Source organism: Cupriavidus sp. C3SS-1 (assembly GCF_057073755.1).
In genome coordinates this window covers 57672-113008 of record NZ_CP172700.1, presented here as the reverse complement: position 1 = coordinate 113008, position 55337 = coordinate 57672, and the positions used below count along the sequence as shown (strand labels likewise).

Here is a 55337-nt window from a genome sequence, read left to right as displayed (position 1 = left end):
GATATGCGCATGGGTCAGGATGACGGCATCCAGGGTGGCCGGGTCAACCGGCAATGGATCCCAGTTCCGCAATCGCAATGACTTGAAGCCTTGAAACAGACCGCAGTCGACCATGACACGGCTGTGGCCGGTGTCGAGCATGTATTTCGAGCCGGTGACTGAATCCGTGGCCCCCAGGAATTGCAGTTCCATGCATGGCTCCCGATCAATGAGACAACAGCAGCGGGACCGGGCACGCGTGCATCAGAGTCCTGGTCGTGCCGCCAAGTATCAGTTCGCGCACACGCGAGTGCCCATAGCCGCCGGCGACAAGCATGCCGGCACCCAGCACGGACACGCTTTCAAGCACCACGGTTGCGACATCTCCGGAAGTCTGCTCCGTACGCACGGCGGCAATGACGCCATGTCGCCTCAGGTACTGGCGCAAGCCCGCCACCGGTTCACTGTTGGCGTCGGGGCTTCCCTTCTCGTCCCAGACCGCAAGAATCGTTACCTTGGTCGCACAAAGCAGCAACGGCATGGCGTCCGCCACGGCTCGGGCCGCTTCACGGCTTCCATCCCATGCGATGACTACGTGAACACCATGCAACGGCACGGCATGGGGCGGCACCAGCAGAACCGGCCGGCCCGCGTTCAGCAGTACATACTCCGCGGTGCGCTGACTCGTGCCATCTCCGGCAGGCAGCAAGCCGCCCAGGACAATGATGTCGGCAACGCGCCCTTCCTGCGCCAGCACCCAGCCCAGCTCGTCTTCGACTACATGGTGAGTAAATGGCGTGCCATATGCCGTCTGGCTGACGGTGTCACCGAGCAGCTCGCCAGATTCCGCCGTTTGCACCAGGCGCCTGCGGCGTGCATCTTCCGCGAAACGTGCAGCGTCGTCTCCGGCGCGAAAGAGCGGGTCCATGCGTATGCCGGTGGCACTGACACCGACCACGTGTCCGCCAAACCGCGCCGCGAGTTCCGCTGCCATCCGCACCCGCGCTTCGCATCCGGCCTCCGTGCCGAGCGCGACCAGCACTGTTCTGTAGTCCATGAACCCCTCCCAGGCAACCCTCTATCCAACGAACCTCGCGCGCAACACGCAGGACCTCCAGTGCTCAGTGTCCCCGCACGCACGCATGGCCTGCACCGCTGTCGATACCGACGCACGTGGCGTTGGCGGCCGCAAGAAATTCGGTATCGACGTGCAGGCACAACAGGACAACACGGCGCTCCACATCATCAGATGCCGGGCAGCCCCCTGCAATCGCAGGAATGAATGAGTAGTCAGGGCCATGTTCATCCCCATCAAGCCATCAATGCGAAAGCAGCACCGGCACGGTCATCGACTCGAGGAGCGTCCGTGTTACGCCGCCGAGCACCAGTTCGCGCATCCGGCCATGTCCGTAGGCCCCCATGACAATCAGGTCCGCCCCTTGATCCGCGGCGAACGACAACAGCATCTGACCTATATCGTCACCGCTTGCAACAGTGAGGTCGTGAAGCTTGGCCTGCACTTGATGCCGGGCCAGCCATTCGATCGCATAGCGCGGCGGCGAAAGCCATGGGTTGAGCGCCGTGTCCGGCTGGTTCCATGAGACCACGTCGACAGTCTTCGCACGCCGCAGGAATGGCAGCGCATCGTGAATGGCTCGCGCGGCCTCGCGGCTCCCATTCCATGCGACAAGGACATTCTTCCCCGGATGCGGAAACACCCCTGCATAGGGCACGACCAGCACCGGGCGGCCGCATTGCAGCACCACGGATTCGACGAAGTGATGTCCAGCGAAGGCATCCTTGTCATCAGGATTGTGCTGCCCTAGTACAAGCAGGTCGCCCCTGTGGGCCTGCGCGACCACGCTGTCCGCCGCAGCGCCCTCCGGCGCATGCCATTCGGTCGGGATCAGCAGTTCGTCCGTCGCGCCAAAGAATGCATGGCGTGCCACTTCGCCGATGTGCTTGTGCCATTCACGATAGGAATCAAGGTAGCGGTCCCCATCGACCAGATAGCGAATGGAACTGGGATCGGCATGGCCGATCGCAAGCAATCCGACCAGCGTTGCATGAAAGTCCTGCGCCAGCCTGATGGCGACGTGCAGCCGCTGGTGCATGCGGCGGCTGGCATCCAGGTGAACCAGGATGGTGGCATAGTCCATGAGCAACCTCCGTTGCGCGGTGTGATACGTCAGCATCTGCAATGTAGGTCGCAGCGCATCCGCGCAGTTGTCGCACGTCAAGACTCGCGATGGTGACCGCCACCGAACCGTGATGCCCGTCCGGCTTGATACGCGTCAAGTCCTGCTCTGCCGCGGCATCTAGCCTTCAGATATCCGCTTCCATCCGCTTGCGCAACACACTGAGCGCCCAGGATCCATCGCCCTTGAGCAGGATTGCCCCCATGAGCCAGATTCTTTTTCCCGAGTCCGTACCGGCGTATTGCCCGGCCGGCCCAAGCCTGCAGTGCCCGGCGCAGATCGATGGCGCGGCCGCGACATTCGAAGTGACGGCGGAAGCATTGGAGGACCATTTCGGTGCTCGATCGTATCTTTATGAAGACCTGGCATCCGCATTTTCGGCGCATCGCGGTGCCATCGAGAACGTCGCGCGGGGCGTGTTCGAGATGACTGGCGCCCATAACATCGTCCTGCATAGCGGCCATTTCAGGTTCTCCGCTTAGGGCCAATGCTGGCTCACCGATCGCCATGCCCATCGAACCGCATTGGTCACCACGTGCGCACGTCGGATTCCCCGACAAATCGCGGGTGGTCCCTGACATTCCTGCCGAACAGGATCTGACGCATTCCGCTGCCCCCGCCGTCCCCACTTGCGGGCAAGGCACCTTGGAACGAGCGTGCACTGTGCTGGCCCGCGGTTCGACACTGATCCTCCTGTGTCTGGCAATTTGCCGTGCGGCATACGGTGCAGGACCTTCGGCCGCCTCGATCCCATTGCCGGCAAGATATGCGCAACAGGTGGCACGGATCGGGCATGAGGGCAGTATGGATGGTGCGGGCCGCGGCGCGCGTCAAGCGCAGATGCCCGTTGGCGTCGGCGCCTGCGCCGCGCTCAAGCGGCAGAATGCGGGGCGTCAGTCGGCGCCGGCACCGGGCGATTCCGATTCCGCAAACCGCCATGCATATGCGCCGGCAACAAATGGCAACGGCGTCGCTTACTTCAGTGGGAGCGCGGATCCGGCGCAGTCCATCGACATGCGCGACGTCGCCGGCCTCTACAACCTCTGCCTGGCTTTTGCCGGCAAGCAGCGGGCATGGATCGCCGGAGTGAAAGCGAATATTTACAGCGCCAATGGCACGCTCGTATTCCAGGCGTATGCCGACGGTCCGTTCCTCTTGCTCCGGCTAACGCCCGGTCGCTATCGCCTGGTCGCCGAATATGATGGCAAAGTGGTCGACACGGTCCTTCGAGTGCCCCGGCATGGCGCCGCTGCGCGCATGCTGTGGTGGCCCGACCTGGCCAGCCTTGTCGTTTGAATGACTTCATTGCGAAGCGATGTCCCGGCGCGGAGTGCCACTCGTCATCATGGATTTTACAAGGCCGCTCCAAACGTCCGATCCCATGCTTCCCTGACCGGAGGAAACCACGATGCCCATCACTAGGAAGACGCTACGGTCAAAACCTGTGTCAACGGCGCCAGGACTTGTCGGTCTGTTGTACCACCTAGTCCATGCGACATCGCAAGGGCTGCTGGAACCTGAGCTGGCGCGAGATCTGGGGCGACTCATCTACAGCGAGATCGAGATGCTTCAGTCAGCCTCCACGCCAAGCCGCGTCGACCTGGACCTCCTGCGTGAAGCCGCCTCGAGATTCGAAGATACCGTCATGCAGGCGCGCAGCTCCCTGCTGATCGACGCGAAAAGCCGGATCCTCGATCCGGTTCCTGCCCGGATCCATGCAGATCTGGTTCAACCCATGGGCGACTACTCGCCTCGACTTGCCGCCAGTGGAAAGGGATCCCTCGTGGCACAGGAAGCATCGGCTGTGAAAGAGTCGTGACAGGTCAGAATTTTGAGAACACATCGCATTGCTGGAGGTACCGCCATGGAAGATTCGCCCTTGCCCGACACGCAGCGCGGCGCCGCTGCACGCAGTTGGCAGGCCTGGTTCCCGCCCGCGCAGTGGCTGCTTCATTACCGGAGCGAATGGCTGCGACATGACGCCGTCGCCGGGGTCACATTGGCGGCCTATGGCATTCCGGTATCGCTGGCGTATGCGTCGCTGGCAGGGGTGCCCCCGCAGTACGGGATCTACTGCTATCTGGCCGGAGGGTTGGCCTACGCCTTGTTCGGCTCATCGCGGCAGCTCGCAATCGGCCCCACCTCGGCCATCTCGATGCTGGTCGGCGTCACCATCGCTGGCATGGCACAGGGGGATCCCGCCCGCTGGGCTTCGATTGCCGCGCTGACGGCACTGCTGATTGCTGCCATGTGCGTCCTTGCATGGCTCTTCCGGCTGAGTTCGCTGGTCAACTTCATCAGTGAAACAATCCTGCTCGGGTTCAAGGCCGGCGCGGCACTGACGATCGCCCTGACCCAGTTGCCGAAGCTGTTCGGCGTCAAGGGCGGCGGAGAGTTCTTCTTCGAGCGCATTGCCATCCTTGCGCAGCAACTACCGCTGACCAACCTCTCGGTGTTCGGCTTTGGCGTAGCGGCGATTGCCGTGCTGCTGCTTGGCGAGAAGTTCCTGCCGGGGCGTCCGGTCGCGCTGCTCGTTGTCGTGGCTTCGATCATGCTGCTGACGCTGACGCCGCTCGGAGGGCTGGGCTTCAAAGTCGTTGGCGCGCTGCCGCAAGGCCTGCCCGAACTGCGCTGGCCAGGCCTGCGGCCAAGCGATGTGGACGGGGTCATTCCCCTTGCCTTCGCCTGCCTGCTGCTCTCGTACGTCGAGAGCGTGTCGGCTGCGCGCGCGCTTGCGCAGGCGCATGGGGATGAGGTCGATGCGCGGCAGGAACTGCTCGGTCTTGGCGCGGCGAATCTGGCGGCCGGCCTGTTCCAGGGTTATCCCGTTGCGGGTGGATTGTCGCAGTCTTCGGTCAACGACAAGGCCGGGGCAAGGACACCGCTGGCGCTGTTATTCGCGTCGGCAACGATTGCACTTTGCCTGATGTTCCTTACCGGCCTGCTTGCCAATCTGCCCAACGTGGTGCTGGCCGCCATCGTGCTGGTCGCGGTCAAAGGCCTGGTGGATATCCGCGAGCTTCGCCATGTATGGCGCGTGAGCCGCTTCGAGTTCATCGTCTCGATGGTTGCGTTCGTGGCTGTCCTGCTGCTCGGTATCCTGAAAGGCGTCATTGTGGCCGTGCTCGTGTCGATGCTGATGATTATCCGGCGAGCGGCACACCCGCATGTCGCGCTACTTGGGCGGATTCCGGGAACGCGCAGTTTTTCCGACATGGAGCGCAACCCGGACAATGAAGCCATTCCGCAGGTGCTGATATTCCGTGCGGAATCGTCGCTGCTGTACTTCAACGTCGAGCATGTCCGCTCGGTCGTGTGGCAGGCGATTCGCAGCGCCGCGCTGCCGCTGCGGCTGGTGGTCTGGGACCTCTCGGTTTGTCCCGTGGTCGACCTGGCAGGCGCCCGCATGCTGGCGACCCTGCAAAAGGAACTGCAAGCGGCCGGCATTGGGTTGCGGCTGGTCGCAGCGCACGCTGTCGTGAGAGACGTGCTGCGCGCGGAGGGATTGGAAGAGCGTGTGGGGTACTTCGGACGTCGCATCTCGGTTGCGGAAGTGATCGATGAGTTCCGCGCATCCACCGCGCAAGAAACTCCCGTCGCAAGGGCTACAGCGTTGGCAGGAACGTAGCGCGCATCGTTGCGGGCCGCGCGTGCGCGCGCGGCAGAGTCCGCGGGCCCCGCATGGCGGGCGCCGGCGTTAAAGAAGGAAAGCGTCATGAATAAACCAGAAAGACTCCAGCACCTGGCCGCCGCGCGTCGGGAACCCACGCACTACCTGACCGCCGACGAGCGCGCAGCAAAGGGACGAGCGCTACGCGATACTGTCCCTCGCGGTTCGCAATCCGGCTGGCAAGCACCGGAAGATCGACCCGATCCGATCAAACTGCTGAACGAATCCAACGCCGGGCGGATCCTGGACCTGGTTCCAATCCGATACGGCCGAATGGCGGCATCCCCGTTTGCGTTCTACCGCGGATCGGCTTCGCTCATGGCGGCCGATCTTGCTACCGCGCCGTCCAGCGGCATCCGCGTGCAGGCATGCGGAGACGCCCACCTGATGAACTTCGGCGGATTTGCAACGCCCGAACGAAACATCATCTTCGACATCAACGACCTCGACGAAACCTTGCCGGCCCCATTCGAGTGGGACCTCAAGAGACTGGCGGCCAGTCTGGCGATTGCGGCCGAGCATCTCGCGCTGCCCAAGAGCGATGCCGCGCGCGTAGTCACCGATGTCGTGCGCGAGTACCGCGAACGCATGTTCAACTACGGATGGATGCGCGCTCTCGACGTATGGTACGACCGAATCGATCTGCAGAAGTATGAAGACCGCAGCGGCGATCCCGAGATCGTCGCCGCGGCGCGCAAGCGCCTGGCGCAGCGAATCGAAGCGGAACGACGCAAGACGGTTCCCGACTATCTTTATCCCAAACTGGTGTCGGAAGAGGGACAGCAGCCGAGGATCAAGGATGAGGCTCCCTTGATCTTTCATCCAACCGAAGAACTGGCGCCCGGCATGGGCTCGGATTACGCCCAAGCCATTGCTTCTTATCGCAGCAGCCTCGCTGAGCATGTCCGTGTGCTGTTCGATCGTTTCCACTTCTTCGACATGGCCATCAAGGTCGTTGGTGTCGGCAGCGTCGGCACCATGTGCGGCGTGGGATTGTTCATGGCCGCGGACAACGACCCTTTGTTCCTGCAGGTGAAGGAAGCGCGCGCTTCCGTGCTGGAGCCCTACGCGGGCAAGAGCCTGCATGCCAACCATGGCGAGCGCGTGATCGCCGGCCAGCGTCTCATGCAGGCGGCGAGCGACGTATTCTTGGGCTGGACACGCGGGGAAAACGGACGCGACTTCTATGTGCGCCAGTTGCGCGACATGAAGCTCTCTGCAGTGATCGAAGACTGGGATACGGGTATGCTCAGACAATATGGCCGCATGTGCGCGCACGCGCTTGCGCGCGCCCACGCGCGCTCTGGGGACGCCGCCATGATGGCTGGCTACATGGGCTCGGGCCAGGCCTTCGATGATGCGATCTGCGAGTTCGCCACGGAATACTGTTCGCAGAACCGAAGCGATTTCCGCGCCTTCGTCGCTGCGATTCGCGAAGGGCGTATCGAGGCGAAGCTGGAGGCAGATTGACGACCAAGCCGGACGGAGAAGGCCGCCGACAACAGGTCAGGTGCACCGCCGCAACCCCATGGCGCGGCGGCGCGTCGTCTCACGTCGGCGCCCGGCCGCCGTCGGCTGGTGCTCGTGCAAGCAAAAGTGGCTGGGTGGTCCGCGCCCTGACCTTGCGGGCGATCTCCCCCATGCGCGGATGAGAAACACCGTGGTGTCCATTGTTTCCCATCGCGATCAGGTCAGCCGCCCACGCATCGGCTTCCGCCGTTATCGCTTCGGCGACGTCCTGCTGAATGCCGGACTTACCTGACAGGAAGGTGGTCGTGAACCTGACTCCGGCCCGATCCAAGCGGGTGGCGGCTGCCGCTAGCACGCCTTCTCCCGCCGTGGACAGGTTCTCCGCCATTCGAACTGGATCCGCATTGGTCACATCCAGGAACGGGCCGTTGTTGTCGAGCACATAGATGACTTCGACGTCGGCGTTCGAGGCTCGCGCAATCAGGATGGCCTGCTCCAGGGCTGCCTCGGACGCAGCGCCGCCATCGAGGGCTACCAAAATGCGACGGTACATTGGTGACCTTTCTGCTGTAGTCAAATTGGCGATTGAGAGCCGGCCAACAGGCAGCAAGACCGGCCCCGCTTCGGTGACTTAGCGCCCTTTCTCCGCGGCTGCCTTCTTCGCGCCATCGGTATAGGGATCAAACTTGCCGGATTTCGCGCCTTCGCTGTAGGGGTCGAACTTGCCGGATCTGGCGCTGCTGGTGTTGGCGTCCGGCGTTGCTCCATTGCCCGCCAGGCCGGCCTTGGTGGACTGCTTCACCCCTTCGGTGTTGGAATCTAACTTGCCGGACTTCGCCTGGTCTTCGCTTTTCGGCTTCGGAGCGTGGCTTCCGCCATACAGGTCACCACCGTCGGTGTAGTTCTTTTGCGCAAGGACGCTTTGCGCGCCAAGAGCGCTCAACGACGCTGCAGCCAGGATGGGGATAATCTTTCGGATCATGGTTATGGCCTCTATGCTGGGTTGGGTTGGGTTGGGTCGGGGCGTGGGTTAACGGTCAGGTCCAAGTCGGCGAATCGTGTCGGCCTTCCGTCGAGGCCGACTCTTCTTCAGCGCTCCCCACCGAGCCAGCGTTAGCAGCAACACGCCTGTTTCAACAGTAGTCCGGGCCACGCACCCGAGCTTGGGCTGGATCAAGTTGGACGCATGTCGTGCCGTGCGGTGGCCATGAAAGCGACGCACGATCGAAAACCATAGTAAAACGGCCCGCAAGATGCGGACCGTTTTACTTTTTCCTGATCCGGCTTACTGAGCCTTGTCACCAGAGGTCTTCGCGCCATCCGTATAAGGATCAAATTTCCCCGTCTTTGCCCCATCGGTGTATGGATCGTATTTGCCGGCTTTGGCGCCTTCGGAATACGGATCGAAACGCTTCTCGGAAGCGTTCAGGCTGGAGCCCGTCGACTGCTTTGCTCCATCGGTGTACGGGTCGAACTTGCCGGACTTCGCCGCGCCCGAATTTGGGGATACCTTCTTCGCCGCGTGGCTGCCCCCGTACAGATCGCCGCCGTCCGTGTAGTTCTTCTGCGCATTGGCTGCTTGCGTCACACCGAATGCTGCCAGCCCGGCAATGATCAGGGTCGGAATGGTTTTGTTAAGCATGATGGCCTCTCGAATCGAGGTCGCGCGGCGCCTGCGCACGCCCTTGCGAATGGTGGACGAATACTCTGGCTGATTGACCGAGTCGGCGCTTCCGTTAATAACGTGAACCCGCTTCTCCGGAATTCAAGTCTCAAAGCGGCTATTTGTTCAGTGAACCGCCCCAGCCCTCCGCGCCACGCATTTCAGCGGGAGCAATGCCGCTTGCGGACCCCGCATGGACTGACGTCGCCAGACGCATGAGGTTGTACGGCTCCACGCGGATCAGGCCGCCGCGTGGGCTGTCGATATCGGCAATCAGCGCGAAAGACACGCCAACCACCATGGGCAAGACCAGCAGCAGGTAGCCCGCCGAATCCGCCTTGCGCAGGCCGTATCCAACCAGAGCGTTGCTGCACACCGCCACGACAAGCATCAGCATCCAGGCGGAGCTGGGGATCCGGTTCCACCACGATGACTGGGTATAGCCCTCCGCGTTCAGCACCTCATTCATCCCCGCCACCGCCAGCCCCACGATGACGTTCGGATTGGCTGCGGCATTGCGTTCTACAACCGCCCAAAGCCTGGTTTGCAAGGCTGCTGTCGCAGCGTCGTTCTTCTTCAGACTGGCGGCATCATGGTTCGTATAGAAGTCCAGCCGACACCGAAGGTACTCGCGAAGCAGCGCTCGCACGGGCTCCGCATCGGCCACCGGCAACAGTCCCGCGCGGACATATTCCGTACCGATGGCATTGGCCTCTGCTTCTTCGTAGAGTTTGCGCTGGTCGTAGCGGCTGACCGCCATGGCAAAGCAGAAGCCGATCAGTAGCCCGAGCAGCGTGAGAACGGCGGCCTGAATCACGCCTACGTCCTGCCGTGCATCCGCGGAGGGACTCCTGGGTCCGCGAATCGCCTTGGCGCCGATCCTTTCGGCGAGCCATAGCACGGTGAACGTGACGACGAAAACCAGCACGGGGTAGTCTTTGATGGTGGTATCCATGATTTGCTCACCGTAAAATTGCTTCCTGCAACCGTCCGCAAATGCATCTCGCGCAAGGCTCTACTGGGCGGGAATCGTGATCAGCGGCATGGCTTCTTTGCTGCCCGTATCCACCAGCGTGAAGAACAGCATGACGGCATTGAGCGCGCGCTTGGTACGCAGGTCGCCTTGATCGATCCAGAACCAGTAGTCGCGATAGCGCACCGCCACATAGGCATCCTCGGGCCTGGCCTTGCCGCAACGAATCCGAACGGTTTCGTCCTCGGCCGCCGCTGACGTCCGCGCAACGCCTGGCAACGCGCTCCGCTCGGCCAGATGCTCGTCCGGCACGTCCATGTAGCTGGACAACGCAAGCATGATCTGCAACATGGACCGGCTGTTGACCGACAGCTCGTCCTCCGCGCCACGAGCCGGCGAGTACCTGAGCACGAAACGTTGCCGGTCGGCGGGCAGCTTAAGCAGCCGGCGAATCTCGTCCACCTTCTCGATCACGCCAGCAGGCATGTCTTCCCTGCGGAAGAAGAGGACAGCCATGGATCCCCGAGTCTTGTCTTCTTCGACACGCATCGCGAAGGCGCCGGCGGCCTGTACCTCGCGCATCAACGAGATGGCGCGCACAAATTCGGGATCGGCCTCCCGCATCATGCCGGTGGCGGTGGAACGATTACGCACGCCATTGAGCGACTCAACTGTCATGCCAAGCAGGAAATCGGCGGCATAGCCGCTTTGCAGCATGAAGAAGATGTTGCGCGGATCAATCGGCTCCATCAGTCCGCGCACAAAGCGCTGCCCCGTTGCCGGCGTGTAAGTGATCGTCGGACGGTCCGTATAGACACCCTGCACGCCCGCCGCGATGAAATCCCCCTGAACCGCGCGTGCGGAAGACAGCGTACCGTTGACCGACACCCCCGCCTGAAGCGAATAGCCGCTGACTACGGAGGCAACATCCACGAACACGGGGAGATCCATGTAGCGTAGCTTGACGATGTTGAGCAGCGTCTGCTGCTTCCATGAATCGGCAATGGCCGCGCTGTAGTCAAAACGGTCGGCGACGATGGTGGTGGGTCCCAACGATGTACACCCCGAGAGCACCCAGACTGATGCTATCGCCACGGCATGCACGAGCGCCGCGAAGCGGACTTCCGTCCGGCTGGTTGCCTGTTTCAGGCAGCTTGCATTGCGGAACGCCGGTGCACGCATGGCGAGAAGGACATCCCCCTCCGGATGAAATGGGTCTTGAGATAGCGTAGGAGAGCGCAGAGGGCGTCCATTGACGCAGCGCAAGCCGGAAAAGCGCGCTAGAAGCGGAACCCGAGCGAGAGCATCACGACCTGAGCTTCGGCACCGGGATTGAACCAGTAGACGCCCGCGGTACAGTTCCGCACCGTGAACTGGAGGAGGCCTCCGGGCCGGATGTCCCTGTCCCCACCATAGACCCGCGTACGCTGCATGACGACGCCGAGCCGTACCCACTCGACAGGTCGATAGCCCAGCTCACTCCAGGCATAGAGGTAGCCGGCCCGGCCGGCGCGGGCAGGCAAGTACTCCGCTTCCAGGTAATAGTCGAGCCTGCCCGCGCCTACGCTCGCCTCGAGGCCGGCGATAGGGCCGTGCGCCTCCCCGGCGACCGCGCCGATAATGGGCGTGGCGCTGACACGAATTTTTTCGCCTCCCGAGAACGTCCAGCCGATGAATGCCGACTGCGAATGCATGGCTTCATAGTTGACTCTCGCCTCGAGGTGAAGCTGGCCGTGGTCTGCGCTGAAAATGCCGCTGGCGTAGCTCGCGCCCTGGCGGGGCAAGTTCCAGTAGGCCGCTGCCGAGAAGCTCCACGGGTCAGGTGTGTCCAAACCGGTAGCCGGCCCGGCAGGCGGGCCTGGGGTCTGGGCCTGTGCCGCTCCCGCGGCAAACATGGCTGCCAGCAGCGGGCGGATCCGCACAGTCAACCGCCCAGCGCGATGACCGCCATGGTCAGGGCCACACCCAGAGCCGTCATGCCCAATCCGGCCGGCATGGCCCCGAACCCCGCGTAGTGACCAAGCGCCGCGCCGCCGAGAAACAGCATGCCAAGCGTCAACACACGCGAGACCAGCAACGCACCCGGCACATCGCTCATCAGCACGAAAGGCAGTGCCACGGGAAACGTGCTCAAGACCACGATGCAGAAGATGTGCACGGCACCACGCAGATCGGCCCAATGCAGGCGCGGGCGCGCCGGCAAGCCCGCAGCGGCAAGTCTCGCGCGAATGGCCTCCAGCTCCGCGTCTGTGGCCAGTGTCTTCATGCCGGGCGGAAGCGCGTCGCGAATAAGGCGGATGGCGGTCGGCCGGTCGTGCGCATGCTTGATGGCCATGGCGAGCGTGAGCCGCTGCCCTCTTCCGGCGATGGTACGGACGAGATACATGACCGCATCCACGAGCCCCCACGCCAGGTTGCAGCCCAGCGCGGCATGCAGCATGGTCCTGCTCGCGCCCGCGCCGGCACTCGCCGACGAGACCGCGCCGACAAATGTCAGGGCCATGAACAAGCCAAAGCACATCTCGGAGACACGGTCCACCACATCCAGCGCCGCGCCCCGGTCTTCGTCCCTTGCCGGTAGCACACCCATCGCATCGGCCGTACTGGTTGCGCTGGCCCGGGGCGGCGCCATGGATGCTTTCGTCGTAGCCGACTGCATGCGCGGCGCAACGCGTCCGCGGCGCCGGTCGTGGGCGCCCGAGGCGCCCGAACCGGAATCAGGACGCCGCACCGCCATGCCCGCCTGCCTTGACCAGCAATACGGGCAAGCTGCCGTGGCGCAGGAGGCTTTCCGCGACGCTTCCCATCAATGCACGACCGATACCCGAGCGGCCATGCGTACCGGCTACCACGATCTGGGCGCCACGCTCTTCCGCAATCTGCTGGACCTGTTTGCCGAGATCGCCGAGCGCGAGGATCTGGTCGGCCAGGATTGCCTGGCTGCGCACTTGCTTCGACGCCGCCTTCGCCTGCGCCTCGGCCAGAAGCCGGTGCCCTGCACGGACCAGCCCCGCACGGACGTCCGGCTCTTCGTATCCGCCGTCGACGATATGCACGATGTCAAGCTCCGCACCGCTCGCCGCGGCCAGACCAATGGCTTCGTCCAGGCCGAGATCGCTGCAGCGACTCCCGTCTATCGCCACCAGAATCCTTGTGTACATTTGCCTTCTCCTTCTGCATGACTGAACCGAAGGGCGCCGTCACCGGGACATCCGCGATCCACGTTTCGGCACCGCCGTGCCGATCCGAATCTCAATGCGAGAACAATACGGGCACCGTCATGGACGACAGCAATGTGCGCGTGACGCCGCCAAGCACAAGCTCCCGCATGCGCCCATGGCCGTAGGCACCCATCACGATCAGGTCGGCATCGAAGTCGGCGGCACGGGACAACAGCAATTCACCGATAGTCAGGTCCGAACCGCCCGGCCCGTGCTCGACCTCCACCGTCACGCCGTGTCGCTCCAGGACCCGCACCGCATGGGCGACCGGCGTGGCGTCCGTACGTGCTTCCTTGGCAGCAGTCGGGGCACACAGTATGCGTGCCGCCGCTCCGCCAATGAGCGGCAGCGCGTCATGCAAGGCCCGTGCCGCTTCACGGCTGCCATTCCATGCCACCATCACCCGCGCTCCTGTTGTCTCGAACTGCCCGTCACACGGCACCACGATTACCGGCCGCCCGCTTTCCAGCAGCAACGCCTCAAGAACCTGGGCCGCAAGCGGGCCTTCTTCGCCATTGGCGTCATACTGGCCAGCGACAATCAGGCCGGCCTCGCGCGACTCGCGCAGCACCGTGGAAAGCACATCGTGCTCGGCTGCCCGCCATTCCACGCCTGCGCCAAGAGACTTTGTCATTTCCTGGAACTGGTGCCGGATACGTTCCCCGACCAGCTTGCGACCCTGCCTGTCCCTTTCTATATAGTCGGCGGCGTTGTCCATCAGGTAGAACCATGCGGGATCGGGAATGAAGCTGCCCAGGAGGCCGATCAACGGACAATCATGGGAGCTCGCCAGTTGGGTCGCCAGCGCCAGCCGGGTCGTCGTATGCCTGCTGCGATCCAGATGGACCAGAATGCTGCTGTAGTTCATGCTCGCTCCTTATCCTGAGCTTGAAACGGATCGGTGCTTCTGCCGGGCTCGTTCACCACCAGCAGAAGAAGCAGGTGCCGGTCGGTCAGTGGAAGTCGGGACGTTTCGTGCATGCGGAGATCCTTTTTTGGATCGGAGCCATGCGCCCGGCCAGAACGTTCGCTCACGGTAAATTTAGGCATCCTCGAGGAGGTGGGGTTGACAAGCGTCAACCTGCTACCAGTTCCGCAGCGGGATCGCGCGCAGTCGAAGCGCGCTTGCCGGGCCGCGGCCGGCAAATCAGGATTCTCGTATCAACTCGGCTCCGCTTTCCACTACATGTGTGCAGCCGAGCACGTAAGCGGGCTCGCGCAGGTCCACCAGGCACCTCGGCTTGCGCGGACTCGCGGGGCCGAAACTTCGCCCGTCGTCATCGCAAATTCCGCGCGGCCGGTATCCCGGGCTTCCCAACGCATGGCCATGGCGTGTTCCGCCCTTTCCGCGGCCGTTGACGCCGATCAACCCTGGCCCGGTGGCCGGCACTATGTTTGACGAAGCAGCAACCTGTCGAGGTCAGTCCCTACCGCCAATCGAACCATGGAACGCCAGCAAACCGAGTTCTCGCTTTGGTACCTGATTCTCACAACCGTAGCGATACTGATTCTGCAGTTCTACATCGGTGCCGCCAGTATCCAGACGCTGGCTTACAGCGACTTCAAGGCGCTGCTCAAAGCCGAAAAGGTCCGCACCGCCAGCGTTGGAGAAACCGAAATCAGCGGCACTGTCGTCGCAGCCGGGCTGGAAGCCATTCTGCCCCGCGACCAAGCCGCGGCGCTGCAGAAGTCAGGACGCGCCGAGCACGCGTTCACTACCGTACGCATCAATGACCCCAACCTTTTGTCAGATCTGGACGCCGCACATGTCCGGTACGCGGGTGAAGCCGACAGCAAGTGGATTGGCGCAGTCCTTTCGTGGATCGTACCGGCGCTGGTCTTCCTCGGAATCTGGACCCTGGTGATCAAGCGCATGGGCGGGGGCAGGGGCGGCTTGCTCGAAATTGGCAAGAGCAAGGCGAAGATCTATCTGCAGCAGCAGACCGGCGTCACATTCGCTGACGTCGCCGGCATCGACGAGGCCAAGGCAGAGTTGATGGAAGTGGTCGACTTCCTCAAGTCGCCCCAACGCTATCGACGACTAGGCGGCAAGATACCCAAAGGGGTGCTGCTGCTTGGTGCCCCCGGCACCGGCAAGACGTTGCTGGCGCGCGCGGTTGCAGGCGAAGCCGGTGTGCCGTTCTTCAGCATGAGCGGGTCCGAGTTTGTCGAGCTGTTTGTCGGTGTTGGCGCTGCTCGTGTCAGGGACCTGTTTGCGCAGGCCGAACAGAAGGCGCCCTGCATCATCTTCATCGACGAGCTGGATGCGCTTGGAAAGACCCGCACCCTCAACGTGGCAGGCGGCCAGGACGAGCGAGAACAGACGCTCAACCAGTTGCTCGTGCAAATGGACGGCTTCGACACCAACAAAGGGGTCATCATCATGGCCGCCACCAACCGTCCGGAGATCCTTGACGCAGCGCTCCTGCGGCCGGGCCGGTTCGATCGCCACATCGTGCTTGACCGCCCGGACCTTGCGGGGCGCGAGCAGATCCTGCACGTCCATGCTCGCAATGTCACGCTCGCCCCTGAAGTCGCTCTGCATGACCTGGCCGCGCGCACACCCGGCTTCGCCGGTGCGGACCTCGCGAACCTGGTCAACGAGGCGGCCTTGCTTGCCGCGCGCAAGAACAAGGCCGCCGTGGAAATGGCCGATTTCGACGAGGCGCTCGACCGCATCATCGGCGGCCTCGAAAAGCGCAATCGCGTCATGATCGCGCTGGAAAAGCAGACCATTGCCTACCACGAGGCAGGCCACGCACTGCTCGCGGAAAGCCGCGCGCATGCCGACAGGGTATCGCGCATCTCCATCATCCCGCGTGGCGTAGGCGCGCTCGGCTATACACAGCAGACTCCGGCGGAGGACCGCTACCTGCTCCGGCGCAGCGAACTGCTTGACAGGCTTGATGTGTTGCTGGGCGGGCGTATGGCCGAAGAGATTGTCTTCGACGATGTCTCCACCGGCGCCCAGAATGACCTGGAGCGTGCCACCGACATGGCCCGCCAGATGGTGACGCAGTACGGCATGAGCAATTCGCTTGGACTGCCTTGCTATGAACGCGCCGGCAGCAGCCTGATGCCGATCGGCCCCGCGCTGCCCCGGGCTGACCGGGAGTACAGCGAGCGCACGGCACAAATCATTGACGAAGAAATTCGCCTGATTCTGGCCGAGGCCGCCGAACGGACCCGCAAGACCTTGTTCGCCCAGCGTCCGATGCTTGACGCCCTGGCGCAATTGCTGCTCGACAAGGAGGTAGTCGATCGGCCAACGCTGGATACGCTGCTCGAGCGCATGCCAGCGCACGAAGCGCGCGCCGAGGCCGCCTGACAGCAAGCCTCTTATGGAGCCCCTATGCCCTCTGCGCTCAGGAGAACAGTCCGTCTGCTCGGTGAGGCCACTCACGGCACCGCCGACTTCTACCGAATCGTGGACAGATCACGCAAGCGCTGATAGCGGATGTAGGGTTCGATGCTGTTGCCATTGAAGGGGACTGGTTGGACGCGTGGCCGGCCAATCAATCGCTATGCGCGTAGCGAAGGCAACGATTGCAGCGTACGGCCGCTGCCGACTTCCAGGGTCCGATGCGACCATCGCCGGTCGGTTCCACGCGCTGTTTCACCTGGATGAAAACTGACGCGTTCGAACCGCTTCCCCCAAGAGACGTGGGCCCCTCACCGGTGTTCTGAGGCTTCAGTGTGAAAACAGCACCGGAACCGTCATCGACGAGAGCAACGCACGCGTGACTCCACCCAGGACCAGCTCCCTCATCCGGCCATGCCCATACGCCCCCATCACAATCAGGTCCGCGCCAAAGTCCGCCGCGCGCGACAGGAGCAATTCGCCAACGGAGACATCTGACCCGCTCGCGCAAGTCTCGACTTCGACGCTCACGCCATGCCGTTCCAGCACTCGGGTTGCATGGACAACAAGCGTCGCATCGGGGCGCGGACCCTTGTCCACTCCATTTGCCGTGATATGCCGCACGGTGTAAAGATCACGCAGACAGGGCTTCGCTTCCTGCAGCAGATGTCTATCAGGACGTCGGCCACTCGGCATCTTCGTCTCCGGCAAAGTCGCGCAAAAGGTACAAGATGCTATTTCGTCACGTGGACGCCGGAAGAAGTTGCTCTCCATGAAGCAATCCACGCCGCACCATCCGTCCACGGCTCGTTGATCTATGACAACCGGGCCTGGAACCGAAGTCATAGGCTGAATGCACAAGGAAAGCGTTGCGCAGGCATCGCGCCTTCTTGCCCTATCGACTCCCGGAGCACTGCCATGACCACGGCCACCATCTCTGTTACGCCAACGACAGTTGCACGCATGTATTCCGTCGGCCGCGCACTGCTTGGCTCCCTTTTTCTGATTTCCGGGCTAATGAAGATGAGCAGTTTCGCCGGATACTCCGCATGGATTGCCAGTGCTGAACTGCCGATGCCAAGTCTCTTGCTGGTGTTGGCCATGGCGATCGAGATCGTGGGCGGCATCAGCCTGATTTCCGGTTGGAACGCGAAATGGGGAGCGCTGCTTCTTGCGGTGTTTCTGGTCCCAACCACCCTGATCTTCCACGGCTTCTGGCGTGCCGATCTTGCAGATTCCTGGAATCAGTTCAACCACATTCTGAAGAACGTCGCGATCCTGGGCGGGATGCTTGTCGTCTTCGCGATCGAGTCATCACGCGGGCATGAGCCCAAGTAACGGGAGAACGCGATGAGCATCAGCCGAAGTCTTGGACCCGAGCGAACGCAAGCCTCATCCGGTTCCAGTGACGATATTCTGCGAAATCGAGAGAACTTCTCCCTGGTCCTCGGTGGGCCACTTTATCAATTGATGCGTCGCGCCCATTTGTCCGATGATGCATTGCTTCTCGTGCGGCAACGCATTCTCTGCATCTCGCTCTTCGCCTGGTTGCCGTTGCTGATGTTGTCTGCCTTCGAGGGAAACTTATTCAGCAAGGCCACGACGGTACCGTTCCTGATGGATATGGAGGTCCATCTCCGGTTTCTCGTGGCAGTGCCCTTGCTGGTTGCGGCAGAACTTGTCGTACACCGGCGCTTGCGTGGCATCGGCCATGCATTCATCGAACGGAATCTGGTCCCCGACGCCGCGATGAGCAAATTCGACGAGGCGCTCGGCGCTGCATTCCGGCTCCGCAACTCGGTAGTCGGCGAATTGCTGTTGATCGCTGTCGTCTATGGAATCGGCATCGTGATCGTCTGGCGTCATTACACCGGCCTCCAGACGGCCACGTGGTATTCAACACCCACCGACAGCGGTTCAAAGCTCTCTCTTGCTGGCATCTGGTATGGCTATGTCAGCCTGCCACTGTTCCAGTTCCTGCTGGTGCGCTGGTATTTCCGGCTATTCATATGGATGCGTTTTCTCTGGCAGGTTTCGCGCATCAAGCTGAGCCTGATCCCAACGCATCCGGATCGCGTCGGCGGTCTCGGCTTTCTTTCCAATACCGTCTACGCTTTCGCGCTGCTGCTGGCCGCGCATGGGGTCATGCTTGCGTCAAATCTCGCCAACCGCATCTTTTTCCTCCAGGCGGTGCTACCGGATTACAAAATGGAAATTGGCGCAATGATGATATTTCTGCTGGGCATAGTAGTCGGCCCGTTGCTGGTATTCGCACCGCAGCTTGCCCAGGCGAAGCGGACGGGACTGAACGAGTATGGAGCGCTGGCGGAACGCTATGTTCGCGAGTTTGACAACAAATGGCTGCGTGGGTGCAGACCAGTCGACGAACCGTTGGTGGGCAGCGGCGACATCCAATCACTTGCCGATCTCGGTAACAGTTTCGAGGTGGTACGCGGCATGCGGATTGCGCCCGTCACCAGGGATGCCATCGTGCAGCTTGCGGCGGCTGTACTGATTCCGATCGTGCCGCTGGCGCTCACCATGATGCCTCTCGAGGAATTGCTCAAGCACCTGTTCGGGCTCCTGTTCTAGAAAAGCTGACGAAGGAGGCGCCATGAACGGCACAATGCGCGCAATGGTTTTCGACGGCGGAAGCCCAATCCTTGCTGACCGCCTGGTGCAAGTCCCAGTCCCGGGAGCGGGTGAAGTGCGACTGCATGTGGCGGCGTGCGGCGTGTGCCGTACCGACCTGCATGTCGTGGATGGAGACCTCTCCTCGCCCAAGCCCGCGCTGATCCCGGGCCATGAGATCGTTGGGCGCGTCGATGCGCTCGGCCCCGGTGTCGTTGGACTGTCAATCGGCGAGCGGGTCGGCGTGCCGTGGCTGGGACACACCTGCGGCAAGTGCCGCTTCTGCCTGAGCGGGCGGGAGAACCTCTGCGACGCTCCCCAGTTTCACGGCTATACGCGTGACGGTGGATACGCCGAATACGTAGTCGCCGATGCCGGCTATTGTTTTCGCATTCCCGAAGCGTACGACGACGAGCATGCCGCGCCGCTTCTCTGCGCCGGGCTGATCGGCTTTCGGACACTGCGCTCGGCCGGGGATGCGCAACATATCGGCATCTACGGATTTGGCGCCGCCGCGCATATCGTGGCTCAGATCGCGGTGGCGCAGGGCCGGACTGTCTACGCCTTCACGCGCCCCGGGGACCAAGCCGCCCAGACCCTGGCCAGGGATGTCGGCGCCGCCTGGGCCGGCAGCAGCCAGGACCAGGCACCCGCCACGTTGGACGCAGCCTTGATCTTCGCCTCCGACGGCGCCCTTGTGCCTGCCGCGCTGGCGGCTGTTGACAAGGGTGGAACCGTGGTCTGCGGAGGCATTCACATGAGCGACATTCCGTCCTTCCCGTATCGCCAGTTGTGGGAAGAGCGGCGGATCGTCTCTGTAGCAAACCTGACGCGTGCCGATGGCCATGGCCTGATGGAAGCCGCAGCCATGTGGCCATTGCAAATTCGTACCACGCTCTATACTCTTTCCAGTGCCAATGCCGCGCTGGATGACCTGCGCGCCGGCCGTCTGGCCGGGGCGGCCGTGCTCCGCATATGATGGCCTCTTTGATATTGCCAGGCTCCATTGGCGTACTTGGGCGAAGCGTAGGTCGTAATCCGGAAGTCCCACCAAGCGGGATGCTATCGATGGGGAAATCGAGATGGACAACGACAAGAGTCCCGACTCGGCGCTGACTCGGCGCGACTTTCTGCGCGCTGCCGGCTTGGGCGCCGCGGCGCTGGGCCTTGGCGGGGCCAGCAACGCCCAGGCTGCGGCACCCGGTACGGATAGCGCCGTGCCGTCTACGTCGAGCCATGCGGCAGGCCCGTACAACATTCTTCTTATCGTTGTCGATCAGGAGCGCTATTTCCGGCCTGGAGAACTGCCGGTGGGCTACAGCCTGCCGGCACATGAACGCCTGATGAAGCGTGGCACAACCTTCCTGAACCACCAGATCAACTCGTGCGTCTGCACGCCTTCGCGGTCCGTACTCTATACGGGCCAGCATATCCAGCAAACGCGGATGTTCGACAACACCAATTTTCCGTGGATCACCAGCATGTCGACCGACATACCGACGCTTGGTGACATGCTGCGCGCTGCAGGCTACTACACCGCGTACAAAGGCAAATGGCACCTCACCAAGGAGTTCGAGACAGTCAACAAGCTAGGCACGCCAACGAAGATATTTACCGCGGAAATGGAAGCCTATGGCTTCTCGGACTACCTCGGGATCGGCGATATCATCGCCCACACGAGCGGCGGCTACCTGCACGACGGGGTGATTGCCGCCATGGGGACGAGCTGGCTGCGTGGGAAAGGTCGCGATCTTTCGGCCCAGGGCAAGCCATGGTTTCTGGCGATGAACCTCGTCAACCCGCATGATGTGATGTTCTACGACACCGACGCGCCCGGAACCAAAGTTCAGGCAACTCGCGGCCTTGCGCATGTCGCCCGCGATCCAGCCGACCCACTATACGCGAAGCAGTGGAGCTTCACGCTTCCGGCCAGCCACGCACAGCCGCTCGACGCTCCAGGGCGTCCGGCTGCCCACCGCGATTTCCTGCGCTCACACGACGCCATGGTAGGGGCCATTCCGAACGAGGAGGAACGTTGGCGGCGGCGCCACAACTATTACCTGAACTGCATGCGCGACGTTGATCGCAATATCGCGTCCGTACTGGCCGAACTCGACGCCGCCGGCCTGACCGAAAAGACGATCGTGATCCTGACGTCCGACCACGGCGACATGGACGGAGCGCACCAGCTCCACGCCAAGGGAGCCGTCTCGTATCGCGAGCAGAACAACGTCCCGCTGATCATCTCCCATCCAGCCTATCCGGGCGGCAAGCAATGCCGCGCCGTCACCTCGCATCTGGACATCGCGCCAACCCTGGTTGCGATGACTGGGGTGGATGCCAACAAGCGCGCGACGCTGGTGAAGGGCCTTGCAGGCAAGGATTTCTCGGGCCTGCTAAACGCACCGGAAAAGGCCGACGCCAATGCGATTCGCGACGGCGCGCTGTTCTGCTACAACATGCTGGCCTACCTCGACGGCGACTTCCTCTACAAGGCCGTGAACTACCTGCAAAAGGGCGGCAAGCCAGACCAGTTAAAAAGCACAGGCGTGCGGCCCGACCTGATGAAGCGCGGCGCCGTCCGCTCGGTGTTCGACGGGCGCTACATGTTCGCCCGCTACTTCTCGCCAAAGCAGCATAACCAACCCAGGACATTGGAGGAACTCAACCAGTTCAATGACGTGGAGTTGTATGACCTGCAGACCGACCCGTTCGAAATGCACAATCTGGCGGCCGACAGCCGAAACCGCGAGGTTGTCGTCGCCATGAACGAGAAGCTGAATCGCCTGATCGATGCGGAGGTCGGTGAAGACCGCGGCCAGATGCTTCCTGGCGGTATCGATGCAGGCTGGGAAGTCACGCCGGAAACCATGGCCGGAGCGTGATGTGCGAGGCGACCACCGGCGGTGGTGGTGGCCTCAGGCAGGGAGACGCTGCTCGGCGCCGACATCTATGCCCGTGCACTGGGCGACCCGATCAATCGTGCAGGGACCCGATGCCAACCAGGCAAAGACGAGCCGCGGTAGTGGCGTCGGACTGCAGCCAGGTTTAGGCATCGCGTTACCTCATTGAGCCATATCAACCCGAAGCCCAAAAGCCTGCCTACGCTGGAGTCGGAATGGCCTCACCCGATAGAGATCCCCATGAGCACGCGGAATCTGCAATCCCTTCTGTCTCCTCGTTCGGTAGTCATCGTCGGCGCCAGCCAGCGCCCAGGAAGCGTTGGATCAGCCGTATTGAAGAATGTACGGGAGGCCGGCTTTGGCGGACCCTCTTATGCTGTGAACCCGAAACACAAGACCTTGCTGGGGGAACCTTGCTACCCGACCATTGGCAGCCTTCCCGAGGTGCCTGAGCTCGCGGTGATCTGTACTCCGCCGCCTACGCTTCCTGGCCTGCTTGAGCAACTTGCCGCGGCCGGCGCGCGAGCCGCGGTCGTGCTTACCGCCGGTCTCGGCAAGCGTGATGGCCACCTGTGCCAAGAGATGCTGGACGCCACGCGCCCAGCGATGCTGCGGATACTTGGACCCAATTGCCTCGGCGTCATTTCGCCGCACATTGCGCTGAATGCCAGCTTTGCGGCGAGCGCTGCGCGACCGGGGTCACTGGCCTTCGTCTCCCAGTCTGGCGCGCTGGCGAGCGCCATGCTGGATTGGGCGCGCTCCCGCAATCTTGGCTTTTCGCATTTTGTCTCACTAGGCGACAGCTTGGATGTCGACGTTGCCGATGTACTGGATTTCCTAGCCGGCGATGCCAGGACGCATGCCATTCTGTTATACGTCGAAGCCATCCAGAACGGACGCAAGTTCATGTCGGCTGCACGTGCAGCCGCCCGGATCAAGCCAGTGCTAATCGTCAAGGCCGGTCGCTCGCCCGAAGCCGCACGGGCCGCCGCCACGCATACCGGCGCACTTGCCGGGCGCGATGATGTCTATGACGCAGCCATCCGGCGCGCCGGCATGCTTAGGGTCGATACCACTGACGCCTTGTTCGACGCTGTTGAAACCCTCACGCGTGCCCAGCGCGTCGGTGGCAATAGGGTTGCAATTCTGACCAATGGCGGCGGTGCGGGCGTCATGGCGACCGACGCGCTGATCGCCGGCGGAGGTAAGCTGGCTGCCCTGTCGGGCGATACACTTTCGGCCCTGGATCGCGTGCTGCCACCGTCCTGGTCGCGCGGCAATCCCGTGGATATGCTTGGCGATGCCTCTATCAGTCGGTATATGGACGCGGCCCGGATCCTAGCCGGTGCTAGCGAAGCAGATGCCGTGCTGTTGCTGCATGCGCCGACCGCGATCGTCCGGAACGGGGATATCGCCACCGTAGTGGTTTCAGGCCGCAAACCACAGGACTTGCCGCTCTTCTCCGCGTGGCTAGGAGCAGAGGCCGTGGTGAACGACCGGAACATCTTTCGCGCGGCGGGCATTCCCACCTACGATACTCCCGAGCAAGCTGTCCGCGGAATCCTGCAAGTGGTGGAGTACCGTCGCAACCTCGAGTTGCTGAGCCAGACACCGCCCGCGATGGCCAACGACCTTCAACTACACCTTGAGAAGGCGCGCGCCGTGGTCGGAGCGGCACGCACAACGGCACGGACTATGCTGTCCGAGCATGAAAGCAAAGAGTTGCTGGCCGACTATGGAATTGGGGTCGCAGCCACGATTTGCGTGGATACTGCCGAACGTGCCGCCGAGAAGGCGGCGGCGCTTGGCTTTCCCGTGGTTCTCAAGATCGTGTCGCCGGACATCACTCACAAGTCCGCCGTGGGAGGCGTAGCGCTGGACCTGCACACGCCAGATACCGTTCGCATTGCGGCTCGGGCGATGGTGGCCCGGGTAACCGGGCTAAGCGCGGGGGCCAGAATCGAAGGCTTTACCGTACAACGGATGGTACGTCCAGCGGACGGCATCGAGCTCATCCTTGGTGTCTTCACAGACCCGGTCTTTGGCCCAATCATTCTATTCGGGCATGGCGGCACGGCTGTGTCACAGATCAACGACTACGCTCTCGCGCTTCCGCCCTTGAATCATGTTCTTGCTGAGGATTTAGTGAAGCGCACCCGTGTAGCTCTCCTCCTGGAGCGCTGTGGCCCCGCAGCTCGCGACGGTGTCATCTCCACGTTGATGCGTCTGTCCAGCATGGTTTGCGACATGGCAGACATTGTGGAGCTAGACATCAATCCTCTGATGGCCTCCGCAGAGGGCGTCATCGCGTTGGATGCACGCATCGCATTGACGCCCACTGGCGGCGAAGCACGGGCTCCGCTTGCTATCGTGCCATATCCCCGCGAGCTCGAGTCGCACGTGCGGTGGCGCGATGCACCACTGCTCGTGCGTCCCATCCGCCCTGAAGACGAAGGGGCACTCAAAGCGTTCTTCATGCACCTGTCCGCAGAAGACATTCACGCACGCTATTTCGCCACATTCAAGGATCCTGGCCACTCTCAGCTTGCACGGCTGACACAGATCGACTATGCGCGCGAGATGGCCTTTGTAGCCATTGCGGAGGACCCCCACGGGGCCTCTTATATCGTTGGTGAGGTACGAGTCGTCACGGATCCCGACAACATCGATGCGCAGTTCGGCGTAGTCGTGCGTTCGGATTGCAAAGGCCGTGGCTTGGGAACGATGCTGGTCGGCAAGTTGGTGAGCTACCTTCGCACACGCGGAACTGCGGTCCTCTCAGGCGATGTACTTTCCGGCAATCTAGCCATGCTGAATATAGCAAGGCGCGCGGGATTCATGATCACGCGACAGGCATCGGGAGATGTGATTGAACTTCGGTTGCCACTTGCCGCTGATACAACGTGCCTGCCTTGCGGGGCAGTAACGAATGATGTCCAGGATCATTACAGCGCATCTTAGCCCGGGAGTCCCGGCCAATTTCAATTAGGAGGCATCTTGTGTATAAGCGCATCTTACTTGCGGTGGACGGCAGCCGCTCCTCGGACCTAGCGCTGAGCCAAGCCATCACCGTTGCCCGAGCCACCAGCGCCGAAGTCAGGGTGCTGTACGTGGTCGACGACAGCGATATCTACTTCGAGACGGGCTATTTCGACCCGAGGGAGTTGCTCAACAAGATGGTTTCGCATGGCCGCAGGGCATTGGAGGAAGCGACCGCCCGTCTCGGGGCGGCCGGTATCCGATGCAAAGCGAAATTAGATGAAAAGCCACTCTCCCCGGACTGGATCTCCTCGAGAATCGTCAGCGAAGCCAACACCTGGAATGCGGACTTGATCGTTCTGGGAACTCACGGGCGGCGTGGCATGAGGCGTTTGCTGATGGGCAGCGTGTCAGAAGGCGTCCTCGCGCAGACCACCAAGCCGGTGCTGCTAGTCCGCAGCGAAGTCGAAGGCTGACCGTAGCTGAACGCTGATGAAGACCATCCCGCAAACGATGGAGCACGTTCTCCCTAGACCGGCGCCACATTGATCAGAGCCCCGCTATCGGACCCATGTTCTATCAACGCCGGCCCCGGTAAATGATATTAGTCCGTGGCCTCATTCATTGCTCGCGGCCGCTTTGCTAATGCGACATGAGCAATGGTACCGGCGTATTTCGTATCAAAGTACGCGTGGTGCCACCCATGAGCATCTCGCCGATGCGGGAATGACCATAGCCCCCGGTGACAAGAAGGCTTGCCTCCTCCAAGAGAACCGCTTTAAGCAAGCATTCGGCAATAGATGACGACTCGTCGAGCTGGAGTGTGGCTTGCACGCCGTGACTGGCCAGCCATCGAATTAGCGCGCTGCCTCCATGTTCCGAGGCGCTACCCCGGCCGACGACTACTTGCACTACGACGCGAGCCGCGCGTCTGAGCATCGGCATTGCGTCGGCTACAGCACGGGCTGCTTCGCGCCTGCCGTTCCAGGCAACGACTACGGTGCCTGCAAACGCGATAGTCGCCGCCGGCGGCACAACGAGGATCGGCTTTCCGGAATTGACCATGGCGTACTCGGCCGCAGACGCCAGCAAGGGAGACAATGCGGCCGAAGCGCCCGGTAAAGCAGGCAGGATGATGTCACTGGTCAAGCCATCGTTCGCCAGCGCCCATCCGGCTTCCTGCTCAATCACCCTGTGCGAGGTATCGATCTTCGATCCGAATCGGCTCACCGCATGGACTAGCGCCTCGGTCCCGGCGGCATCGAGCTGCCGAATCAAATCTGCACGCATGGCCTGATAGCGCAGCGTCTCTTCACCTGCGCTGCGATAGGGGTCCAGCAGCGGGCCCGTGGCCGTTACCGCCACCACGCGTCCGTCGAACCAGCTTGCCAGCGTCAGCGCCGCATTAAGCCGGTTCTCGCGCGCTTCATCTTCGGTCAGGTCCACCAATACCGTCTTGAACTCCATCCCACATTCTCCACGCCAGTTGAAAACCTGAGCCTTTAACGCAACTCTAGTTGAATGGCCTGTGCTGAAGTTGTGTCAGGTCAAAGCCCAACGCACAATCGTGCGACCATTCTGCTCATGCTGACGCCCACCCAGACAACCTTGACTTCAACCCGACGCTGGGGGGCTTGCCATTCCCATCGGTCCGAAGCCGAGGCAGTTGCTTATGCACAACTTGTCGGCGTGCCCGTCTTCAGCATGAAGAGACCGCGGTGATGCTGGTATGCGGCTGAAGCGCCGGCCTACCGACGGAACACCAGCATGAAATTGTTGGCCGGCATGGCCACCGGCGCGTCGCAGCGCATGCACTGCGCTTCACCCAGCGCGATCACGTCCTCCATGTCGCGCACGCCCCAGTCGGGGTTGGTGGCCCGCAGCTGCGCGTCGAACGCGGCATTGCTCGGCGCGGTATGCGCACCGCCACGCTGGTAGGGGCCGTACAGGACCAGCACGCCACCGGGTCCGAGCAGCCTCCCGGCACCGGCAAACAGCGCCTGCGCCGCCGCCCACGGGGAGATGTGGATCATGTTGATGCAGACCACGGCATCGGCCGCGTCAATGCCCCACGGTGACGCGCAGACATCGAGCGCCAGCGGGGCACGCACATTGGCCACGCCGGTGTGCGCGATCCAGCCGGCGATCGACGCGCGCGCCGCGGCGTCGGGGTCGCTCGGCTGCCAGGTCAGCCGCGGCAGCGCCGCGGCGAAGTGGACCGCGTGCTGGCCGGTGCCGCTGGCAATCTCCAGCACCGTGCCGTTGGCCGGCAGGACCTTGCGCAGCACGGCGAGGATCGGCTCGCGATTGCGTTCCGTGGCTGGCGCCATGCGGCGGGAATCGGGGTCGTGGGTCATGGGTCTTCCTGCGCGATCATCGCGGCGATTGGATGGACGATGCGGACTATGCAGCTGGGCGCGGGCAATCAGCCCTGCGACCAGGCGCTGCACCAGCCGGCCGCCGCCACTTCCTTGTCGCCGAACAGGACGCAGCCGCCGGCGGTGCTGCCCGTGTCGCCCTGGTAGAGCTGGCAGTTGGCGCAGGTCTGGCTGGTCTTGTGTCCGGGATACAGCTTCGTATCGACCTTGGCAGTGTCGGTCTTGTAGCCGAGCTTCTGTGCCTGTGGATCCCGCTCGCCCAGCAAGGCCGCGCGGGCAGGCCGGCTGCCGAGCAGTCCGGTGACGGCCACGCCGCCGGACAAGGCGAGCGGCAGGTATCCAAGAAACCGGCGTCGGCACGGCATGGCAGTCTCCTCTGAGGTGGGGGCAAGCGGCAGCATGTGCCTGCCGCATGGCGCAGAGGTTACTGCGGATAGCAAGGCCGGTGCAATGCCCGGCGCGATCCGGTCTGGCGTGCTTACAGCTTGAACTCGCCTACCACGCCCTGGAGCTGATGGGCCTGGTCCGCCAGCGATGCCGACGCGGCGGCGGCCTGCTCCACCAGCGCTGCGTTCTGCTGCGTGACGGTATCCATCTGCGCCACGGCCTGGTTGACCTGCTCGATGCTGCTGCTCTGGTCGCGCGAGGCCACCGAGATCTCGCCCAGGATGCCCGCGACGCTGCGCACGGCCTGCTGGATCTCTTCCATGGTCTGCCCGGCCTTGTCCACCAGCACCGCGCCGCCTTCGACCTGCCTGGCGGAATCACCGATCAGCACGCGGATTTCCTTGGCGGCGGTGGCGCTGCGCTGGGCCAGCGTGCGCACCTCGCCAGCCACCACGGCGAAGCCGCGGCCCTGCTCGCCCGCACGCGCCGCTTCCACGGCGGCATTGAGAGCCAGGATGTTGGTCTGGAAGGCAATGCCTTCGATGACCTGGATAATCTCGACCACCTTGTTCGAGCTGGCGCTGATGGCCTGCATGGTCTGCACCACGTCACTGACCACCACCCCGCCACGCTCGGCGATCTCCGAGGCATTGGCGGCGATGTCGTTGGCGGCGTGCGCGCGCTCGGCATTGCGGCGGACCATATCGGTCAGGCTGCCCATGCTGGACGCCGTCTCCTGCAGCGTGGCCGCCTGTTCCTCGGTGCGCTGGGAAAGATCCGTGTTGCCGTCCGCGATCTGGCGCGAAGACTCGGCAATCGAGTCCGTGGAGCTTTTGATCCGGCCCACCAGGTCCGTCAGGATGTCCTCCATCTTGCCCATGCCGCCGAGCAGCCGGCCGAAGGCGCCGCCCTGGTCGGTATCGAAGTCCTGGCTGAGGTCACCGGCGGCCACGGTTTCGGCGATGTAGACGGCGTCGGCCAGCGGGCGCTCGATCCCGGCGGCCAGCCAGAAAGCACCGGCCACGGCCGCGGCCAGCGCGGCCAGGCCCAGGCCCAGCATGGTGTAGCGCGCCGCGTCGCTGCCCCCCAGCTGCGCCACGCCCGTGCCGATGGCGGCACCCGCCAACAGCACAACCAGCCCGAACGTTGCGCCCAGGCGGGCCCGGATGGTCAGATTTGCCTGCGACATTGCTGTTCTCCCCCGTGTTGGAATGTCTTTTATTGATGGTCTGCCGTTGGAGTATCGGCAGTCATGCGCGCAGGTTTAGGATGAAAAGGATTGGGGAAATCCCGATGGTGCTTCTGTAGCGCGTCAAAAGAAAAGAGGCGGGCCGCAGCCCGCCTCCTCTTCCTATCGCACTGGCAATCAGGCCTTGGCCAGCTTGATGCTCGACAGGTCAGCCGTCAGGTAGCCAACCGCCGCGCCGGCGCGATCCTTGTAGTTGGCGCGCACCAGCGGATCCAGCGTGGCCTGGACCTTGGCGTGCAGGCTGCCCCAGTCGCCGGCGTGCTGGAAGTTGCTCATGATGTAGGTCCAGCCGTTGATCTCGTCCACCGCGTGCAGGCCCGTGGATTCGCCACCGGCGGGCACCGACATCAGGCGCGACAGCTTCTTCGTGTCGATGTTGTAGGCCCACAGGAAGTTGTTCACGTGCTGGCCGCTGTCTTCGCCGATGAACAGCGTGCGCAGCTTTTCCGAGAACTTGAGGTTGTCCGGATTGGCGATCATTTCCGGATCGGCCAGGTTGCCCAGCGCATCGCCGGCGATGTCGGTGCCCACGATCAGCGCCTTGGTGTGCACCGGCACCCATTCGCTGCTGATGGCGTCGCCGTCCAGGTCCTTGCGGCCACCGTCGAGCTTGTGCTGCATCACCGCGCCGGCGCTGAGCGCCTTGTCGACCGAGATGCCGCTCTGCGCATTCCAGCCCTTGCTGTTGTTCAGGACCATCGAGTCGACCACGTTCTGCAGCGCGGAGTAGGCGACCTTGTCCTTGATGTTGACCGTGGTGCCTTCCATCTTGGTGAAGCCCATGCTGCCGCCCTTCAGGTAGGCATAGCGGTGGGTTTCCAGGAAGGCCGCGGCTTTCTCCATGCCAAGCTTGAGGCGAACCCAGTTGGCCTTGCCGCCGAGGAAGATCTTGGTGTAGCTGTTGTCGAGCGGATCGGCGGTCACCACATCCATGATGTCGGTCGGCGCGGTCGCCTTGGCCAGCGCCTCGATCTCGGCGCTGGTGGCGTGACCCAGCTTTACCCACGTCAGGTCGGCCCCGGCCGCGGACGGGTCGATCGAGAAGCCCGCGCCCACCTTGGCCACGTACAGCGTGCCCGCCGACAGATCCTTCTCCTTGTCGGCCACGAACATGAACAGGCCGCTGTTGGTGGCATCGTCGCCCATCAGCACGGTGCGATTGTCCGGCATGACCTGCACCAACTCATGCGAGATGCGGCCCAGGCAGTAGTGCTTGCGGATGGAGCCCGTGCCGTCGGCGTTGACCGTCACCTCCGGCAGATGGCCGTAAAGGTAGGGATTGGCCGCGGTCTCGCTGCCATAGAGGCTCTTGCTATAGGCCTTGAACTGGCTGTTGCCGGCGATTGTGAACGCGTCCGGCTCGTACTCCTCGCTCGACAGGTGCGTGTTCCACGGCGACAGGCTGGCCCCGCACGTGATCCACAGGCCGTGCGCCGGCGAGGTATCGACGTTGTGGTACTTGACCAGCGTGAGCTTGCCGGTGGCCGGGTCCTGGTCCAGCGTCAGCACGGCGATCGGCGACGGCAGGCGGCCGTAGGTGTCGGCGCCCGACTGGTCGCGCGTGGTGTACTCGAACTGCACCACGGCGAACACCGGATTGCCCTTCACGCCGGCGACGCGCGCGCCTTCGATCTTGAGCAGCGAGGTGCCGTCGGGCGAGTCGGAGAAGAACTGGCGCTCCTTGCCGGCCACCGAGGTGTCGCGGATCGGCTGGTTGTTGATGTCGTAGTAGCCGCCGGCCAGGATAGTGCCGCCATTGCCGTCCGGCACCAAGTCGCCGGTCACGAAGAACGGCTGGTAGGCCAGCTTGAAGGTGCGGCTGCTGCCATCGCTGAAATTGACCTTCAGGCCCGACCCGACGGTGGTGGTCGCCATGGCGGCCGGATCCGCCAGCGTCGGCGCGCTCATGCCGGTGAACTCGGCCGTGGTGAACGTGGCGCTGGGGCCAGGTGCGGGCGTGATCTCGGCCGGCGCGGCAATGGCGTCGTCACTACCGCCACAACCCACCAGCAGGCCGGCCGAAGCCAGGCCCAGCGGCAGCATCGGCGCGCCAGCAAGGAATTTCAGCGCTTTGCGGCGCGAGGCATCAGGTTTGTCGAACATGGTGTTGTCTTTTCCGGAGAAGGAGGCGGTGGCGCATCCAGTGACACCATCCGCTTGTCATAGAAATAAGACATGGCGCGACAGCCGCGCCCTGGTCGCTGCGCATCCTATGGCCTCTATGTGACAGGAAGTTGACGATGAACCACAGGGCCGCCGCGGCCCGGCCCCATGGCTGGCTGCGGTAAACTTCCGGACTTTCCGTTCCACGCAGATTCCGCTTGCCCACCTATACCCTCGCCGCCCAGGTCGAAGCCGAACTCGAGATCCGCAAGAGCCGCTTCCTTGCCCTGGCGATTCCCGTCCCGGACCGCGACGCCGCCATGGCCGTGCTGCAGTCGCTGCGCGCGCAGCATCCGACCGCCACGCATGTGTGCTGGGCGCTGCTGGCCGGCGGGCAATCGGGCATGTCGGATGACGGCGAACCCTCCGGCACGGCAGGACGGCCGATCCTGGAGGTGTTGCGCCACCATGACCTGGACGGCGTGCTGGCGGCCGTGGTGCGCTACTACGGCGGCGTCAAGCTCGGTGCCGGCGGGCTGGTGCGCGCCTACACCGATGCGATTGCCGCGGCGCTGAAGTCCGCGGAACGGATCGAGCGCATTCCCTACGCCGAACTGACGGTGGAAGTCGACTACGCCGACGAGCCGCGCGTGCGCCGCTGGCTGGACGCGCAGGACGGCTGCACGTTGGCCGACACCGCCTACGGCGCGCTCGCGCGGCTGGTGATACGCCTGCCCGCCACGCAGCGCGATGCGGCGCTGACGGCCTTGCGTGACGCCACGCACGGGCGGGCACAATTTCCGCAGACCGACGATGACAGCGACCCGGGCTGAAGCCGGCAACGTCCCGGTGGACGAGCAGGCCGAGTTCACCGCGCGCGTGCTGCCCGCCGGGGTCACCTTTGCCGCGCCAGCCGGCCTGAGCCTGCTCGAGGCCGCGCTGCTCGACGGCCTGGCGCTGCCCAACTCCTGCCGCAACGGCACGTGTCGCGCGTGCGCCAGCCGGCTGCACGCGGGCGCCATCCGCTATCGCATCGAATGGCCGGGGCTGAGCCCGGATGAAAAGGATGACGGCTGGATCCTGCCTTGCGTCGCCTGCCCGGTCAGCGATGTCGTGATCGAGCCCGGCAAGCTGGAATAAGCGATTGCCGGCGTGGCCGCACCAGCACGGTCATCGGTCAGCGAAGAAGCGCAATGCAATCTTCAGCGCATCGGGCCCGCGCGGGTCCGAGAACGCCTGTGCCGCCGGCCCGCCGCTCCATGCATGCCCGAGGCCCTCGATCCTGACGAGCCGCACGCAGGTCTCGCCTTCGACGATCCAGTCGGACACCTCGGCCGGCAGCCGCTGCCCGCGCTGCACGCGGCGCGCGGGCGGCACGGCCAGTTGCCCCGACGGTTCAGGCAACAGGTCCAGCCACAAGCGCGCGGCGGTCATGGCATTGTCGAAAGTCACCACTGCATCCGCATCGCCATGCAACAGCAACAAGGGCGGCAGGCGTCGGCCGGCCAGCCACAGGCGCATGGCCTGGCGCGCCGCGGCGTCGGGCACGCGGCTGCCGCGCATGGCCGCGGCAGCCTGGGCCGCGTTGCCGGCACTGTAGGGGACCGCCCCCGAATGCGAGCCGATGGCGATAAACCGCTGCGGGTAGCGCAGGCCCAGCATCATCGCCATGGCGCCGCCGGCGGACAGGCCCATCATGCTGACGCGCTCCGGGCGCACCGGATAGCGCTCGCAGACCTGGTCGATCATGGCCATCAGCAGCGCTGCCTCGGCGGCGCCGCGCGTGCCGGGACGGAACCAGTTCCAGCAGCGTTGCGCGTTGGCCTGCGACGACTGCTCGGGCAACAGCACCACGCAGCCCGCCTCGCGGGCCGCCACGGCCGCTCGCGTGACCGCGGCAAAGCTGGCTGCGTCCTGGCCGCAGCCGTGCAGCAGCACCAGCATGGGCGCGCGTCGCCGCGCCGACAGGCCTGCGGGAATGAAGATCCGGTAGTGGCGCTGCGCGAGCGGGCCCACGCCAGCGGTGCCGGCCTCCCAGCGCCCGCTGCCACGGCTCTGCGGTTCCGGCACGGGCGATGCCACGCCCGACAACGCGCGCTGCGTGGCCTTGGCGACGGCCGAAGACTGCTTCACGGCGTTGCGCACGATGGCATCGGTCATCGGCTGCGTCACCGTCTTGTTCAGCGCCCGGGTCATCTCGCGCCCCATGCGCCGCGCCTGGCGCGTGGCGGTCTTGCCCAGCGACTTCCATAGCGTTGCCGTGCTGCGGCCGCGGCGTCCCATGTGACTGGCCTCCCGTCCGGATTCCGTTGACGGGTCGATTGTGTCAGGCTTTGATGTCACCCGCGAACACGGGCCGGGACTTCACAGGCCGCGCAACGCCAGCTCGCCGCCGAGCCCCAGCAGGCCGCAGAAGAACAGGCGGCGGAAGCGCTCGGCGCTGATGCGATTGCGCAGCCACTGGCCGATGAACATGCCGCCGAGCGCCGGCACCAGCGCCAGCACTGAAGCGCCCAGCACGGGCAGGTGGAGCAACGAACCGCCCATGGCAAGACTGATCGCCAGCGCGAGGGTGGAAACGGTGAACGACAGGCCCAGCGCCTGCACCATGCTCTCCTTGTCGAGCCCCAGGCCTTGCAGATAAGGCACGGCCGGGATCACGAACACGCCCGTCACCGCGGTGATGGCCCCCGTGACAAACCCGGCCAGCGGCCCGAGCCACCGCTGCGCGCGCGGCGGCACATGGAGCCTTGCCGAGGCCAGCCCGACCAGCGCATACAGCAGCAGCGCCACGCCCAGCGCCGCAGTGGCATGCGTCATCATGTGCGCCGGCACCAGCGCGGCGCACAACCAGGTCCCGGCGCAGATCGCCACCAGCATCGGCCACAGCCGGCGCAGCAACTGCCCGAAGCGCGGGCCGCTGAACAGCTGCACCACGTTGGTCACCATCGACGGCGCCACCAGCAGCGCCGCGGCCTGCGCCGGCGGCATCACCAGGCCCAGCAGGCCCACGGCCACGGTCGGCAGGCCCAGGCCGACCACGCCTTTCACGAAGCCGGCCAACAGGAAGGTGAGGCCGATAAAGGCCATCTCGGCAACAGGCAGGGACATCGACATACGCGCTCCCCGGTCAGCGTGCAGCGTGGTCATGGACCGCGCGGCTGTCGGCCGGCGCCTGCTCGCGCTCGTCGAGCCCGTAGTCGCGCAGCACCTGCGCCACGCGCAGCCGGTAGCCCGAAAACACCCCGCCGCGCCCCGCCGCCTGGGCCTGGCGGTGCTCCTCGGTATTGCGCCATGCCATGACCGCCGCCTCATCGCGGAAGAACGACAGCGACAGGATCTTGCCCGGCGTGGTCAGGCTCTGGAAGCGCTCGACCGAGATAAAGCCGTCGATGGCCTCCAGCGTGGGCCGCAGCTTCGCGGCGATGTCGAGATAGGTGTCCTTGCGGCCCGGTGCCGGCTCGACTTCGAAAATGACGGCGATCATGGCGGAGGTCTCTCTGTGGAAGGGCTCGGGGGATCGGGGATCGGCGAATCAGGGGATCGGGAACATCCCCGGCTTCAAACGAAATGCGGAATGCGCGCGTTGTGCGAAGGCCGGTAGCGGAACGCCCGCGCCAGCGCGGCCGGTTGCGCGCCCCGCGCGAGCAGGACGTCGACCGTCGCCGCCGCAAGCGCCCGTGCCAGCGTGTCGCCGGGGCAGGCGTGGCGGCCCCAGCCGAACGTCCAAGCTCGGCCACCGGCATCGCCAGGCGTTGTGCAAGCGGCCGCAGCAAGCAGCACGAGCACGGCATCGGCCGCCTTGACCGGCACGCCGCACAGTTGCGCGTCAGCCGCCAGGAAGCGGCGTGTATTTTGCACAGGAGGATCGTCTCGTGCCACGCGCGCAGCCAGTTCAGGCAGGTTGCCCACGGCCGTGCCGATGCGGCCCAGGCGAAGCAGCATGTTGCCCGCCAGCCCGGCCGTGGCCTCGCACGCCTGGACCATCAGGCCGATGGCATTGGCAGCTACGGCTTCTGGGGCGATGCCTTCGCCTTGGGCGGCCTGTCGCAGCGCCGGCAGCAAGCCCGGCGTATCGGTTCGCGATGGCGCATCCATGGCGGCCTGCAGCCATTGCCCGAGCCAGCGTGCCGCGCCGGCACCGACCGCGACATCATCAGCCGTGGCTAGCGGCGACTGCGCTGCGGCGTAGGCGGCCACGCGCGATGCCACGGCCATGGCATCGGTGCCTGCGCGCACCGGCAAGCCGAGCAGGTCGGCCACGGTGACGACGGGCAGCGTGAACATCCAGCGGTTGACGGCGTCGCCGGTCTCGGGCGCCATGGCGGGCACCGCATCGAGCGCGACGGCCAGCGTGGCCGCACGCGCCATGGCGGCATCGGTGTCGATGGCCGCCATCTGTTGCAGCAAGATGGCCTTGAGCGGCGCATGGGCCGCGCCATCGTTCATGCGGATCAGGCGCCCGAACAGCTCGCCGGCCGCGGTGCCGGCCAGTGCGGCCGGCACGGGCTGCGCCGCCGGACGCACGCGGCAATCGGCATGCGCCAGCACGGCGGCGACTTCAGCCGGCCCTGCGGCAACCCATTGCCCCAGCCGTTCATCGAAGCCGAACGGCCGCTGCGCCGCCAGCGCGCGGTAGTAGGGATAGGGATCGGGATGGGTGACAGCTTGCAGCGGGTCGGCGGGCATCATGGCGGAGCGGATTCGGCGGTTGTCGGAACAGCCACCCGCGCCGACAGGGCGTGGGCAGCGACAACGCATGACGAATCTTTGCACCGTCCCGCGCGAAGAAGCTTCGCGGCAAGATGAAATGTCGAATGCAAAAGCCCCGGCGTGACAGCCCGGGCTTGGGTACCGCTATGCCAGGCCAGGCAACGGCGCTGCGGCGGCGACCAGGTTCTGTTCACGCAGTGCCTGCCAGAACGAGGGCGGGATGTCCGCTTGCGCCAGCGCCAGGTTGCCGGCGATGCGCTCGGGCCGGCTTGCGCCGGGGATGACCGCCGCCACGGCGGGATGCGCCAGCGAGAACTGCAGCGCGGCGGCGCGGATATCGACGCCAAACTGCGCGCACAGCCGGCGCAGCGCCTCGACCCGCGCCAGGATCTCCGGCGTCGCCTTCTGGTATTCGTAGTGCTCGCCGCCGGCGAGGATGCCGGAGTTATACGGGCCGCCCACCACGATGCCCGCGCCTCGGTCCACGCAAGCAGGCATCAGTTCGCGCAGCGCGTCGGCGTGGTCGAGCAGCGTATAGCGGCCGGCGATCAGGAAGCCATCCGGGTCGGCCTGTTGCAGCGCCATTTCGCAGGGCTCCACGCGATTGACGCCAAGGCCCCAGGCCTTGATCACGCCCTCTTCGCGCAAGCGGGTCAGCGCTGCGGCGGCACCGGTCATTGCTGTCTGGAACACGTCGCGCCAGGCATCGCCGTGAAAGTCCTTGGCCGGGTCGTGGATCCAGGCGATATCGAGCCGGTCGGTCTTCAGCCGCTTCAGGCTGGCTTCGATCGCGCGCAGCGTGCCATCGGCGCTGTAGTCGTAGACGATCTTGTTGGGCAGGCCGTGTTCGAACAGGCCGCCCTTCTCGCCCAGGTCGCGGCTGGCGGTGTCCTCGGTCTCGTCGAGTACCAGCCGGCCGACCTTGGTGCTGAGCACGTAGGCGTCGCGAGGGCGCTGCTGCAAGGCGTTGCCAAGCCGGATCTCGGCCAGTCCCGCGCCATAGAGCGGCGCGGCGTCGAAGTAGCGGATGCCTTGCTGCCAGGCGGCGTCGACGGTGTCGAGCGCCTCCTGCTCGGGGATGTCGCGGTACATATTGCCGAGCGGCGCTGTACCGAAGCCGATTTTCGTCGGTGTGGAAATTCGCATGGTTGCCTTGAATGGATCGTGAAGCGCGGCTCAGGCGTCGGTGCCCGCCAGTGCCGTCAAAGGTCCCTGCATCCGGTAGAACGTCTGGTCGGACGCCGTGAAGAACGCCATGGACCTACCGTGAATGAAGTCGTCGACATGGACCACGGTCGCGCCGTCGGCTTCCTGCCACGAGATCGCATAGACGCCTTCGGCGATCTCGCGCCATTCGCAGCGCGATTCACCACTGGCGCCCGCATACGGGCCGGAGACGATCGCATAGCGGATCGACTGGCCATCATCGGCATAGGTGTTGTGCGCGGACAGTCCGTCGTAGTCGACGCGGAAGCTGCGGCCGGCGAACGGCGGCTTGCCGGGTTGAATCTGGCTGGTCATCTCAGGCTGCCTTGGCGCTCAAGCGCGGATAGTCGGTCAGGCCGCGCGCATCGCCGCCAAACAGCGTGTCGCGGTCATGCGGGGTCAGCGTGGCGCCGGTGCGCAGGCGCTCCGGCAGGTCGGGGTTGGCGACGAACGGACGGCCGAACGCAATCAGGTCGGCCCAGCCCTCGTCCAGCGCGGCCTGCGCGCGTTCCGCGGTGTACTGGCCCGCGTAGATCAGCGTGCCCGGATAGACCTGGCGCAGCCGCTGCTTGAAGGCGACGGGCATGTACGGCGCGTCGTCCCAGTCGGCTTCGGCGATATGGATATAGCCCACGCCGATCTCGCCGAGCACCCTCGCGGCAGCGGTATAGGTGGTCTCCGGATCGGCGTCGACGCAGCCGTTGAGCGTGGTCAGCGGCGCCAGGCGGATGCCCACGCGCTCCTTCCTGCCGGTGCCTTCGATCAGCGCCTGCGCCACTTCACGCAGGAAGCGCAGGCGGTTTTCGAGCGGGCCACCATATTCATCGGTGCGGTCGTTGGCCCCCGAATCAATGAACTGGTTGACCAGGTAGCCGTTGGCCGCATGCAGTTCGACACCGTCGAACCCCGCGGCCATCGCGTTGCGCGCGGCCTGGCGGAATTCATCGACGATGCCGTGGATGTCTTCGACCGTCAGCGCACGCGGCTGGGATGCCTGCACGAACCCGGGCGTGCCGTCCTGCCCGGACACGAACACATTGACGCCATTCGCCTGGATCGCCGACGAGGACACCGGCGCTTGTCCGTCAAGCAGGCTGACATGGCTTAGCCGTCCCACGTGCCAGAGCTGCGCGAAGATGCGTCCGCCCGCCGCATGCACGGCGCTGGTCACCTTGCGCCAGCCTTCGACCTGCGCCGGCGTATGGATGCCCGGCGTCCATGCATAGCCCTTGCCGAGCGGCGAAACCCAGGTGCCCTCGCTGACGATCAGGCCGGCCCCGGCACGCTGTGCGTAATACTCGGCCATCAGCGCATTGGGCACGTCGCCGGGCTGGCTGGCGCGCGAGCGCGTCATCGGCGGCATCACGATGCGGTTCGGCAGCGTCAGGTTGCCGAGCGAATGGGGCTCGAACAGAGGGTGGCGCGCATTGGAGTTCATGGGGATCGTGGACATCATCGCCTCCCTCAGTCCCACACCGGGGCCAGGCCCTCGGGGCTGACCTCGCGGCCGTTGCGTTCGAGCGCGGCGATCTGCGCCATGTCATTGGCATCGAGCTTCAGGTCGCGCGCCAGCAGGTTGCCGGCCAGGTTCTCGCGCTTCGTCGAAGAAGGAATCACCGCGTAGCCAAGCTGCAGCGCCCAGGCCAGCGCCACTTGCGCCGCGGTGGCTCCGTGCTTCGCCGCAATGCCTGCGAGGACCGGATCCTTCAGCACCTTGCCGTAGGCCAGCGTCATGTACGAGGTCACGGCGATGCCCTGTTCCTGCAGGAACGCGGCGAGCTTGCGGCTCTGCAGGTACGGGCTCAGCTCGATCTGGTTGGTCGCGATCTCGCCCTTGCCGACCACGTCGATGGCCTGCCGGGTCAGGTCGATATTGAAGTTCGAGATGCCGATCTGGCGCGTCAGGCCCAGCGACTTCGCCGCGGCCAGCGCTTCCATGGTCTCGCGCAGCGGCACGCCGTTGCCCGGGGCCGGCCAGTGGATCAGCGTCAGGTCGACATGGTCGGTGCGCAGCTTGTCCAGGCTCTCGCGCAGGCTCGGCACCAGCTTGTCGGCAGCGTAGTGGGCGGTCCAGATCTTGGTGGTGAGGAACAGCGCGTCGCGCTGCACGCCGCTGTCGGCAATGGCCTGGCCAACATCGGCCTCGTTGCCGTAGATCTGCGCGGTATCGACGGCACGGTAGCCCACGTCCAGTGCGTTGCGCACGGAATCGACAGCGGCCTGGCCGGTCAGGCGGAACGTACCGACACCGAACGAAGGAATGCTCATGGGATAACTCCTGGTACAGGGGCAAGAGAAAACTTGCAATGGAGGCAGTTTGCCGGCTTTACATTTGCAAATTAAGCCGTGTATAAGTCAAATTCATTTGATTTGAAATCAACAATGAAAACGACCATCGACGAACTGCTGGCCTTTGCGGCCGTCGTGGATACGGGCTCGATCACGGCGGCGGCCGAACAGCTGGACCTGACGGTGTCGGCGACCAGCCGCACGCTGAGCCGCCTCGAAGAAAAGCTGCAGACCACGCTGCTGCGCCGAACCACGCGGCGCCTGGAGTTGACCGAGGAAGGCGCTTCGTTCCTGGCCCATGCGCGCGCCATCCTCGCCATGGTCGACGAAGCGGAAGAGCAGATGGCGGCACGCCGCATGCGGCCCGTGGGCCGCCTGCGCGTCGATGCGGCGACGCCGTTCATGCTCCATGTGCTGGTGCCGCTGGTGGATGGATTCCGCGAACGCTTCCCCGAGGTGGAACTGGAACTGCACTCGACCGAAGGCATCATCGACCTGATCGAGAGACGGACCGACGTCGCCTTCCGCATCGGCTCGCTCAAGGACTCGACGCTGCATGCGCGGCCGATCGGCACCAGCCGCGTGCGTGTGCTGGCCAGCCCCGAATACCTGAAGCGCCACGGCACGCCGACCCGGGCGGCCCAGCTCGCGCAACATGCGCTGCTCGGTTTCAGCCAGCCCGATTCCCTCAATGACTGGCCGCTGCGCGACGATGACGGCAGCATCGTGCACATCAAGCCCGCCATCGGCTCATCCAGCGGCGAAACGCTCAGGAGCCTGGCGCTGGCCGGGCTGGGTATCGTGTGCCTGTCGGACTTCATGACGCGCGACGATCGCCAGAGCGGCCGGCTGGTGCCGCTGTTTGGCAGGCAGACGCTGGATGTGCGGCAGCCGATCAACGCGGTCTACTACCGCAACACGGCGCTGGCGTCGCGCATCACATGCTTTGTCGATCATGTGGTCAGCGTGCTGGGCAAGCAGCCGTTCGACGAATAGGGAATAGCCGTTGGCCAATTCATTCAACCGCAAGCAGCGGAGTGCCGGCCGCGGCAGGCGCACCTAACGCGCGGCGATGTAAGCGCCGAGGCCTTCGACCAGTGCATCGAATACCGTGCGGCACGCAATGCTGTGGCGCAGGTTCTCGTGCATGGTGATCCAGGTCTCGAGCTGTATCGAGAATTTCCGTGGCAGGATCCTGCGCAGCGCTGGCTGTCTGGCCGCTACGCGGGCCTGGCACATGCCGATGCCCGCGCCGGCGCGGATCAGCGACAGTTGCGCGACATCGCTGTCGGCACGCAGTGCGAACGCGGCGCGCTCCGGCCATGGCAGCGCACGCACCGCCTCGCGAATGAACGGCGTGGTCTGGTCGTAGCCGATCAATGCATGGCTGCGCAGCGCGTCCGCGTCGCGCGGCACACCGTGGCGCGCCAGGTAGTCCTCATGCGCAAACAGGCCCACTTCGATGGCGCCGACGCGGCGCGCCACGAGCTGCTCCTGTACCGGGCGCTGCATGCGCACCGCGACGTCGGCTTCGCGGCGCAACAGGTCATGGATGCGGCTGCTCAGCACGAGCTCGATCACGAGCTCCGGATGCCGCGCGCGCAGCGATGCCAGCACCGGTGGCAGCACCTCGATGCCGACGACCTCGCTGGCCGAAATGCGCACGGTTCCGGCTACCTCGCCGCCCGCTCCCGTGACCGCGCGTTCAATGGCCGCGGCCGTGCTCTCCATGGCCTCGGCATGGTCGCGCAGTACCAGCGCGGCTTCGGTCGGCAGCAGGCCCGACTGCGAGCGTGTGAACAGGGTGACGCCCAGTTCCTGCTCGAGCGAATCGATATGCCGGCCGACGGTGGGCTGCGACAGCCCCAGCTCCCGAGCCGCGCCGGAAAGCGAGCCAGTGCGCAGCACGCCCAGCAGGCTCCGGTAGAGTTCCCAGCTGATCTTCGATGTCATACGTAAATGTATAGCGTCTCAACGATCTTATCCAATTCCATTTATCCGTAGCAGCTTTCACAATGCCTCCATGCAAAGGTGAATGTGTGGAGTGACGATCATGGCAAACGGAAAACGCGCGCTGGTTCTCGGCGCAACTGGCGGCATCGGCTCGGAAGTCGCGCGCCAGCTGGTCGCGGCGGGATGGCGGGTGCGCGCGCTGCGGCGGGGCGGGGCGCCGGCCGGCGCGCCGCCAGGCGCGATTGAATGGGTGGCGGGAGACGCCATGCAGCGGCAGGACGTACTGTCCGCCGCGCAGGGCTGCGGCGTGATCGTCCACGCGGTGAACCCGCCCGGGTACAGGCGCTGGGCCGAGCTCGTGCTGCCGATGCTCGACCACACCATTGCCGCCGCCAGCGCGACGGGCGCCACGGTTGTGCTGCCTGGCACGGTCTACAACTTCGGCCCGGACGCCCTGCCCGAGCCGGTGGAAGATGCGCCCCAGCATCCCGCCACGCGCAAGGGCGCCATCCGCGTGGAGATGGAGCAACGCCTGCGCGAAGCGGCCAAGCGCGGCATGCACGTCATCATCGTGCGCGCGGGCGACTTCTTCGGCCCCCGGGCCGGCAATAACTGGTTCTCCCAGGCGCTGGTGCGGCCGGGCCAGGCGGTGAAAACCATCCGCTATCCCGGCGCGCCAGGCGTGGGACACCAGTGGGCCTACCTGCCCGACGTGGCAAGCGCGATGGTCGGGCTGCTGGAGCAGGCGGCGTCACTGCCGCCCTTCGCCGTGTACCACCTCGCCGGACACTGGGACGCGGACGGCACGGAGATGATCGGGGCGATCCAGCGCGCGGTGGCGCGCCGCGGCGGCCAGTTGCCGACGGTTCGGCCGTTTCCGTGGTGGCTGCTGTGGGCCGCCGCGCCCTTCGTCGCCACGTTCCGCGAAATGCAGGAGATGCGCTACCTGTGGCGCGTGCCGGTGCGCATGCGCGGTGGCCGCATGCCCGGTGGCGAACCGCATACGCCGCTGGAGCAGGCCGTGGAAGCCACGCTGGCAGGCCTCGGTTGCCTTGAAAGCGGAACGGCCGTGCCTTGCACGCCGTCCCCGCGCGAGGGAACTCCGCGGTAAGACGCCGTTTGTGGCGAGCCGGCAGCCCGGAGGCGGTCCACGGTGGCCACCAGGCGCGCCTGTCCGCGCCCCTTGCGGTTCAGGCGACGTTGATCACGACATCGATGTTGCCGCGTGTCGCCTTGGAGTATGGGCAGGTCTGGTGCGCCTTCTCCACCAGTGCTTGGGCAGTGTCCGCGGGAATCCCCGGCAGGCTGACATGGAGCCGCGCCTGCAGGAAGTAGGCGTCGCCGGTCATGCCAAGATCCACTTCGGCATCGACGGCCACGTCGGACGGAAGCCTGACCTTCAGCGCGCTTGCTGCCTTTCCCATTGCGCCGATAAAGCAGGCGGACCAGCCCGCGGCGAACAGCTGCTCGGGGTTCGTGCCGCTGCCGGTACTGCCGGGAGGCGATAGCCGGATATCCAGGCGCCCGTCGCTGCTGCGCGACGCGCCGTCGCGTCCGCCCGTGGTGTGGGTCCTGCCGGTGTACAGGACGTTTTCGATCTTGGTCATGATGGAATCCTCAGCGCTTGTCATGTGTGTGTCGAGTTCGTGTGTTGCGATGTTTCAGGTCTTGCCGTCGTGTCGCGCGCTCACGCGACATAGCCGTCTCGATTGCTGATGCGGGCCAGGGCCGCGCTGGAGCCGGCCAGCGCGATTGACGCGTCAGCAACGTAGCCATCGCGGTTGCTGATGCGCGCCAGCATGGCGCCATCAGCCTGCCGCGCGCCGTCGAGGAACGGTTGGGGCGCGGCAGCGCGGCTCCCGCTGGTGAACGGATCGCGGTTCGCGCGGACTGCTGCGGTCATTGCAGCGGCATCGGCCGCCTGGAAGTCGAGCGTTGCGGCGTGCACCGCCTGCATGCCGCTTGCGGCGCCGACCATGGCGGCAATCGAAATGACGTGGCGGGCAATGTTGCGGGCGTGGATGAGGGACATGCTGTTCTCCTGGTATCGGACAGACTGAGGCAGGGGCCACAGTGCAACGCTGGCGGGAGGTAACAGTTCATCCGTTGCACGCGGTTGACGCGGGTTGCTTCCGGCAAGCGGCAATCCGTCGCGCTAGATCGCCGCGTGCCGTGATCGCCCGCCGGACCCGGGCCACGATCAGGCGTAGGCGCCATCCAGGTACGGGTCGGCCTGGCGGGCCGGCGGCGCGGAGACTCCGCTGCGGTCCATGCCGGCGAGCGTGCGCGCCCCGTCGGTATAGGGTTCGCGCTGGTCCTGCACGGTGCGGGCCCCCTCGCCGTAAGGGTCGCGCGGGGACAGCACGTCGCGCGCGCCATCGGTGTAGGGGCTCGGTGCCGATTGCACCGACCGGGATCCCGACGTGTACGGGTCGGCGGCGCCCTGCTAGGACAGTCCGGCGGCCCGGGCGCCGGCTGCGGCGGCGACGAGCGTGGCGGCGAGAGCAAGACGCTGGATAAGTTGGGTACGCATGATCGGCTTCCTTAGGAGATTGCTTCGATAGTCGGGCCGCTGCGAAACCGCTTGTTGTCGTTCGCTGCCTGCCACGGAACGTATTTAAGGTGACCGGCGTATCTCGCCTGTAGCGTGCGGGGTGTCCTTCTGTCAGAAGCTGTATCACGCCACCGCGCTGATACAGGCGCATACAAGAAAGGCAGCCGAGGCGGATTGCCGGTGCGCGTTACTGTTTCGTGCTTGACATATAGTTCTCAATTCACAATACTAAAAATACTTTCATTCTGATTTTGAGAACGACACGATAAAGCGTGCCGTCGGAGAACGTGGAACTCGCAGAACTGGAAATCTTTCGGGCCGTCGCGCGCGAACAGAGCATCACCAGGGCGGCCCGGGCGCTTGAGCGCGTCCAGTCGAATGTCACCACCCGCGTCAAGCAGCTGGAGGAGAGCCTTGGCGTCACCCTGTTCCAGCGCGACAGCCGGAAGATGCTCCTGACGCCGGAAGGACACCGCCTGCTCGGCTATGCGGAGCAGATGCTGGCGCTGGCCGAGGAAGCACGGCAATCCATGCGCCTGAGCGCGCCGAGCGGCACGCTGCGTGTCGGCGCCATGGAGAGTTCCGCGGCGACCTTCCTGCCCGCGCCGCTGGGCCGTTTCCATGCCGCGTGGCCGGACGTGGAGCTGAACCTGGCCACGGGTACCACGGGCTACCTGGTCGATGCCGTGCTGAGCCACCGCCTGGACTGCGCGGCCGTCGCCCACCCGGGTACCGGCGCGCCGTCCTACGTCGACATGGCGGAGCTTGGCGAAGGGCTGGAAGGCATCTTCCTGCGGACCGAAGAGCTAGTCCTGGTCCTGCCCGGCACCCACCCGAAGGCACGCGGCCCGCAGGACGTGACACTGCGTCATCTTGCGGCGTTCTCGAAGGGCTGCACCTATCGCCGCTGCGCCGAAGACTGGCTCGAGCAAGGCGGCGAAGATTTGCGCCGCAGGCTGTCGGTAGTGGAACTGCCGTCGTATCACGCGATCCTGGCCTACGTCAGCGCGGGATCGGCCGTGGCGATCGTGCCGCGTTCGCTGCTGGCGATGTACCCCCATGCCCACGAACTCCAGACCGTACCCGTCCGCTACGCGCACACCTTCCTGGTCAAGCGCGCCGGCTTCACGACCTCGGCCTACGAAGCGTTCGTGCGCGAGTTGCGCCATACCTGAGCCGGCAACGACCGGCGCGCAGGCTCTGCACCCATCACCCGACCTACAACAGAGAATCACCGTCATGGACACCACAACACGTTCCGGCAATGGCCGCAGGCTGCTTGCGCTGCTCGGTATCGCCACGCCGATCATCCAGGCGCCGATGGCCGGCGTCAGCACCCCGGCCATGGCGGCTGCCGTGTCGGAGGCGGGCGGGCTCGGCTCGCTCGGCGTCGGCGCCATGGACGCCGACGCCGCGCGCAAGGCCATTCGCGAGACCCGCGCGCTAACCGGCAAGCCATTCAACATCAACGTGTTCTGCCACGTCCCCGCGGTAGCCAATGCCGCGCGCGAGCGGGCGTGGCTCGACTACCTGGCACCGCGCTTCGCCGAGTACGGCGCGACGCCTCCGGCAAGCCTGCGCGAAATCTACAAGACCTTTGTCGGCGACGACGCCATGTTCCGGATGTTGCTCGAAGAGAAGCCGGCGGTGGTGAGCTTCCACTTCGGCCTGCCCGCGCAGCAGACGATCGATGCGCTGCATGCGGCGGGCATCGTGCTGCTGGCCAGCGCCACGTCGTTGCAGGAGGCGCGGCGGATCGAAGCCGCGGGCATCGACGCGATCGTCGCGCAGGGCATCGAGGCCGGCGGCCACCGCGGAGTCTTTGATCCGGCCGGCTACGACGAAGGTCTCGGCACATTGGCGCTCGTGCGCGTCCTGGCCCGGCACACGCGCCTGCCCGTGATCGCCGCCGGCGGCATCATGGACGGTGCGGGCATTGCAGCGGTGCTGGCACTCGGCGCCCAGGCCGCGCAAATGGGCACGGCGTTTGTCGCCTGCACGGAATCCGCGGCCGACGCGGCCTACCGCGCCGCCTTCTCGGCACAACCCGCTCGCCCGACCACGCTGACCCGCGCCATTTCGGGCCGCGCGGCACGCGGCTTCAGCAACCGCCTCACCGAACTCGGCGCGGCCCCGGACGCCCCGGCCATCCCCGACTATCCGACCACCTACGACGCCGGCAAGGCTTTGCATGCGGCGGCCAAGGCGAAAGGCAACAGCGACTACGCCGCGCAATGGGCGGGCCACGCGGCTGCGCTGGCGCGGCAACTGCCCGCTGCCGAACTGGTCAGCCAGTTGAAGGCCGAATTGAAGCAGGCGATCGCCGGGTTGAATGCCATGCAAGACGCGCTGGCCTAGCCCGCCTGTCGGTATCAGACCCGCCGTCATTCACGCGCATGCGGGAATCCAGCGTCTTGCCCTAGCGAGCGACAGGAGAGCGCCATGGCACGCGCCGCGGCGTCCTTACGCCTTGCCGACCCCATCGGGATCCGACCGCTGATCCAGCACGATCTGCAGAAAGGCAAGATCCAGCCATTTGCCGAACTTGGTCCCCACCTCGGGCAGCAACCCGACCTGCGTGAAGCCAAGCTTCTCATGCAGGCGAATGGAGCTGGCGTTCTGCGCCTCGATAGCGGCCACCATGACGTGCTTGCCGAGATCGCGAGCGCGCTCGATCAGCGCCGCCATGAGCGCTTCGGCGATGCCCTTGCGCCGCTGGTCCGAGCGGACATAAACGGAATGCTCCACGGTGTGCCGGTAACCGTCGAACGCGCGCCAGTCGCCGAAGGACGCATAGCCGACCACGCCGGCATCGTCATCGACCGCGACCAGCACGGGATAGCCCGACTTCCGGCGTGCGGCAAGCCATTCGACGCGATTCGCCGTATCGACCGGAGTCTCGTTCCAGATGGCCGTCGTATTGGCCACGGCATCGTTGTAGATGACCGTGACCGCGGGCATGTCTTCAGGGCTTGCGTCGCGAATCTTCATTGCGCCTCTCCGAATCGGTTTCTCGTATGATAGCCTGCCGTCCACTATAGTGGATATTGAAAACACGCTACGATCGCGCATCCCCGCGGTCGTGCCATCACACCATATGCTTGTGAACCCAGCGCCACCGGACCCCACCTTTGCGATCTCCACGCGTGTGCGCATCGAGCGCGAATCGCGCGAGTGGTCGTTATCGGAACTTGCGGAACGCTCCGGCGTGTCGAAGGCCATGATCAGCAAGATCGAGCGCGGCGAAGCGAGTCCCACCGCGACCGTGCTGGGAAAACTATCCGGCGCGTTCGGCCTGCCGCTTTCCATGCTGCTCGCGCTGGCCGAGCAGGCCGGGGAGCGCCTGAGCCGCGCCGCGGACCAGCCGGTCTGGACCGATCCCGAGACCGGCTACACCCGGCGTGCGGTCTCGCCGCGCAGCGGCAGCCTGCTTGAACTGGTAGAGGTCACTTTGCCCCCGAACGCGCGCATTTCGTATCCGTCATCCGCGTTCACGTTCATGCATCAGCAAATCTGGGTGCGCCATGGCGCGCTGGTGTTCGAGGAAGGCGCGATCATGCACGAACTTCAAGCGGGCGACTGCCTGCAACTCGGGCCGCCCGCGCCATGCACCTTCTTCAACCCGGGAAAAAAACCCTGCAGCTACGTCGTGGCACTGGTCCGGCGCTAGGCACTGGCCGCCCCATGTCGCCTCGGGTACATCGAGCTGTCCCTGATCCCTTGTGAGGGTTAGCGAGCACTATCATTGGGAGGAGGGCTGTCGCGGAGAGTCGCCATGTTCGATATTGGACACGGAGTCCGGGAACTCGAAATGGCGGATCGGCATGTCAGGGATGGACGCGAGCGCGTTCGGCGCCAGATCGCGCTGATCAGGGCGTTGCAGGACAACGGGCATGACACCGAGCTGGCACGCAAGCTCCTCGCGGTGCTCCGCAGCTCGGTCGCGGTGACGCGACAACACCGGGCGCTGATGCTGGAAATCCTGGCCGATCACAACCACCGGCGCCCGGACGGCATGGCGAACGCCGCCCGGGCGCCGCAGCAACCGCGCACGGAGCCCTGACCGACGCGAGCGCGGCACGGCCGCCCACGCGGCGTTGTGCCGCTATCGGGTCTTGTCTGACAGACGGCGGGCGCCAAGGGCTACTGGAGTTCGCTGCACCGCTCCGTCCGCGCCATGAATGACCAGCTCGACCTTGTCCTGCCGGGCCTTGACCGAGCCCGCGGCGATCGCCTCTTCTTGTGACGGGTAATGCGAGGTCGCGCCGTCGGTGCCCTCCACCGCGACAGCCCATCCGTTATTCCGGGTCGGGACGATGTGAACGTTGTGCGTTTCCATGCTATCTCCTGCTGTTCGCGGCGGTCGGGGCGAGGCCCCGGCGTGCACCGGTCCATCCTTTTTTCGCCGGCATGTAGGTCGTACAGACCTGATATTCAAGACGATGCACGCCTGCGCATCGGCACCGGCGCCAACGCTTCGCCCCTCGCCCAACATCCTGCCGGGGTGAGCCTTTGCCGCGGAAGCGGCCCGGGGGCTTCCCTTGCGTCATGGCGATCACTCGCTTGAGGGACGTATGTGGGACGCTTGTGCAAAGAGCATGCCGCGACGCCCGGCTTGCGGTTCGGAACGGTTGATGCGGTGCCTGGTGTATCCGCCTATCGGAGAACGACATGCGAGAGACACGCGCCACCGCGGGTAACGAGGGCGCATCCAGTCGAAGCCAGCATGAGACATCGGAGTTCGAATGGCTCGATCGCGAGATCGAGAAACTGCGCGCCGACATCCGGTGGCAAATCGGCCATATCCGCGCTGTTCAAGGAAAGGGATACTCGTCCCATCTGCAGGAGTTGGTGTTGCGCTTGCTGTGCCGCACGCTGGGAGAGGAGCGACGGTACAGGAAAATGCTGGTCGATCTGGCTGCGGCACGTGACCGCTTCAGAGATGCCAGGATCGGCAAGGCTAGCAAATCTACCTAAGAGCAATCCCTACAGGCGAAACAGGCCCGACAAACGTAGCATTAAAGGGCGCATTTGTCGGAAGGGGTGCATCATGCGTCCATACTATGCGACTGAAGCGGACTGGCCGGATATCGAAGCCCTCTTGCGTGCCTCCAGCCTGTCCGCCGAGGGACGCCACGACCACATCACACAGTACATGATTGCTCGCGACAAGTCGGGACTGCTCGGCTGCGTGGGCATGGAGCGATACGAAACGACCGGCGTGCTTCGCGCGCTCGCTGTTGCGCAACGCGCAAGATCGGCTGGGCTGGGGGAACTCCTTCTTTCCGCTATCGTTGCCGATGCCCGGCAGCAAGGTATCGAGACGATGGTGCTACAGACCACGACTGCGTCGGGCTATTTTGCGCGTCTGGGCTTTGCGCCGATTGGCATGGCTGACCTTCCGTCTTCGATCGGCCCCGCGAACGAAATGGGCCACGGCTCGGACGAGATTGGCACGCTGATGCAAACGGCTTTATAAAAAGCCGGCGTCTGTGAAGGTGAAGGCTCGCCCCCTGGAGAAGCTTAAAGACCTCAGGTCTTTGCAGCCAACACGGAGTCCGGTTCGCGGCGAAAACTGATGGCAAGCCGGTTATAAGCGTTCATCAGGGTGATCGCCACTGTGAGGTCACGCCGACAGCGATTGAACACCAGGTTCCGGCCGCCTGCGATCACTTGCAACAGCTGATCCGCAAGTTTTCGTAGCGCAGCCGACGCGTTCGTTTGAAACGGGCAAGTCCCGTAAAGCCGCCTCGGATAATTGAAGCCAAGAAGGCACCAGGTGGCGCGCCGGACAAAAGAGGAAAGGCGACCCCTACATTGGAGAAACCCACTTATGTAGGGAAGAGTTTTTAATGTTCAGAACAGCTTTTTGATGTGCAAACCGGCTTTTAAAGTCCGCGTTCAGCTACCTCAACCAGCGCCTATACTTCATCCCACCCTTCACCCCCTGCCAAACCATGGAATACACCCCAGGCATCAGCCAGCTGGCCAGCCTTTTGGCCGACCCCGGCCGCGCGGCCATGCTGTGGGCGCTGATGGATGGCAGCGCGCGGCCCGCCGGCGAACTGGCGCTGATCGCGGGACTGTCCGCGTCATCGGCCAGCGGGCACCTGGCCCGGCTCAGCGAAGGCGGACTGCTCGCCGTGGAGACGCGCGGGCGCAACCGCTACTACCGGCTGGCTGCGCCCGAGATCGGTGTCGCCATCGAGGCGCTGGCCTCGGCCTCGCTGGCGAGCCGGCCGCCGCGGCTGCGCGACGTGCCGGTGTCGCGTACCGCGCCGCCTGCGCTCAGGCAGGCGCGCACCTGCTACGATCACCTCGCCGGCGAACTCGCGGTAGGGCTGTTCGACCGCATGACGCGCGCGGGCTGGCTCGTGCTCGACGGCAACGCCGTGGACCTGAGCGGCGATGGCATGCAGGCGATGTCGCGGCTGGGGATCGACGTGGGCGCCGCGCGCCGCAAACGGCGCCAGTTCGCGTGTACCTGCCCCGACTGGAGCGAGCGCAAGCCGCATCTTGGCGGCGCGCTGGGCGCGGCACTGCTTGGCACCCTGCTGCAGCGCGGCTGGGTCGAGGCCACGCCGACATCGCGCGCGCTGCGGGTCACGCCGCGCGGCCAGCGCGAGATCGGCGGCATCGCGCGCTGAATAGCAAGAACCAAACAAGGAAACAGAACATGGTCACACCACTGGACGACGATAAACAGGACGCCATCCACCGCTTCTTCGCGCTGATCAACCTTGGCGACATCGCCCAGACCGAGGCGCAGGTGGCGCTGTTCTCCGACGCGCTGCTGGACGCCGAGGACGACGACACCGAGGGCCAGGAACTGCTGTGGGTGATCCGCGAGGTGATCGACTGGCAGTCGGGCTTCTACGTCGACTGGAAGGACTGCGAGTCCTTTATCGGCTGCATGAACCAGCTGTGCGAGCGCATGGACCTGGAGGTCGACTGGGGTACCGACGATCCCGAGGACGAGAGCTTCCTGGAAAACACCAGCGTGGCCGAACTGATGGAACTGGCCCACCAGCAACTGCGCGTGGCCGGCTATACGCTGTGGAACTGGGACACGGACGGCGACGCCTACGGCGGCTGGATCACGCGTAGCGAGGATGACGAAGACATGACGGATATCGCCGAAACGCTCGGTCTCGCCATCCGACCCGGCGACCAGCCTTACTGAAGGGCTAGATCGGGTCAACGCCTTGATACCGATGGTTCTTATCCTCTGATTTGCTTTACCGGGTCACGAAGATAATCGCACGGGAAAATGCAGGCACGGAAAGCGACGGCTTTGAATAACCGGGGCCTTTTGATGCGCGAATCATTTGTCCATCGTTTAAGAGCGACCTAGACTAAACGGCGGGTCGCTCCTTCGGGGGTAGGGAGTCGAAGGCAGGTACAGCCCATGGAAGCGACTACTGTGAAGTCCGCTCATGCACTGCCCATTACCAGCGCCCCCGGGGCGCAATACAGATGAAAATGAAAAAGGAGAAGAATATGATCCGGTTCAACGTCCTTGCCAGTGCCCTGGTCATCGCCGCGGGCCTGGCCAGCGCGAGCGTCGGGGCACAACAGCCCACGCCACCGCAGGCACCGGCGGCCGCTCCGGCGTCGCCACCGACCGCGGACGTCAACGAAGTTCCCCAACCGCCTGCGGGAATGACGCCGGGCGACCGGAAGAAGTGGTTTTCCGACCGTTTCAAGCAAGCCGACACCAACCATGACGGCAAGCTGACCCGCGACGAAGCCCAGGCCGGCATGCCCGAGGTCTACAAGCGCTTTGACAAGATCGACACCCGCAAGCGCGGTTACGTGACGGAGCGCCAGGTCGGCGCGGCCTGGTCGAAGATGATCAAGGACGATATGCAGAAGAAGAACCCGATCGTCAACTAGCCATCGGTGATCGGTACAGGCCGGAAATCGCTCCCCAAGGCGATTCCCGGCCCGCGAGATTTCATGTTCGCATCGGGCGCGGTTTTCTCGCTGCGCCATTGTCCACACTGTGGGACAATCGGGCCGCAAACGCCCCCGCCACCTCAGCCAGAGGATGACCGCAATCTTCAGGGGCGCCGCTGACGCCGGAGCCCCCGCATGAAGACAATCGAATGGAAGGACTGGGAGATTTTCTGCCGCGTGGTGGAAGGCGGCGGCTTCACGCAGGGGGCCGAACTGGCCGAGGTGCCCAAGTCATCGGCCAGTGCCGCGGTGGCGCGGCTGGAGAGCCAGCTTGGCGTACGCCTGTTCGAGCGCACCACGCGGCGCGTGCGCGTGACTGAACGCGGCCAGCGGCTCTATGAGCGCGTGGCGCCGCTGTTCGCCGAGCTGCATGAGATCAGCGCCGAAGCGGCGTCCGTCAGCAGCGAAGTCAGCGGCGTGCTGCGCATCTCCACGCCCTACGAAGTCGGGTCGCAGCACCTGTCCGAGGGGCTGAGCCACCTGATGCGGCTGCATCCACGCCTGCGCATCCATGTGGATGTCAGCTGGGACCAGCCCGACCTGATCCGCCACGGCTACGACCTGGCCTTCGTCATGACCAACACGCGGCTGCAGGACACCTCGTTCGCCAGCAAGCGCGTCGTGCTGATCGAGCGCGGCTTTTATGCCGCCCCTTCCCTGATCCGCGACCGCGGCCTGCCGCGCACGCCGCAGGACCTGGCCGGCTGGCCGACGCTCGGCAACGCCGACGACCATATCTGGGAATTCCTGCGCGACGATATCGAAACCGCGCGCCTGGATGTCGAGCCGCGCATCTGCACGCATAACGCCGAACTGCGCCTGAAGGCCGCCATCGATGGCCTGGGCGTCGCGCGGCTGTCGCCACGCTTCGTGCAGGAGCAGATCCGGCAGGGACAGCTGGTGCGCGTGCTGCCCGCCTATGCGTCTTCACCGCTGAAAGTCTATGTGCTGATGCCCGCGCGCAAGCTGATGCCGGCCAGCGTGCGCGTGTTCCTGGATGTGCTGGAACAAACGCTAGGCGTGCCCGAGACGCGGCGGCCGGCGGCCAGGAAACGGGAGACGGTACAGGCCTGACACCGGCCTGCCCCAAAGCCTGCTCAATCCCCGAACACCACCACCGAGCGCGCCAGTTCGCCCCGGCGCAGTTCATCGAACGCGCCGTTGATCTCTGCCAGCGGCAGGCGCCGCGAAATCAGCTCGTCGAGCTTCAGGCGCCCCGCCATGTAGAAATCGACCATGCGCGGCATGTCCACCGGAAAACGGTTGGACCCCATCAGCGAGCCCTGGATCTTCTTCTCGGAGAGGAAGTCGCTGCCCTTGAGCTCGATCTTCACGCCTGGCGCGATCATGCCGATCACCGTGGCGGTGCCGCCGCGGCGCAGCATCGCGAAGGCCTGCTCGGTGGTCCGCTTGAGGCCGATGGCCTCGAACGCATGATGCACGCCGCCGCCGGTCAGCGCGCGTACGGCATCCACCGTATCGTCGCCGGCCTCCACGACGTCGGTGGCCCCGAACTGCCGCGCCAGCGCCAGCTTGCCCGGCACGCGGTCGATGGCGATGATGCGCCCCGCCCCGGCAATGGCCGCGCCGTTGATGGTGGCCAGCCCGATGCCCCCGCAGCCGATCACCGCCACGGTTTCGCCCGGCTGCACGCGCGCGGTATGCACCACCGCGCCAAAACCCGTCGTGACGGCGCAGCCGATCAGCGCGGCGCGGTCCAGCGGCATGTCGCGGCGGATGGCCACCAGCGTGTGCTCATGCACGAGCATCTGCTCGGCAAAGGCGGAAAGATTGAGGAACTGGTTCATCAAGCCGCCGTGGCGGGCCGTCAGGCGCGGGGCCTCGTTCTCGCCGCGGCGCGTATCGGGCTCGGTGCACAGCGACAGGTGGCCGGTCAGGCAGTGCTCGCAATGGCCGCAATAGGCCGACAGGCAGCTGATCACGTGATCGCCGGGGCGGACCGTGCGCACCAGCTCGCCGACCTGCTCCACGACGCCGGCGGCCTCGTGGCCGAGCACCGCGGGCATGGGATAGGGATAGGAACCGTCGACGAAGTGCAGGTCGGAATGGCACACGCCAACAGCTGCGGTGCGCACCAGCACCTCATGCGGGCCGGGCTTGCCGATGGCAACGTCTTCGATCACCAGGGGGGACTTCGGTTGATGCAGGACAGCGGCTTTCATGGATCTCCTTGCGTGCGGGCCGCGCGCGATGCTGCCGGAAAGCAGTACGGACGGCCGTCAGTGGGTTCCGGGGCGCAGCGGCCGACATTACCGCCGATCGGAGATTCATGTAAGACGCTGCGCAGCATCCGCCTCCCGCTCAGAGCTCTTCCTTGATCGGGAGCACGCGCAGGACGCCGATCCCGAAATGTTGGAGCGGACCCATTCCCGGTTCGCTGTCGTAGGTCTTCAACTGGCCCTGCTCGCGCGTGACCCAGACCAGGTGGCGTGAACTGCCGTCCGGGTTCTGGCGCAGTTCGAGCCGATATGCGATATCGAGCAGGCCATCGTTCATGCCCTTCAGGATGCGCTCGGCCAGCGCCGCGCTGTCCAGCACCACGCCCATTTCGGTATTGAGCTTGGCCGAGCGGGGATCCATGTTGAGCGAGCCGATAAACACCAGGTGCCGGTCGACGATGTAGTTCTTGGCATGCAGGCTGGCGCGGCTCGAAGCCAGCCACGTGCGCGAACGCGAGGCGGAGACGGAGCCGGAGCCGGCGCCCTTGCCGCGCTGCGCGAGTTCGGCATTGGCGCTCGGCTTGAGTTCGTACAGTTCGATGCCGGCCGCCACCAGCGCCTCGCGATGCGGTGCGTAGCCCGCATGCACGGCGCTCACATCGTTGGCCGCGAAGGAGTTGGTCAGGATGCGCACGTGGATGCCCCGCTTCGCCATGGCACTGAGCCACGCCTCGCCGTCATCGTCCGGCACGAAATACGGCGACACCAGCACCACCTCGTTCTTCGCGGCGCTGATCAGGCGTTCGAGGCGAACCGTGGCATAGCCCTCGCCCTCGGTCTGCGCGCTGATCTTGTCCGCCTGGTCGGATATGACGGTGGCCTTGCCGGTATAGGCCGGCATGTGGCCGCTTTCGATACCCTTTGCCAGGCCCGAGTCGAGCAGCTCCTGCACATAGGCACTGGCCTTGGCCTGGTCGCCCCGCGCCTCGAGCCGCTTGCGCAGGGCGCGCATTTCCTCCGGCGCTTCCTTGCCTTCCGGGACCAGCGCCGCCACGGGATACGACGACCGGTCATTCCAGTACTGGTCAAACACCGCCGACACTTGCGGCACCGCCGGCCCCGCAATGAGCACATCGAGGTCGCTGAAATCCATGTCGGCGCGCGCGGAGAAATAGGCGTCCCCGATGTTGCGGCCGCCCACCACCGACATCTGGTTGTCCACCGTCATCGACTTGTTGTGCATGCGGCGGTCCAGCCGGCTGAAGCTCCACAACATCTCCAGCCAGCGCGCACCGCGATTGGCGAACGGGTTGAACAG

The 55337-nt window shown here is 64.8% G+C and carries 60 protein-coding genes and 1 pseudogene (2 of these 61 cut by a window edge); 26 read left to right on the top strand and 35 right to left on the bottom strand.

Annotation, left to right across the window (positions count from 1 at the left end):
- The 3 genes from ACIGJC_RS16515 to ACIGJC_RS16505 all read right to left on the bottom strand — a co-directional run.
- Positions 1–192: the 5' end (the start) of an MBL fold metallo-hydrolase RNA specificity domain-containing protein gene (locus tag ACIGJC_RS16515; protein WP_483713058.1), read on the bottom strand. Its footprint begins 1167 nt before the window's first position; only the first 192 of its 1359 coding nucleotides appear in the window; the start codon lies at positions 190–192; its stop codon lies off the left edge, out of view.
- A 13-nt stretch (positions 193–205) separates the two neighbouring features.
- Positions 206–1036, bottom strand: coding sequence for a universal stress protein (locus ACIGJC_RS16510; RefSeq protein ID WP_483713057.1), 831 nt, complete (start codon positions 1034–1036; stop codon positions 206–208).
- 262 nt (positions 1037–1298) lie between these two features.
- On the bottom strand, positions 1299–2093 hold the full coding sequence (locus ACIGJC_RS16505; RefSeq protein WP_483713056.1) for a universal stress protein: 795 nt from the start codon (positions 2091–2093) through the stop codon (positions 1299–1301).
- A gap of 287 nt (positions 2094–2380) precedes the next feature.
- On the opposite strand from ACIGJC_RS16505, the gene ACIGJC_RS16500 reads away from it, so the two are divergent.
- The 5 genes from ACIGJC_RS16500 (at position 2381) to ACIGJC_RS16480 (ending at position 7317) form a co-directional block, all read left to right on the top strand.
- Positions 2381–2659 (top strand): DUF1488 family protein, encoded by a 279-nt coding sequence (locus tag ACIGJC_RS16500; protein ID WP_211957960.1) that lies wholly within the window; start codon positions 2381–2383, stop codon positions 2657–2659.
- Between the two features lie 322 nt (positions 2660–2981).
- A complete protein-coding gene (locus ACIGJC_RS16495; protein ID WP_483713055.1) occupies positions 2982–3473 on the top strand; it encodes a hypothetical protein in 492 nt (163 codons plus the stop codon).
- A 178-nt stretch (positions 3474–3651) separates the two neighbouring features.
- Positions 3652–3996 carry a hypothetical protein gene (locus ACIGJC_RS16490; protein ID WP_483713054.1) on the top strand — a complete coding sequence of 115 codons (345 nt, stop codon included), beginning with the start codon at positions 3652–3654 and terminating at the stop codon, positions 3994–3996.
- A gap of 45 nt (positions 3997–4041) precedes the next feature.
- On the top strand, positions 4042–5805 hold the full coding sequence (locus ACIGJC_RS16485) for a SulP family inorganic anion transporter (RefSeq protein ID WP_483713053.1): 1764 nt from the start codon (positions 4042–4044) through the stop codon (positions 5803–5805).
- An 87-nt stretch (positions 5806–5892) separates the two neighbouring features.
- Positions 5893–7317: a DUF2252 domain-containing protein gene (locus tag ACIGJC_RS16480; protein WP_483713052.1), complete on the top strand. Its 1425-nt coding sequence runs from the start codon at positions 5893–5895 to the stop codon at positions 7315–7317.
- A 79-nt stretch (positions 7318–7396) separates the two neighbouring features.
- On the opposite strand, the gene ACIGJC_RS16475 is transcribed toward ACIGJC_RS16480, so the two are convergent.
- The 9 genes from ACIGJC_RS16475 to ACIGJC_RS16435 all read right to left on the bottom strand — a co-directional run bounded on the left by ACIGJC_RS16475 (position 7397) and on the right by ACIGJC_RS16435 (position 14042).
- Positions 7397–7870: a universal stress protein gene (locus ACIGJC_RS16475; protein WP_483713051.1), complete on the bottom strand. Its 474-nt coding sequence runs from the start codon at positions 7868–7870 to the stop codon at positions 7397–7399.
- Positions 7871–7948: 78 nt separating this feature from the next.
- On the bottom strand, positions 7949–8299 hold the full coding sequence (locus ACIGJC_RS16470; protein ID WP_483713050.1) for a hypothetical protein: 351 nt from the start codon (positions 8297–8299) through the stop codon (positions 7949–7951).
- A 303-nt stretch (positions 8300–8602) separates the two neighbouring features.
- Complete coding sequence (locus ACIGJC_RS16465; RefSeq protein ID WP_483713049.1) at positions 8603–8959, bottom strand: hypothetical protein; 357 nt, start codon at positions 8957–8959, stop codon at positions 8603–8605.
- Positions 8960–9098: 139 nt separating this feature from the next.
- A complete protein-coding gene (locus ACIGJC_RS16460; RefSeq protein ID WP_483713048.1) occupies positions 9099–9935 on the bottom strand; it encodes a bestrophin-like domain in 837 nt (278 codons plus the stop codon).
- Positions 9936–9995: 60 nt separating this feature from the next.
- Complete coding sequence (locus tag ACIGJC_RS16455; RefSeq protein ID WP_483713047.1) at positions 9996–11135, bottom strand: hypothetical protein; 1140 nt, start codon at positions 11133–11135, stop codon at positions 9996–9998.
- Between the two features lie 98 nt (positions 11136–11233).
- On the bottom strand, positions 11234–11785 hold the full coding sequence (locus ACIGJC_RS16450) for a hypothetical protein (RefSeq protein ID WP_483713046.1): 552 nt from the start codon (positions 11783–11785) through the stop codon (positions 11234–11236).
- Positions 11786–11877: 92 nt separating this feature from the next.
- Positions 11878–12543, bottom strand: coding sequence for a hypothetical protein (locus tag ACIGJC_RS16445; RefSeq protein WP_483714438.1), 666 nt, complete (start codon positions 12541–12543; stop codon positions 11878–11880).
- 127 nt (positions 12544–12670) lie between these two features.
- Entirely contained in the window at positions 12671–13114 is a 444-nt protein-coding gene (locus tag ACIGJC_RS16440; RefSeq protein ID WP_483713045.1) for a universal stress protein, read from the bottom strand.
- A gap of 91 nt (positions 13115–13205) precedes the next feature.
- Positions 13206–14042, bottom strand: a complete 837-nt coding sequence (locus tag ACIGJC_RS16435) for a universal stress protein (protein WP_483713044.1) — start codon at positions 14040–14042, stop codon at positions 13206–13208.
- Positions 14043–14618: 576 nt separating this feature from the next.
- On the opposite strand from ACIGJC_RS16435, the gene ftsH reads away from it, so the two are divergent.
- Complete coding sequence (ftsH, locus tag ACIGJC_RS16430) at positions 14619–16502, top strand: ATP-dependent zinc metalloprotease FtsH (protein ID WP_483713043.1); 1884 nt, start codon at positions 14619–14621, stop codon at positions 16500–16502.
- Positions 16503–16865: 363 nt separating this feature from the next.
- Here ftsH and ACIGJC_RS16425 read toward each other — a convergent pair.
- Positions 16866–17123 (bottom strand): annotated as a pseudogene (locus ACIGJC_RS16425) (universal stress protein); the annotation flags it as partial.
- A gap of 330 nt (positions 17124–17453) precedes the next feature.
- On the opposite strand from ACIGJC_RS16425, the gene ACIGJC_RS16420 reads away from it, so the two are divergent.
- The 6 genes from ACIGJC_RS16420 to ACIGJC_RS16395 all read left to right on the top strand — a co-directional run bounded on the left by ACIGJC_RS16420 (position 17454) and on the right by ACIGJC_RS16395 (position 25524).
- A complete protein-coding gene (locus tag ACIGJC_RS16420; protein ID WP_483713042.1) occupies positions 17454–17873 on the top strand; it encodes a DoxX family protein in 420 nt (139 codons plus the stop codon).
- Between the two features lie 12 nt (positions 17874–17885).
- Entirely contained in the window at positions 17886–19127 is a 1242-nt protein-coding gene (locus ACIGJC_RS16415) for a hypothetical protein (protein WP_483713041.1), read from the top strand.
- Positions 19128–19149: 22 nt separating this feature from the next.
- On the top strand, positions 19150–20145 hold the full coding sequence (locus ACIGJC_RS16410) for a zinc-dependent alcohol dehydrogenase family protein (protein ID WP_483713039.1): 996 nt from the start codon (positions 19150–19152) through the stop codon (positions 20143–20145).
- Between the two features lie 103 nt (positions 20146–20248).
- Entirely contained in the window at positions 20249–22051 is a 1803-nt protein-coding gene (locus tag ACIGJC_RS16405; RefSeq protein WP_483713038.1) for a sulfatase family protein, read from the top strand.
- A gap of 258 nt (positions 22052–22309) precedes the next feature.
- Positions 22310–25030, top strand: a complete 2721-nt coding sequence (locus ACIGJC_RS16400; protein WP_483713036.1) for a bifunctional acetate--CoA ligase family protein/GNAT family N-acetyltransferase — start codon at positions 22310–22312, stop codon at positions 25028–25030.
- A 38-nt stretch (positions 25031–25068) separates the two neighbouring features.
- Complete coding sequence (locus ACIGJC_RS16395; RefSeq protein ID WP_483713035.1) at positions 25069–25524, top strand: universal stress protein; 456 nt, start codon at positions 25069–25071, stop codon at positions 25522–25524.
- 166 nt (positions 25525–25690) lie between these two features.
- Here ACIGJC_RS16395 and ACIGJC_RS16390 read toward each other — a convergent pair whose 3' ends face one another.
- The 5 genes from ACIGJC_RS16390 to ACIGJC_RS16370 all read right to left on the bottom strand — a co-directional run bounded on the left by ACIGJC_RS16390 (position 25691) and on the right by ACIGJC_RS16370 (position 31165).
- Positions 25691–26515 carry a universal stress protein gene (locus tag ACIGJC_RS16390; RefSeq protein ID WP_483713034.1) on the bottom strand — a complete coding sequence of 275 codons (825 nt, stop codon included), beginning with the start codon at positions 26513–26515 and terminating at the stop codon, positions 25691–25693.
- 281 nt (positions 26516–26796) lie between these two features.
- Positions 26797–27405, bottom strand: a complete 609-nt coding sequence (locus tag ACIGJC_RS16385) for a DUF938 domain-containing protein (RefSeq protein WP_483713033.1) — start codon at positions 27403–27405, stop codon at positions 26797–26799.
- Positions 27406–27473: 68 nt separating this feature from the next.
- A complete protein-coding gene (locus ACIGJC_RS16380; protein ID WP_483713032.1) occupies positions 27474–27791 on the bottom strand; it encodes a high-potential iron-sulfur protein in 318 nt (105 codons plus the stop codon).
- 113 nt (positions 27792–27904) lie between these two features.
- A complete protein-coding gene (locus ACIGJC_RS16375) occupies positions 27905–29002 on the bottom strand; it encodes a methyl-accepting chemotaxis protein (RefSeq protein WP_483713031.1) in 1098 nt (365 codons plus the stop codon).
- A 177-nt stretch (positions 29003–29179) separates the two neighbouring features.
- Positions 29180–31165: a PhoX family protein gene (locus ACIGJC_RS16370; protein ID WP_483713029.1), complete on the bottom strand. Its 1986-nt coding sequence runs from the start codon at positions 31163–31165 to the stop codon at positions 29180–29182.
- Positions 31166–31383: 218 nt separating this feature from the next.
- On the opposite strand from ACIGJC_RS16370, the gene ACIGJC_RS16365 reads away from it, so the two are divergent.
- Both ACIGJC_RS16365 and ACIGJC_RS16360 read left to right on the top strand, forming a co-directional pair.
- Positions 31384–31998 carry an IMPACT family protein gene (locus ACIGJC_RS16365; RefSeq protein WP_483713027.1) on the top strand — a complete coding sequence of 205 codons (615 nt, stop codon included), beginning with the start codon at positions 31384–31386 and terminating at the stop codon, positions 31996–31998.
- Positions 31979–32305, top strand: a complete 327-nt coding sequence (locus ACIGJC_RS16360; protein WP_483713026.1) for a 2Fe-2S iron-sulfur cluster-binding protein — start codon at positions 31979–31981, stop codon at positions 32303–32305. The genes ACIGJC_RS16365 and ACIGJC_RS16360 overlap by 20 nt, the downstream gene beginning before the upstream one ends.
- A 30-nt stretch (positions 32306–32335) precedes the next feature.
- On the opposite strand, the gene ACIGJC_RS16355 is transcribed toward ACIGJC_RS16360, so the two are convergent.
- From ACIGJC_RS16355 to dkgB, 8 genes are all read right to left on the bottom strand, one after another.
- The gene (locus ACIGJC_RS16355) at positions 32336–33448 is read right to left on the bottom strand and encodes an extracellular catalytic domain type 1 short-chain-length polyhydroxyalkanoate depolymerase (protein WP_483713025.1); all 1113 of its coding nucleotides are present in this window, start codon (positions 33446–33448) and stop codon (positions 32336–32338) included.
- Between the two features lie 81 nt (positions 33449–33529).
- A complete protein-coding gene (locus ACIGJC_RS16350; protein WP_483713023.1) occupies positions 33530–34282 on the bottom strand; it encodes a sulfite exporter TauE/SafE family protein in 753 nt (250 codons plus the stop codon).
- Positions 34283–34295: 13 nt separating this feature from the next.
- On the bottom strand, positions 34296–34652 hold the full coding sequence (locus ACIGJC_RS16345; protein WP_483713022.1) for an antibiotic biosynthesis monooxygenase family protein: 357 nt from the start codon (positions 34650–34652) through the stop codon (positions 34296–34298).
- A gap of 74 nt (positions 34653–34726) precedes the next feature.
- Complete coding sequence (locus tag ACIGJC_RS16340; protein ID WP_483713021.1) at positions 34727–35857, bottom strand: cytochrome P450; 1131 nt, start codon at positions 35855–35857, stop codon at positions 34727–34729.
- A 165-nt stretch (positions 35858–36022) separates the two neighbouring features.
- Positions 36023–37024, bottom strand: coding sequence for an aldo/keto reductase (locus ACIGJC_RS16335; protein WP_483713020.1), 1002 nt, complete (start codon positions 37022–37024; stop codon positions 36023–36025).
- Positions 37025–37054: 30 nt separating this feature from the next.
- A complete protein-coding gene (locus tag ACIGJC_RS16330) occupies positions 37055–37399 on the bottom strand; it encodes a MoaF-related domain-containing protein (RefSeq protein WP_483713018.1) in 345 nt (114 codons plus the stop codon).
- 1 nt (position 37400) lies between these two features.
- Entirely contained in the window at positions 37401–38537 is a 1137-nt protein-coding gene (locus ACIGJC_RS16325; RefSeq protein WP_483713016.1) for an alkene reductase, read from the bottom strand.
- 11 nt (positions 38538–38548) lie between these two features.
- A complete protein-coding gene (gene dkgB / locus ACIGJC_RS16320) occupies positions 38549–39352 on the bottom strand; it encodes a 2,5-didehydrogluconate reductase DkgB (RefSeq protein WP_483713015.1) in 804 nt (267 codons plus the stop codon).
- Between the two features lie 114 nt (positions 39353–39466).
- On the opposite strand from dkgB, the gene ACIGJC_RS16315 reads away from it, so the two are divergent.
- Positions 39467–40369, top strand: a complete 903-nt coding sequence (locus ACIGJC_RS16315) for a LysR substrate-binding domain-containing protein (protein ID WP_483713014.1) — start codon at positions 39467–39469, stop codon at positions 40367–40369.
- Positions 40370–40432: 63 nt separating this feature from the next.
- Here ACIGJC_RS16315 and ACIGJC_RS16310 read toward each other — a convergent pair whose 3' ends face one another.
- Positions 40433–41326, bottom strand: a complete 894-nt coding sequence (locus ACIGJC_RS16310) for a LysR family transcriptional regulator (RefSeq protein WP_483713012.1) — start codon at positions 41324–41326, stop codon at positions 40433–40435.
- Positions 41327–41426: 100 nt separating this feature from the next.
- On the opposite strand from ACIGJC_RS16310, the gene ACIGJC_RS16305 reads away from it, so the two are divergent.
- The gene (locus ACIGJC_RS16305; RefSeq protein ID WP_483713011.1) at positions 41427–42437 is read left to right on the top strand and encodes an NAD-dependent epimerase/dehydratase family protein; all 1011 of its coding nucleotides are present in this window, start codon (positions 41427–41429) and stop codon (positions 42435–42437) included.
- Positions 42438–42516: 79 nt separating this feature from the next.
- On the opposite strand, the gene ACIGJC_RS16300 is transcribed toward ACIGJC_RS16305, so the two are convergent.
- The 3 genes from ACIGJC_RS16300 to ACIGJC_RS16290 all read right to left on the bottom strand — a co-directional run bounded on the left by ACIGJC_RS16300 (position 42517) and on the right by ACIGJC_RS16290 (position 43733).
- A complete protein-coding gene (locus ACIGJC_RS16300) occupies positions 42517–42933 on the bottom strand; it encodes an organic hydroperoxide resistance protein (protein ID WP_483713010.1) in 417 nt (138 codons plus the stop codon).
- An 80-nt stretch (positions 42934–43013) separates the two neighbouring features.
- Complete coding sequence (locus ACIGJC_RS16295; protein WP_483713008.1) at positions 43014–43358, bottom strand: hypothetical protein; 345 nt, start codon at positions 43356–43358, stop codon at positions 43014–43016.
- A 168-nt stretch (positions 43359–43526) separates the two neighbouring features.
- Positions 43527–43733, bottom strand: a complete 207-nt coding sequence (locus ACIGJC_RS16290) for a hypothetical protein (RefSeq protein WP_483713006.1) — start codon at positions 43731–43733, stop codon at positions 43527–43529.
- Between the two features lie 434 nt (positions 43734–44167).
- Here ACIGJC_RS16290 and ACIGJC_RS16285 point away from each other — a divergent pair, with 434 nt between their 5' ends.
- Both ACIGJC_RS16285 and ACIGJC_RS16280 read left to right on the top strand, forming a co-directional pair.
- Positions 44168–45055, top strand: a complete 888-nt coding sequence (locus ACIGJC_RS16285; protein ID WP_483713004.1) for a LysR family transcriptional regulator — start codon at positions 44168–44170, stop codon at positions 45053–45055.
- Positions 45056–45119: 64 nt separating this feature from the next.
- Positions 45120–46238, top strand: coding sequence for an NAD(P)H-dependent flavin oxidoreductase (locus ACIGJC_RS16280; RefSeq protein ID WP_483713002.1), 1119 nt, complete (start codon positions 45120–45122; stop codon positions 46236–46238).
- Positions 46239–46343: 105 nt separating this feature from the next.
- On the opposite strand, the gene ACIGJC_RS16275 is transcribed toward ACIGJC_RS16280, so the two are convergent.
- Entirely contained in the window at positions 46344–46871 is a 528-nt protein-coding gene (locus ACIGJC_RS16275) for an N-acetyltransferase family protein (RefSeq protein WP_483713000.1), read from the bottom strand.
- Positions 46872–46977: 106 nt separating this feature from the next.
- On the opposite strand from ACIGJC_RS16275, the gene ACIGJC_RS16270 reads away from it, so the two are divergent.
- Both ACIGJC_RS16270 and ACIGJC_RS16265 read left to right on the top strand, forming a co-directional pair.
- Entirely contained in the window at positions 46978–47550 is a 573-nt protein-coding gene (locus ACIGJC_RS16270) for a helix-turn-helix domain-containing protein (RefSeq protein ID WP_483712998.1), read from the top strand.
- Positions 47551–47655: 105 nt separating this feature from the next.
- On the top strand, positions 47656–47943 hold the full coding sequence (locus ACIGJC_RS16265; protein WP_483712997.1) for a hypothetical protein: 288 nt from the start codon (positions 47656–47658) through the stop codon (positions 47941–47943).
- Between the two features lie 42 nt (positions 47944–47985).
- Here the strand turns inward: ACIGJC_RS16265 and ACIGJC_RS16260 are convergent, their stop codons facing one another.
- The gene (locus tag ACIGJC_RS16260; protein ID WP_483712995.1) at positions 47986–48219 is read right to left on the bottom strand and encodes a DUF2188 domain-containing protein; all 234 of its coding nucleotides are present in this window, start codon (positions 48217–48219) and stop codon (positions 47986–47988) included.
- A gap of 332 nt (positions 48220–48551) precedes the next feature.
- Here ACIGJC_RS16260 and ACIGJC_RS16255 point away from each other — a divergent pair, with 332 nt between their 5' ends.
- Together ACIGJC_RS16255 and ACIGJC_RS16250 are read left to right on the top strand one after the other, a co-directional pair.
- Positions 48552–48857 carry a hypothetical protein gene (locus ACIGJC_RS16255; protein WP_483712994.1) on the top strand — a complete coding sequence of 102 codons (306 nt, stop codon included), beginning with the start codon at positions 48552–48554 and terminating at the stop codon, positions 48855–48857.
- A gap of 124 nt (positions 48858–48981) precedes the next feature.
- Positions 48982–49359: a GNAT family N-acetyltransferase gene (locus ACIGJC_RS16250; RefSeq protein WP_483712993.1), complete on the top strand. Its 378-nt coding sequence runs from the start codon at positions 48982–48984 to the stop codon at positions 49357–49359.
- Positions 49360–49412: 53 nt separating this feature from the next.
- On the opposite strand, the gene ACIGJC_RS16245 is transcribed toward ACIGJC_RS16250, so the two are convergent.
- Complete coding sequence (locus tag ACIGJC_RS16245; RefSeq protein WP_483712991.1) at positions 49413–49559, bottom strand: hypothetical protein; 147 nt, start codon at positions 49557–49559, stop codon at positions 49413–49415.
- Positions 49560–49837: 278 nt separating this feature from the next.
- Between ACIGJC_RS16245 and ACIGJC_RS16240 the strand changes: the two genes are divergently transcribed.
- The 4 genes from ACIGJC_RS16240 (at position 49838) to ACIGJC_RS16225 (ending at position 52913) form a co-directional block, all read left to right on the top strand.
- On the top strand, positions 49838–50527 hold the full coding sequence (locus ACIGJC_RS16240) for an ArsR/SmtB family transcription factor (protein WP_483712990.1): 690 nt from the start codon (positions 49838–49840) through the stop codon (positions 50525–50527).
- 29 nt (positions 50528–50556) lie between these two features.
- Positions 50557–51063, top strand: coding sequence for a DUF6630 family protein (locus ACIGJC_RS16235; protein WP_483712988.1), 507 nt, complete (start codon positions 50557–50559; stop codon positions 51061–51063).
- Positions 51064–51380: 317 nt separating this feature from the next.
- On the top strand, positions 51381–51776 hold the full coding sequence (locus ACIGJC_RS16230) for an EF-hand domain-containing protein (RefSeq protein WP_483712987.1): 396 nt from the start codon (positions 51381–51383) through the stop codon (positions 51774–51776).
- Between the two features lie 198 nt (positions 51777–51974).
- Positions 51975–52913, top strand: coding sequence for a LysR family transcriptional regulator (locus ACIGJC_RS16225; protein ID WP_483712986.1), 939 nt, complete (start codon positions 51975–51977; stop codon positions 52911–52913).
- A 23-nt stretch (positions 52914–52936) separates the two neighbouring features.
- On the opposite strand, the gene ACIGJC_RS16220 is transcribed toward ACIGJC_RS16225, so the two are convergent.
- A complete protein-coding gene (locus ACIGJC_RS16220; protein ID WP_483712985.1) occupies positions 52937–54022 on the bottom strand; it encodes a Zn-dependent alcohol dehydrogenase in 1086 nt (361 codons plus the stop codon).
- Between the two features lie 139 nt (positions 54023–54161).
- Positions 54162–55337, bottom strand: partial view of a phospholipase D family protein gene (locus tag ACIGJC_RS16215; RefSeq protein WP_483712983.1) — the 3' portion only. 504 nt of this gene lie beyond the right edge of the window; the window shows 1176 of its 1680 coding nt (coding positions 505–1680); its start codon lies beyond the right edge, outside the window; it ends in the stop codon at positions 54162–54164.

Bases quoted from the DNA above. Each gene is read 5' to 3' on its own strand.
- ACIGJC_RS16510 (WP_483713057.1), bottom strand. From the start codon at position 1,036: ATGGACTACAGAACAGTGCTGGTCGCGCTCGGCACGGAGGCCGGATGC.
- ACIGJC_RS16505 (WP_483713056.1), bottom strand. From the start codon at position 2,093: ATGCACCAGCGGCTGCACGTCGCCATCAGGCTGGCGCAGGACTTTCAT.
- ACIGJC_RS16500 (WP_211957960.1), top strand. From the start codon at position 2,381: ATGAGCCAGATTCTTTTTCCCGAGTCCGTACCGGCGTATTGCCCGGCC.
- ACIGJC_RS16495 (WP_483713055.1), top strand. From the start codon at position 2,982: ATGGATGGTGCGGGCCGCGGCGCGCGTCAAGCGCAGATGCCCGTTGGC.
- ACIGJC_RS16485 (WP_483713053.1), top strand. From the start codon at position 4,042: ATGGAAGATTCGCCCTTGCCCGACACGCAGCGCGGCGCCGCTGCACGC.
- ACIGJC_RS16480 (WP_483713052.1), top strand. From the start codon at position 5,893: ATGAATAAACCAGAAAGACTCCAGCACCTGGCCGCCGCGCGTCGGGAA.
- ACIGJC_RS16475 (WP_483713051.1), bottom strand. From the start codon at position 7,870: ATGTACCGTCGCATTTTGGTAGCCCTCGATGGCGGCGCTGCGTCCGAG.
- ACIGJC_RS16470 (WP_483713050.1), bottom strand. From the start codon at position 8,299: ATGATCCGAAAGATTATCCCCATCCTGGCTGCAGCGTCGTTGAGCGCT.
- ACIGJC_RS16465 (WP_483713049.1), bottom strand. From the start codon at position 8,959: ATGCTTAACAAAACCATTCCGACCCTGATCATTGCCGGGCTGGCAGCA.
- ACIGJC_RS16460 (WP_483713048.1), bottom strand. From the start codon at position 9,935: ATGGATACCACCATCAAAGACTACCCCGTGCTGGTTTTCGTCGTCACG.
- ACIGJC_RS16455 (WP_483713047.1), bottom strand. From the start codon at position 11,135: ATGCGTGCACCGGCGTTCCGCAATGCAAGCTGCCTGAAACAGGCAACC.
- ACIGJC_RS16445 (WP_483714438.1), bottom strand. From the start codon at position 12,543: ATGGGTGTGCTACCGGCAAGGGACGAAGACCGGGGCGCGGCGCTGGAT.
- ACIGJC_RS16440 (WP_483713045.1), bottom strand. From the start codon at position 13,114: ATGTACACAAGGATTCTGGTGGCGATAGACGGGAGTCGCTGCAGCGAT.
- ACIGJC_RS16435 (WP_483713044.1), bottom strand. From the start codon at position 14,042: ATGAACTACAGCAGCATTCTGGTCCATCTGGATCGCAGCAGGCATACG.
- ftsH (WP_483713043.1), top strand. From the start codon at position 14,619: ATGGAACGCCAGCAAACCGAGTTCTCGCTTTGGTACCTGATTCTCACA.
- ACIGJC_RS16420 (WP_483713042.1), top strand. From the start codon at position 17,454: ATGACCACGGCCACCATCTCTGTTACGCCAACGACAGTTGCACGCATG.
- ACIGJC_RS16415 (WP_483713041.1), top strand. From the start codon at position 17,886: ATGAGCATCAGCCGAAGTCTTGGACCCGAGCGAACGCAAGCCTCATCC.
- ACIGJC_RS16410 (WP_483713039.1), top strand. From the start codon at position 19,150: ATGAACGGCACAATGCGCGCAATGGTTTTCGACGGCGGAAGCCCAATC.
- ACIGJC_RS16405 (WP_483713038.1), top strand. From the start codon at position 20,249: ATGGACAACGACAAGAGTCCCGACTCGGCGCTGACTCGGCGCGACTTT.
- ACIGJC_RS16400 (WP_483713036.1), top strand. From the start codon at position 22,310: ATGAGCACGCGGAATCTGCAATCCCTTCTGTCTCCTCGTTCGGTAGTC.
- ACIGJC_RS16390 (WP_483713034.1), bottom strand. From the start codon at position 26,515: ATGGAGTTCAAGACGGTATTGGTGGACCTGACCGAAGATGAAGCGCGC.
- ACIGJC_RS16385 (WP_483713033.1), bottom strand. From the start codon at position 27,405: ATGACCCACGACCCCGATTCCCGCCGCATGGCGCCAGCCACGGAACGC.
- ACIGJC_RS16380 (WP_483713032.1), bottom strand. From the start codon at position 27,791: ATGCCGTGCCGACGCCGGTTTCTTGGATACCTGCCGCTCGCCTTGTCC.
- ACIGJC_RS16375 (WP_483713031.1), bottom strand. From the start codon at position 29,002: ATGTCGCAGGCAAATCTGACCATCCGGGCCCGCCTGGGCGCAACGTTC.
- ACIGJC_RS16370 (WP_483713029.1), bottom strand. From the start codon at position 31,165: ATGTTCGACAAACCTGATGCCTCGCGCCGCAAAGCGCTGAAATTCCTT.
- ACIGJC_RS16360 (WP_483713026.1), top strand. From the start codon at position 31,979: ATGACAGCGACCCGGGCTGAAGCCGGCAACGTCCCGGTGGACGAGCAG.
- ACIGJC_RS16355 (WP_483713025.1), bottom strand. From the start codon at position 33,448: ATGGGACGCCGCGGCCGCAGCACGGCAACGCTATGGAAGTCGCTGGGC.
- ACIGJC_RS16350 (WP_483713023.1), bottom strand. From the start codon at position 34,282: ATGTCGATGTCCCTGCCTGTTGCCGAGATGGCCTTTATCGGCCTCACC.
- ACIGJC_RS16345 (WP_483713022.1), bottom strand. From the start codon at position 34,652: ATGATCGCCGTCATTTTCGAAGTCGAGCCGGCACCGGGCCGCAAGGAC.
- ACIGJC_RS16340 (WP_483713021.1), bottom strand. From the start codon at position 35,857: ATGATGCCCGCCGACCCGCTGCAAGCTGTCACCCATCCCGATCCCTAT.
- ACIGJC_RS16335 (WP_483713020.1), bottom strand. From the start codon at position 37,024: ATGCGAATTTCCACACCGACGAAAATCGGCTTCGGTACAGCGCCGCTC.
- ACIGJC_RS16330 (WP_483713018.1), bottom strand. From the start codon at position 37,399: ATGACCAGCCAGATTCAACCCGGCAAGCCGCCGTTCGCCGGCCGCAGC.
- ACIGJC_RS16325 (WP_483713016.1), bottom strand. From the start codon at position 38,537: ATGTCCACGATCCCCATGAACTCCAATGCGCGCCACCCTCTGTTCGAG.
- dkgB (WP_483713015.1), bottom strand. From the start codon at position 39,352: ATGAGCATTCCTTCGTTCGGTGTCGGTACGTTCCGCCTGACCGGCCAG.
- ACIGJC_RS16315 (WP_483713014.1), top strand. From the start codon at position 39,467: ATGAAAACGACCATCGACGAACTGCTGGCCTTTGCGGCCGTCGTGGAT.
- ACIGJC_RS16310 (WP_483713012.1), bottom strand. From the start codon at position 41,326: ATGACATCGAAGATCAGCTGGGAACTCTACCGGAGCCTGCTGGGCGTG.
- ACIGJC_RS16305 (WP_483713011.1), top strand. From the start codon at position 41,427: ATGGCAAACGGAAAACGCGCGCTGGTTCTCGGCGCAACTGGCGGCATC.
- ACIGJC_RS16300 (WP_483713010.1), bottom strand. From the start codon at position 42,933: ATGACCAAGATCGAAAACGTCCTGTACACCGGCAGGACCCACACCACG.
- ACIGJC_RS16295 (WP_483713008.1), bottom strand. From the start codon at position 43,358: ATGTCCCTCATCCACGCCCGCAACATTGCCCGCCACGTCATTTCGATT.
- ACIGJC_RS16280 (WP_483713002.1), top strand. From the start codon at position 45,120: ATGGACACCACAACACGTTCCGGCAATGGCCGCAGGCTGCTTGCGCTG.
- ACIGJC_RS16275 (WP_483713000.1), bottom strand. From the start codon at position 46,871: ATGAAGATTCGCGACGCAAGCCCTGAAGACATGCCCGCGGTCACGGTC.
- ACIGJC_RS16270 (WP_483712998.1), top strand. From the start codon at position 46,978: ATGCTTGTGAACCCAGCGCCACCGGACCCCACCTTTGCGATCTCCACG.
- ACIGJC_RS16265 (WP_483712997.1), top strand. From the start codon at position 47,656: ATGTTCGATATTGGACACGGAGTCCGGGAACTCGAAATGGCGGATCGG.
- ACIGJC_RS16260 (WP_483712995.1), bottom strand. From the start codon at position 48,219: ATGGAAACGCACAACGTTCACATCGTCCCGACCCGGAATAACGGATGG.
- ACIGJC_RS16255 (WP_483712994.1), top strand. From the start codon at position 48,552: ATGCGAGAGACACGCGCCACCGCGGGTAACGAGGGCGCATCCAGTCGA.
- ACIGJC_RS16240 (WP_483712990.1), top strand. From the start codon at position 49,838: ATGGAATACACCCCAGGCATCAGCCAGCTGGCCAGCCTTTTGGCCGAC.
- ACIGJC_RS16235 (WP_483712988.1), top strand. From the start codon at position 50,557: ATGGTCACACCACTGGACGACGATAAACAGGACGCCATCCACCGCTTC.
- ACIGJC_RS16230 (WP_483712987.1), top strand. From the start codon at position 51,381: ATGATCCGGTTCAACGTCCTTGCCAGTGCCCTGGTCATCGCCGCGGGC.
- ACIGJC_RS16225 (WP_483712986.1), top strand. From the start codon at position 51,975: ATGAAGACAATCGAATGGAAGGACTGGGAGATTTTCTGCCGCGTGGTG.
- ACIGJC_RS16220 (WP_483712985.1), bottom strand. From the start codon at position 54,022: ATGAAAGCCGCTGTCCTGCATCAACCGAAGTCCCCCCTGGTGATCGAA.